50 protein-coding genes and 1 riboswitch (1 of these 51 running past the window's edge) are annotated in these 57,671 nt (G+C 64.2%); of the genes, 35 read left to right on the top strand and 15 right to left on the bottom strand.

What is annotated here, in order from left to right:
• A protein-coding gene (locus AC3WG5_RS06250; protein WP_492568162.1) for a ribosomal protein uL16 3-hydroxylase crosses the window boundary here: on the top strand, positions 1–978 show its 3' portion. It extends 156 nt beyond the left edge of the window; only the last 978 of its 1,134 coding nucleotides appear in the window; its start codon lies off the left edge, out of view; the stop codon is at positions 976–978.
• A gap of 72 nt (positions 979–1,050) precedes the next feature.
• A complete protein-coding gene (locus AC3WG5_RS06245) occupies positions 1,051–1,431 on the top strand; it encodes a hypothetical protein (protein ID WP_492568161.1) in 381 nt (126 codons plus the stop codon).
• Positions 1,432–1,540: 109 nt separating this feature from the next.
• On the opposite strand, the gene bamC is transcribed toward AC3WG5_RS06245, so the two are convergent.
• Both bamC and dapA read right to left on the bottom strand, forming a co-directional pair.
• A complete protein-coding gene (gene bamC / locus AC3WG5_RS06240) occupies positions 1,541–2,677 on the bottom strand; it encodes an NlpB/DapX family lipoprotein (RefSeq protein ID WP_492568160.1) in 1,137 nt (378 codons plus the stop codon).
• Positions 2,678–2,701: 24 nt separating this feature from the next.
• Positions 2,702–3,577, bottom strand: a complete 876-nt coding sequence (gene dapA / locus AC3WG5_RS06235) for a 4-hydroxy-tetrahydrodipicolinate synthase (protein WP_008953267.1) — start codon at positions 3,575–3,577, stop codon at positions 2,702–2,704.
• Between the two features lie 171 nt (positions 3,578–3,748).
• Here dapA and AC3WG5_RS06230 point away from each other — a divergent pair, with 171 nt between their 5' ends.
• Together AC3WG5_RS06230 and AC3WG5_RS06225 are read left to right on the top strand one after the other, a co-directional pair.
• Complete coding sequence (locus AC3WG5_RS06230) at positions 3,749–5,377, top strand: ABC-F family ATPase (protein WP_492568159.1); 1,629 nt, start codon at positions 3,749–3,751, stop codon at positions 5,375–5,377.
• A gap of 205 nt (positions 5,378–5,582) precedes the next feature.
• The gene (locus tag AC3WG5_RS06225) at positions 5,583–6,323 is read left to right on the top strand and encodes a beta-ketoacyl-ACP reductase (protein WP_008953265.1); all 741 of its coding nucleotides are present in this window, start codon (positions 5,583–5,585) and stop codon (positions 6,321–6,323) included.
• 77 nt (positions 6,324–6,400) lie between these two features.
• On the opposite strand, the gene cysB is transcribed toward AC3WG5_RS06225, so the two are convergent.
• Complete coding sequence (gene cysB / locus AC3WG5_RS06220) at positions 6,401–7,342, bottom strand: HTH-type transcriptional regulator CysB (RefSeq protein ID WP_482583166.1); 942 nt, start codon at positions 7,340–7,342, stop codon at positions 6,401–6,403.
• A gap of 120 nt (positions 7,343–7,462) precedes the next feature.
• Between cysB and AC3WG5_RS06215 the strand changes: the two genes are divergently transcribed.
• The 8 genes from AC3WG5_RS06215 (at position 7,463) to ispH (ending at position 16,682) form a co-directional block, all read left to right on the top strand.
• Entirely contained in the window at positions 7,463–8,170 is a 708-nt protein-coding gene (locus tag AC3WG5_RS06215) for a phosphoadenylyl-sulfate reductase (protein WP_294866333.1), read from the top strand.
• Between the two features lie 29 nt (positions 8,171–8,199).
• Positions 8,200–9,858: a nitrite/sulfite reductase gene (locus AC3WG5_RS06210; RefSeq protein WP_014086112.1), complete on the top strand. Its 1,659-nt coding sequence runs from the start codon at positions 8,200–8,202 to the stop codon at positions 9,856–9,858.
• The gene (locus AC3WG5_RS06205; RefSeq protein ID WP_492568158.1) at positions 9,842–10,366 is read left to right on the top strand and encodes a DUF934 domain-containing protein; all 525 of its coding nucleotides are present in this window, start codon (positions 9,842–9,844) and stop codon (positions 10,364–10,366) included. Before AC3WG5_RS06210 ends, AC3WG5_RS06205 begins: the two co-directional genes overlap by 17 nt.
• 229 nt (positions 10,367–10,595) lie before the next feature.
• Entirely contained in the window at positions 10,596–11,252 is a 657-nt protein-coding gene (locus AC3WG5_RS06200) for an OmpA family protein (RefSeq protein WP_482583162.1), read from the top strand.
• Between the two features lie 133 nt (positions 11,253–11,385).
• The gene (locus AC3WG5_RS06195; protein WP_492568157.1) at positions 11,386–12,321 is read left to right on the top strand and encodes a bifunctional riboflavin kinase/FAD synthetase; all 936 of its coding nucleotides are present in this window, start codon (positions 11,386–11,388) and stop codon (positions 12,319–12,321) included.
• Positions 12,318–15,101, top strand: a complete 2,784-nt coding sequence (gene ileS / locus AC3WG5_RS06190; protein ID WP_492568156.1) for an isoleucine--tRNA ligase — start codon at positions 12,318–12,320, stop codon at positions 15,099–15,101. Before AC3WG5_RS06195 ends, ileS begins: the two co-directional genes overlap by 4 nt.
• Before the next feature lie 10 nt (positions 15,102–15,111).
• Positions 15,112–15,597 (top strand): signal peptidase II, encoded by a 486-nt coding sequence (gene lspA, locus AC3WG5_RS06185; RefSeq protein WP_492568215.1) that lies wholly within the window; start codon positions 15,112–15,114, stop codon positions 15,595–15,597.
• 149 nt (positions 15,598–15,746) lie between these two features.
• Positions 15,747–16,682: a 4-hydroxy-3-methylbut-2-enyl diphosphate reductase gene (ispH, locus tag AC3WG5_RS06180; protein WP_008953256.1), complete on the top strand. Its 936-nt coding sequence runs from the start codon at positions 15,747–15,749 to the stop codon at positions 16,680–16,682.
• A 45-nt stretch (positions 16,683–16,727) separates the two neighbouring features.
• Here ispH and AC3WG5_RS06175 read toward each other — a convergent pair whose 3' ends face one another.
• Complete coding sequence (locus tag AC3WG5_RS06175; protein ID WP_492568155.1) at positions 16,728–17,519, bottom strand: substrate-binding periplasmic protein; 792 nt, start codon at positions 17,517–17,519, stop codon at positions 16,728–16,730.
• Between the two features lie 171 nt (positions 17,520–17,690).
• Between AC3WG5_RS06175 and htpG the strand changes: the two genes are divergently transcribed.
• From htpG to AC3WG5_RS06155, 4 genes are all read left to right on the top strand, one after another.
• On the top strand, positions 17,691–19,595 hold the full coding sequence (gene htpG / locus AC3WG5_RS06170; protein WP_492568154.1) for a molecular chaperone HtpG: 1,905 nt from the start codon (positions 17,691–17,693) through the stop codon (positions 19,593–19,595).
• Between the two features lie 254 nt (positions 19,596–19,849).
• Positions 19,850–20,260, top strand: coding sequence for a DUF2784 domain-containing protein (locus tag AC3WG5_RS06165; RefSeq protein WP_492568153.1), 411 nt, complete (start codon positions 19,850–19,852; stop codon positions 20,258–20,260).
• Positions 20,261–20,319: 59 nt separating this feature from the next.
• Entirely contained in the window at positions 20,320–20,757 is a 438-nt protein-coding gene (gene trxC / locus AC3WG5_RS06160; RefSeq protein ID WP_482583155.1) for a thioredoxin TrxC, read from the top strand.
• A 77-nt stretch (positions 20,758–20,834) separates the two neighbouring features.
• Positions 20,835–21,437 (top strand): 3'-5' exonuclease, encoded by a 603-nt coding sequence (locus tag AC3WG5_RS06155; RefSeq protein ID WP_492568152.1) that lies wholly within the window; start codon positions 20,835–20,837, stop codon positions 21,435–21,437.
• Between the two features lie 70 nt (positions 21,438–21,507).
• Here the strand turns inward: AC3WG5_RS06155 and AC3WG5_RS06150 are convergent, their stop codons facing one another.
• The 6 genes from AC3WG5_RS06150 to AC3WG5_RS06125 form a co-directional block, all read right to left on the bottom strand.
• The gene (locus tag AC3WG5_RS06150) at positions 21,508–22,119 is read right to left on the bottom strand and encodes a glutathione S-transferase (protein ID WP_014086123.1); all 612 of its coding nucleotides are present in this window, start codon (positions 22,117–22,119) and stop codon (positions 21,508–21,510) included.
• 245 nt (positions 22,120–22,364) lie between these two features.
• Positions 22,365–23,072, bottom strand: a complete 708-nt coding sequence (locus AC3WG5_RS06145; protein WP_492568151.1) for an SIMPL domain-containing protein — start codon at positions 23,070–23,072, stop codon at positions 22,365–22,367.
• A 194-nt stretch (positions 23,073–23,266) separates the two neighbouring features.
• On the bottom strand, positions 23,267–24,061 hold the full coding sequence (locus AC3WG5_RS06140; protein WP_294867900.1) for an ABC transporter ATP-binding protein: 795 nt from the start codon (positions 24,059–24,061) through the stop codon (positions 23,267–23,269).
• On the bottom strand, positions 24,048–24,974 hold the full coding sequence (locus AC3WG5_RS06135; protein WP_492568150.1) for an ABC transporter permease: 927 nt from the start codon (positions 24,972–24,974) through the stop codon (positions 24,048–24,050). Before AC3WG5_RS06135 ends, AC3WG5_RS06140 begins: the two co-directional genes overlap by 14 nt.
• A gap of 101 nt (positions 24,975–25,075) precedes the next feature.
• Complete coding sequence (locus AC3WG5_RS06130; protein ID WP_492568149.1) at positions 25,076–26,044, bottom strand: ABC transporter substrate-binding protein; 969 nt, start codon at positions 26,042–26,044, stop codon at positions 25,076–25,078.
• A gap of 342 nt (positions 26,045–26,386) precedes the next feature.
• Positions 26,387–28,552, bottom strand: a complete 2,166-nt coding sequence (locus tag AC3WG5_RS06125) for a malate synthase G (protein ID WP_492568148.1) — start codon at positions 28,550–28,552, stop codon at positions 26,387–26,389.
• 194 nt (positions 28,553–28,746) lie between these two features.
• Between AC3WG5_RS06125 and AC3WG5_RS06120 the strand changes: the two genes are divergently transcribed.
• Both AC3WG5_RS06120 and bcaP read left to right on the top strand, forming a co-directional pair.
• The gene (locus tag AC3WG5_RS06120; RefSeq protein WP_492568147.1) at positions 28,747–29,643 is read left to right on the top strand and encodes a LysR family transcriptional regulator; all 897 of its coding nucleotides are present in this window, start codon (positions 28,747–28,749) and stop codon (positions 29,641–29,643) included.
• A gap of 592 nt (positions 29,644–30,235) precedes the next feature.
• On the top strand, positions 30,236–31,633 hold the full coding sequence (bcaP, locus tag AC3WG5_RS06115; RefSeq protein WP_492568146.1) for a branched-chain amino acid transporter BcaP: 1,398 nt from the start codon (positions 30,236–30,238) through the stop codon (positions 31,631–31,633).
• A 366-nt stretch (positions 31,634–31,999) separates the two neighbouring features.
• On the opposite strand, the gene aceA is transcribed toward bcaP, so the two are convergent.
• Positions 32,000–33,298: an isocitrate lyase gene (aceA, locus tag AC3WG5_RS06110; RefSeq protein WP_482583137.1), complete on the bottom strand. Its 1,299-nt coding sequence runs from the start codon at positions 33,296–33,298 to the stop codon at positions 32,000–32,002.
• 435 nt (positions 33,299–33,733) lie between these two features.
• Between aceA and grpE the strand changes: the two genes are divergently transcribed.
• The 3 genes from grpE to dnaJ all read left to right on the top strand — a co-directional run bounded on the left by grpE (position 33,734) and on the right by dnaJ (position 37,597).
• Positions 33,734–34,279, top strand: coding sequence for a nucleotide exchange factor GrpE (gene grpE, locus AC3WG5_RS06105; RefSeq protein ID WP_008953241.1), 546 nt, complete (start codon positions 33,734–33,736; stop codon positions 34,277–34,279).
• A 115-nt stretch (positions 34,280–34,394) separates the two neighbouring features.
• Positions 34,395–36,311: a molecular chaperone DnaK gene (gene dnaK / locus AC3WG5_RS06100; protein WP_294864292.1), complete on the top strand. Its 1,917-nt coding sequence runs from the start codon at positions 34,395–34,397 to the stop codon at positions 36,309–36,311.
• Between the two features lie 164 nt (positions 36,312–36,475).
• Positions 36,476–37,597: a molecular chaperone DnaJ gene (gene dnaJ / locus AC3WG5_RS06095; RefSeq protein WP_014086133.1), complete on the top strand. Its 1,122-nt coding sequence runs from the start codon at positions 36,476–36,478 to the stop codon at positions 37,595–37,597.
• A gap of 67 nt (positions 37,598–37,664) precedes the next feature.
• Here dnaJ and AC3WG5_RS06090 read toward each other — a convergent pair whose 3' ends face one another.
• On the bottom strand, positions 37,665–39,062 hold the full coding sequence (locus tag AC3WG5_RS06090; RefSeq protein ID WP_492568145.1) for an amino acid permease: 1,398 nt from the start codon (positions 39,060–39,062) through the stop codon (positions 37,665–37,667).
• Between the two features lie 479 nt (positions 39,063–39,541).
• Positions 39,542–40,876 (bottom strand): voltage-gated chloride channel family protein, encoded by a 1,335-nt coding sequence (locus AC3WG5_RS06085; RefSeq protein WP_492568144.1) that lies wholly within the window; start codon positions 40,874–40,876, stop codon positions 39,542–39,544.
• An 88-nt stretch (positions 40,877–40,964) separates the two neighbouring features.
• Positions 40,965–41,028, bottom strand: a riboswitch (Fluoride riboswitch).
• A gap of 130 nt (positions 41,029–41,158) precedes the next feature.
• On the opposite strand from AC3WG5_RS06085, the gene AC3WG5_RS06080 reads away from it, so the two are divergent.
• The 14 genes from AC3WG5_RS06080 to mpl all read left to right on the top strand — a co-directional run bounded on the left by AC3WG5_RS06080 (position 41,159) and on the right by mpl (position 55,050).
• Positions 41,159–41,416 carry a hypothetical protein gene (locus tag AC3WG5_RS06080; protein ID WP_482583134.1) on the top strand — a complete coding sequence of 86 codons (258 nt, stop codon included), beginning with the start codon at positions 41,159–41,161 and terminating at the stop codon, positions 41,414–41,416.
• 116 nt (positions 41,417–41,532) lie between these two features.
• Positions 41,533–42,534 (top strand): porphobilinogen synthase, encoded by a 1,002-nt coding sequence (gene hemB / locus AC3WG5_RS06075; protein ID WP_482583133.1) that lies wholly within the window; start codon positions 41,533–41,535, stop codon positions 42,532–42,534.
• Positions 42,535–42,791: 257 nt separating this feature from the next.
• Complete coding sequence (locus AC3WG5_RS06070; RefSeq protein ID WP_482583132.1) at positions 42,792–43,991, top strand: glycine C-acetyltransferase; 1,200 nt, start codon at positions 42,792–42,794, stop codon at positions 43,989–43,991.
• 109 nt (positions 43,992–44,100) lie between these two features.
• On the top strand, positions 44,101–45,132 hold the full coding sequence (gene tdh, locus AC3WG5_RS06065) for an L-threonine 3-dehydrogenase (protein WP_482583131.1): 1,032 nt from the start codon (positions 44,101–44,103) through the stop codon (positions 45,130–45,132).
• Between the two features lie 442 nt (positions 45,133–45,574).
• Entirely contained in the window at positions 45,575–46,465 is an 891-nt protein-coding gene (gene glyQ / locus AC3WG5_RS06060; protein ID WP_482583130.1) for a glycine--tRNA ligase subunit alpha, read from the top strand.
• Between the two features lie 2 nt (positions 46,466–46,467).
• Complete coding sequence (locus AC3WG5_RS06055; RefSeq protein ID WP_492568143.1) at positions 46,468–46,908, top strand: surface-adhesin E family protein; 441 nt, start codon at positions 46,468–46,470, stop codon at positions 46,906–46,908.
• Positions 46,905–48,965, top strand: a complete 2,061-nt coding sequence (gene glyS / locus AC3WG5_RS06050; protein WP_492568142.1) for a glycine--tRNA ligase subunit beta — start codon at positions 46,905–46,907, stop codon at positions 48,963–48,965. The genes AC3WG5_RS06055 and glyS overlap by 4 nt, the downstream gene beginning before the upstream one ends.
• Positions 48,966–49,043: 78 nt before the next feature.
• Entirely contained in the window at positions 49,044–49,586 is a 543-nt protein-coding gene (gene gmhB, locus AC3WG5_RS06045) for a D-glycero-beta-D-manno-heptose 1,7-bisphosphate 7-phosphatase (protein ID WP_014086142.1), read from the top strand.
• 28 nt (positions 49,587–49,614) lie between these two features.
• Positions 49,615–50,385 carry a lysophospholipid acyltransferase family protein gene (locus AC3WG5_RS06040; protein WP_008953228.1) on the top strand — a complete coding sequence of 257 codons (771 nt, stop codon included), beginning with the start codon at positions 49,615–49,617 and terminating at the stop codon, positions 50,383–50,385.
• The gene (locus AC3WG5_RS06035; RefSeq protein WP_492568141.1) at positions 50,366–51,058 is read left to right on the top strand and encodes a M48 family metallopeptidase; all 693 of its coding nucleotides are present in this window, start codon (positions 50,366–50,368) and stop codon (positions 51,056–51,058) included. Before AC3WG5_RS06040 ends, AC3WG5_RS06035 begins: the two co-directional genes overlap by 20 nt.
• Before the next feature lie 26 nt (positions 51,059–51,084).
• The gene (gene gloA, locus AC3WG5_RS06030) at positions 51,085–51,471 is read left to right on the top strand and encodes a lactoylglutathione lyase (RefSeq protein ID WP_482583125.1); all 387 of its coding nucleotides are present in this window, start codon (positions 51,085–51,087) and stop codon (positions 51,469–51,471) included.
• A gap of 87 nt (positions 51,472–51,558) precedes the next feature.
• Positions 51,559–51,891: a diguanylate cyclase domain-containing protein gene (locus AC3WG5_RS06025; protein WP_492568214.1), complete on the top strand. Its 333-nt coding sequence runs from the start codon at positions 51,559–51,561 to the stop codon at positions 51,889–51,891.
• A gap of 252 nt (positions 51,892–52,143) precedes the next feature.
• Positions 52,144–53,541, top strand: a complete 1,398-nt coding sequence (locus AC3WG5_RS06020) for a sodium:proton antiporter (RefSeq protein ID WP_492568140.1) — start codon at positions 52,144–52,146, stop codon at positions 53,539–53,541.
• Positions 53,542–53,673: 132 nt separating this feature from the next.
• Complete coding sequence (mpl, locus tag AC3WG5_RS06015; RefSeq protein ID WP_492568139.1) at positions 53,674–55,050, top strand: UDP-N-acetylmuramate:L-alanyl-gamma-D-glutamyl-meso-diaminopimelate ligase; 1,377 nt, start codon at positions 53,674–53,676, stop codon at positions 55,048–55,050.
• A 75-nt stretch (positions 55,051–55,125) separates the two neighbouring features.
• Here mpl and AC3WG5_RS06010 read toward each other — a convergent pair whose 3' ends face one another.
• A complete protein-coding gene (locus AC3WG5_RS06010; RefSeq protein ID WP_014086150.1) occupies positions 55,126–56,061 on the bottom strand; it encodes a GGDEF domain-containing protein in 936 nt (311 codons plus the stop codon).
• A 123-nt stretch (positions 56,062–56,184) separates the two neighbouring features.
• Positions 56,185–57,671 (bottom strand): sensor domain-containing diguanylate cyclase (locus tag AC3WG5_RS06005; protein WP_492568138.1); only part of this gene is annotated, 1,487 nt, incomplete at its 5' end.

The following is a 57,671-nucleotide window of genomic DNA, read 5'->3' as shown; positions in this document are numbered from 1 at the left end:
GAGTCGCGCCTGATCGAATTCAACCAGGGGCGCTGGAAGCTGGAGAGCGGTCCGTTCCGCCCCTCGCGCTTCAAGCGCCTGCCGGCCAGCGACTGGACCATCCTGGTGCAGAACGTGAATCACCACGTGCCGCATATCGATGAACTGTTGTGGCGCTTCAACTTCATTCCGTACGCCCGTCTTGACGACCTGATGATCAGCTACGCCCCCCCCGGCGGCACGGTCGGTCCTCATTTCGACTCTTACGACGTGTTCCTGCTGCAGGTCGGCGGTCAGAAACGCTGGCAGATTTCCGCTCAGAAGGATGAGGCTTTCATCGAGGATGCCCCGATCAAGGTGCTGGAGCACTTCGAGGCGGAGCAGGAGTTCGTGCTGGAGCACGGCGACATGCTCTACCTGCCGCCGCGCTACGCCCATTACGGTGTCGCGCTGGAGCCGGGCATGACCTACTCCATCGGCTTCAGAGCGCCTTCGGTTCAGGAGCTGACCACCCAGTTCCTGGTATACCTGCAGGACCGGGCCTGCTTCGATGGCCGCTATGCCGATCCCGACCTCCAGTCGCAGACGACCGATCCAGCCGCCATCAGCGACGCCATGGTGACCCAGGTCGAGCGCATGCTGCAGCTCATCAAATGGGATGGCAGCACGGTGGGCGATTTCCTCGGCCACTACCTGACCGAGCCCAAGCCGCACGTGTTTTACGATGCGCCAGACGAGCCGCTCGAGTTCGACGAGTTTGCCGCACAGGCGGCCCTGGCCGGGGTGGTGCTCGACGCCAAGAGCCAGATACTGTTCCGTGGCGAAGCGCTGTACTGCAACGGCGAGCGCTTGGAGGTCGACGCAGCCGACGTGGCGGACTGGCAACGCTTCGCCAACGCCCGCAAGCTGGCAGGGCAGGCATTTTCGGATGCGATGACCGATGTTCTCTATGAGGGCTATTTGTCAGGGTTTTGGCATATCGCCGACAGTGTTGCATGATTGCAACATGATATTGGTTGTTTTGCCTCAATGCTGGTTCGGAAGCGAATTGCTAGGTGGGAAAACCCTTGTTTGGAGCCGTTTGCTGCACTGCAAGAAAAAATTCATGGTGCTGTTGGGGTTTTGCCGACCGTGCCCTCTGTACAGCCGTTTTTTTCATGCTACAATTTGCCCACTGAAAAATTTCAGTCGCTTCCGGTTAGCCAGGAGCGATTTTTGCTGAAAAATTGTTCTCATTACTTAAAGTCAAAGGTCTTAAAAATGAAACAGTCGCTCCTCGTTGCTGCCCTGCTCGCCGTTGCTCTGTCCGCTTGCGGCAAGAAAGAAGAAGCTCCGAAAGTAGAAGCCTCCGCTCCGGCCGTTGAAGCTTCCGCTCCGGCTGCTGCTCCGGAAGCTTCGGCTCCGGCTGCTGCTGAAGCCTCCGCTCCGGCTGCTGCTTCCGCTGCTCAGTAATCTGGTGCTGTTCAAAAAACCGACCCTAGGGTCGGTTTTTTTATGCCCGGTGCACTGCTGACCATAAAAAAACCCGCGCGAAGCGGGTTTTTTTATGGTCAGGCGGGGCTTACTGGAGCTCGGCCTGCAGCTTGCCAAGCGCCGTACGGGTCTGCGCCGGCGGCAGCGGTTTGCCTGCCTTATCGGTGAGAGCAATCTGGGTCTTGCCCGGACTGTCTTCCTTCAGCTGTACCAGGAACTCCTCGTCTTTCGGCGCCGCCTCGTTCTTGTCGCCACTGCTCCAGAACGCGAGGCTCGACCAGAAACCGCCGGATTTCTCGGTCTTGCCGCTCTCCGCCTCACCCTTAACCGGTTTGACGTAGTAGATGCCCTGGGCGCGGTTGCGATCCGACACCGCCAGGCCGATACGGTCCAGCGCCAAGCCGACACGACGCCAGGCGCGGTCGAAGCCGTCGCTGACCGTCAGTGTGCCGTTCACGATCTGGCTGTTCGGGGCTTCCGGGGTCTGGGTCTGCTTGATCGCTTCCTTCGCTCTTTCCTCGGTCTGGCCGAGGCGGATCATGAAGCGGCCAAGCAGTTCGGCTTCCAGTTGCGGATCGGCCGGACGCGGCTGCCACTTGGTTTCCGACTTGCCTTCGTCGACAAACACTTCGTACATGCCGCGATGCGAGAAGTACACCTCGGTCCCGGTGGCGGTCTTCTCGACGCGGATGCGGAACTTGTCGCGCTCGGCGGTGGAGTAGACGTTGCCCAGACCCACGGTTTCCATGAACTTGCGGATCACGTCGTTCGGCAGTTTGGCGCGGTTCTCGGCCCAGTCGGTTTCCATGATGCCCAGTTGCGGGTCTTCGGTCTTGATCACGAAACCATTGTCTTGCCAGAACGCCTTCAGCACCGGCCAGAGCTCCTCCGGCTGCTTGTGCTCGGCGACCAGCCAACGTTGCGAGCCAGCCCGTTCCATGCGCACGTTGTCGACCTTGGTGACGGCGGCCGACTCCGTGCTGGCCGGGGCTTTGCTGCTGCCCTGGGCCTGGTTGAGCTCGTTCAGCGAGGCCACCCCCGAGCGCGGCAGCTCGTAGCGGTTCTGGATCTGCGGGGCGGTCAAATCAGGCGGAACCTCCAGCTTGTTGGCCTGGGTCGGTGCTTCCGACTTGTAGTCGAGCTTGTTCTGGAGCGGTTCGGAGGTACTGCAACCGGCCATCAGGCCGGTCAGCAGCAGAATCGCGGCAGGCGCGCTTCGTTTCATGCGTTCTCCCATTGAATGGGGGTTTTAGAGGACTTCCGCCTGCTGCATCGCGGCGCGGACGGCCGTGGTTGCAGCGTCGGTCAGCGGGGTCAGCGGCAGGCGCAGCCCGGCAGGGATTCGTCCCATCTGCTGCAGTGCCCACTTGGCCGGAATCGGGTTCGGTTCAACGAACAGCTGCTTGTGCAGGCCTTGCAGCTTGTCGTTGATGGCGCGCGCTCGGGCCGTATCGCCAGCGAGCGAGGCTTTGCACAGCTCGCTCATCAGTTTCGGCGCGACGTTGGCGGTAACGGAAATGACGCCGTGGCCGCCGCACAGCATGAAGGCCATGCCGGTGGGGTCGTCGCCCGAGTAGAGGGCGAAGCCTTGCGGCGCACGCAGCGCCAGGTCGCAAGCGCGGCCGATATCACCGGTGGCGTCCTTGATGCCGACGATGTTGGGAATCTGGGCCAGGCGCAGCGCGGTGTCGTTGTTCATGTCGGCGACGGTGCGGCCCGGCACGTTGTACAAGATGACCGGGATGTCGACCGATTCGGCAATGGCGCGGAAGTGCTGGTACATGCCTTCCTGGGTCGGCTTGTTGTAGTACGGCACCACCGACAGGGTCATGTCGACGCCGACCTTGCGGGCGTGCTCTGCCAGTTCGATCGCCTCGGCGGTCGAATTGGCACCCGTACCGGCAACGACCGCGACACGTTTGGCTGCATGCTTGACCACCGCCTCGACGACGGCAATGTGCTCCTCGACGCCGAGGGTTGCCGATTCGCCGGTCGTGCCGACCGCGACGATGCCGTCCGTGCCGTTGTCAATGTGGAAGTCGACGAGACGCTTGAGGGATTCGAAGTCGACCTGACCATCCTCGTGCATCGGGGTGACCAGCGCGACCAAGCTACCGGTAAGCATAGTTCAGCCTATTTATTAGGGTTTCGAGAGGCCTTCGATTGTAGCGGAATTCCCCTGCATGGCAAAAGGGCGTGCGCCCGATCGGTGCTGTGATCGCGGAAGGGCGGGTGGATGTGCTAGAATCCTTCGTTTTTCCGATACTTACGGCGATCTGGCTGAAGGATCTACAGCGTGATTAGTACACAGAACATTACCATGCAGTTTGGCGCGAAACCTCTGTTCGAGAAGGTTTCGGTCAAATTCGGTGAAGGCAACCGTTATGGCCTGATCGGCGCCAACGGTTCCGGCAAGTCCACCTTTATGAAAATCCTGGGCGGCGATCTCGAGCAAAGCTCCGGCGAAGTGGCCATCGAGAATGGCGTGCGCCTGGGCAAGCTGCGCCAGGATCAGTTTGGCTACGAAGACCAGCGTGTGCTCGACGTGGTGCTGATGGGGCACACCGAGATGTGGGCGGCGATGAGCGAGCGCGATGCCATCTACGCCAACCTCGAGGCAACCGAAGACGACTACATGCACGCGGCCGAGCTGGAGGCGAAGTTCGCCGAGTACGGTGGCTATACTGCCGAGGCCCGTGCCGGCGAGCTCCTGCTCGGTGTTGGCATCCCGCTGGAATTGCACAACGGCCCGATGAGTGAAGTCGCTCCGGGCTTCAAGCTGCGCGTGCTGCTCGCCCAGGCCCTGTTCTCGGACCCGGATGTGCTGCTGCTGGACGAACCGACCAACAACCTGGACATCAACACCATCCGCTGGCTGGAGCACGTGCTGAACGAGCGCAACTCCACCATGATCATCATTTCGCACGACCGCCACTTCCTGAACGAAGTGTGCACCCACATGGCCGATCTGGACTACAACACTATCCAGATCTACCCGGGCAACTACGACGACTACATGATCGCTTCGACGCAGGCGCGTGAACGTCAGCTGTCGAGCAACGCCAAGGCCAAGGAACGCATCCAGGAACTGCACGAATTCGCCGCGCGCTTCTCGGCCAACAAGTCCAAGGCACGCCAGGCGACCAGCCGCCTCAAGCAAGCCGACAAGCTGAAGGCGGAGATGGTGACGGTCAAGCCGTCGAGCCGTCAGAACCCGTTCATCCGCTTTGAAGTGGAAGACAAGAACAAACTGCACCGCCAGGCAGTATCGATCGAGGGCTTGTCCAAGTCCTTCGACAAGCCGCTGTTCAAGAATCTCGACCTGATCCTCGACGCCGGTGAGCGCCTGGCCATCATCGGCCCGAACGGTGCCGGTAAATCGACACTGATGAAACTGCTGGCGGGCGCGTACGACACCAAGTTGGCCGAAGGTGTCGTGGCCGATGCCGGCCAGATCAAGTGGGCGGAGAAGGCGCAGGTAGGTTACTACGCGCAGGACCACGAGGCCGAGTTTGACAGCGACAAGACCCTGACGGAATGGATGCGCGAATGGGGTCAGGACGGTGACGACGAGCAGGTGATTCGCGGCACCCTGGGCCGATTGTTGTTCGGCGGCGACGACGTGACCAAGGCGGTGCGCGTACTGTCGGGCGGCGAAAAGGGCCGCATGCTGTATGGCAAGCTGATCCTGACCAAGCCGAACGTGATGCTGATGGACGAGCCGACCAACCATATGGACATGGAGTCGATCGAGTCGCTGAACATGGCGCTGGAGTCGTTCAAGGGCACCCTGATTTTCGTGTCGCACGACCGTCAGTTCGTCAGCTCGCTGGCGACCCAGATTCTGGAGTTGGACGGCAAGGGTGGCTACGAGCATTACACCGGCGATTACGAGTCCTACCTGAGCAGCAAGGGCCTGGAATAAAGGTAACCGTTTGTAAACAAAGCTTTGTCCCGTGAACGGGATGGGCTATATTTTTCGTGATGCGGTGCACCATGTGCACTGCATCACGAGTTTTGCACCAGAACAACAATAAAAGCCTATGGCGACCCTGGGTTAAGGGTGATGGTGGAGCCGACGTCCTGCCCAAGTTCGGGTTGCTAGTCTCACGTGTTATGAAGGGAATGCTATGCGTTTGCGAGGGAAAGTATCGATCATCACCGGTGCGGCCAGCGGCATCGGCAAGGCTACCGCCGAGAAGTTCGTCAAGGAGGGCGCCATCGTGGCGGTATGCGACTTGAACATCGACGCGGTCAACGCGGTGGTGGATGAGTTGAAGGCCGCCGGTGGCGAGGCGGTGGGTTATCAGGTGAACGTCACCAATCGGGGCCAGATCGCCGATATGGTGGGGGACCTGAAGGCGCGCTACGGCCGTATCGATGTGTTGGTGAACAATGCCGGCATCGTGATGGATGCGCAGCTGACGAAGATGACCGACGAGCAGTTCGACAAGGTCATCGACATCAATCTGAAGGGTGTCTACAACTGTGCCAAGGCCGTGGTCGACACCATGATCGAGCAGGGTGGCGGCGTGATTCTGAACGCGTCGTCGGTGGTGGGGGTGTACGGCAACTTCGGCCAGACCAACTACGCCGCGTCCAAGTTCGGCGTGATCGGCTTCGTCAAGACCTGGGCCAAGGAGCTCGGCAAGAAGGGCATTCGCGCCAACGCCGTGTGCCCGGGCTTCGTTGCCACGCCCATCCTGAAGTCCATGCCGGAAAAGGTGATCCAGGCGATGGAAGAGAAGGTGCCGATGCGGCGCATGGCCGAGCCGTCGGAAATCGCCAACGTCTACGCCTTCCTGGCCTCCGACGACGCCAGCTACATCAATGGCGCGGCGATCGAGGTGACGGGTGGCCTGACGCTCTGATCCGGTCTCTTACGGGGATCGTCCAAACGCCCCGCCAGCGCGATGCCGGCGGGGCGTTTTGTTTTTTGCAGTTCGGCCTAGTCGCTGTCGTGTTCGCTGGCGAGCAGCGCCGTGTCGATCTCGCGGCGGTGCAGGTGGGGGGCGAACAGTTCGATGAAGGTGTAGGCGAAGCCGCGCAGATAGGCGTCGCGGCGGATGCCGATCTTGGTCACGGACGGTTCGAACAGATGGCTGGCATCGATGGCGGTCAGCGCCAAATCCCGCTCCGGTTCGTAGGCCATGCTGGCGATGATGCCGACCCCGAGACCCAGCGAGACGTAGGTCTTGATCACGTCGGTGTCGATCGCGGTGAGCACCACGGTGGGGGTCAGGCCGGCGTCGGTGAACGCCTGGTTGATCTTGGAGCGACCGGCAAAGGCGAAGTCGTAGGTAATGATAGGATGGCGGGCGATGTCGGCCAGGGTGAGGGGGCGGTCCAGCTGGCTCAGTTCGTGGCCCTTGGGCACCACCACGCAGCGGTTCCACTCGTAGCAGGGCAGCATCGCCAGCTCTTTGTAGAGCGAGATGCCTTCGGTGGCGATGGCGAGATCGGCTTCGCCGGAGAGCACCATGTCGCAGATCTGCGTCGGACTGCCTTGCTTGATCGACAGGCGCACCTTGGGGCAGCGTTTGAGGAATTCGGCGATGGTGTGGGGCAGAGCGTAGCGCGCCTGGGTATGGGTGGTGGCGATGGTCAGTGCGCCTTCCGATTCGCGCGAGAATTCGTCGCCGACACGCTTGAGGTTCTGGGCTTCGCGCAGGATGCGCTCGGCGATGCGCAGCACTTCCTTGCCGGGTTCGGACACCGATACCACGCGCTTGCCGTTGCGGATGAAGACCTGGATGCCAAGCTCGTCTTCCAGCAGGCGAATCTGCTTGGAGATACCGGGTTGCGAGGTGTGCAGTTTCTCGGCCGCTTCGGACACGTTCAGCCCCTGCTTGGCGACTTCGACCAGATAACGTAGCTGTTGCAGCTTCATGATGGACATCCGCGTTAAAACCAGAAGTAATTAAATACTAACACATTAGTCTTTTAGGAATATAAGGATGTTCGTTAGCATGGCAAAAGTTTACGTTCAGGTTTCTATGGAGTGCGTTTGATGACCCTTGAGGCAAAGCTGGCCCAGACCGAGGCCCTGCTGCAGGAAATCGCCCGCGATCATGCGCCGGCGGTGCTGGCCAACAGTTTCGGCGCCGAGGACATGGTGCTGACCGATTTGATCGCCAAGCTCCAGTTGCCGATCGGCATTTTCAGTCTGGATACCGGCCGTCTGCCGGCCGAGACCTATACCCTGATGCAGCAGGTGCATGAGCGCTACCCGGCCAACCCGGTGCAGGTCTATTTCCCCAACACCGCGGCGGTCGAGTCCTTCGTCAACGAATTCGGCATCAACGCTTTCTACGACAGCGTGGAGAACCGCAAGTCCTGTTGCCATATCCGCAAGATCGAACCGCTCAAGCGTGCCCTGGCAGGGCAGAAGGCGTGGATCACCGGCCTGCGCCGTGAGCAGTCGCCGACGCGTCAGGACCTGGGCGACCGCGAGTTCGACGCTGACAACGGCCTGATGAAATTCAATCCGCTGATCGAGTGGAGCGAAAAGGACGTGTGGGCGTATATCCGCGAAAACCAGGTGCCGTACAATGAGCTGCACGACCGCCATTACCCGTCGATCGGCTGTGCCCCGTGTACCCGGGCCATCTCCGTCGGCGAAGACATCCGTGCCGGACGCTGGTGGTGGGAGAATCCCGAGAACAAGGAATGCGGCTTGCACGTGAAGCAGTCCGCTGTTTCCATCATCAAGCGCTGAACGGCCTAGAGACAGAGTAAAGCCACACCATGTACCGTTACGACGAAGTCGATTACCGCATTGTTCGCGAGCGCGTTGCGCAGTTTCGCGATCAGACCCGCCGTTTTTTGGCGGGCGAGCTGTCCGAGGACGAGTTCCGCCCCCTGCGGCTGATGAACGGCCTCTACATCCAGCGCCACGCGCCGATGTTCCGCATCGCCATTCCCTATGGCCACCTGGCGAGCCGCCAGCTGCGCAAGCTGGCGCACATCGCCCGCACTTACGACAAGGGCTACGGCCACTTCACCACGCGCCAGAACATGCAGTTCAACTGGCCGGCGCTGGAGCGCGTGCCCGACATCCTGTCGGAACTGGCTGACGTCGAGATGCACTCCATCCAGACCTCCGGCAACTGCGTACGCAACACCACCACCGATGCCTTCGCCGGCGTGGCCGCCGACGAGCTGATCGATCCGCGCCCCTATTGCGAAATCATCCGTCAGTGGAGCACGCTGCATCCGGAATTCGCCTTCCTGCCGCGCAAGTTCAAGATCGCGGTGTCGGGGTCGGTCGACGATCGCGCCGCGACCCTGGTGCACGATGTCGGCCTGCACGTGGTACGAGCGGCTGACGGCGAAATCGGCTTCAAGGTGATCGTCGGCGGCGGCCTCGGTCGCACCCCGATTGTGGGCGAGGTGATTCGCGAGTTTCTGCCGACCCGTCATATCCTGACCTATCTCGATGCCATCCTGCGGGTCTACAACCGCTATGGTCGTCGCGACAACAAGTTCAAGGCGCGTATCAAGATCCTGGTCAAGGCGCTCACCCCGCAGGGCTTTGCCGCCAAGGTCGAGGACGAGTGGCTGCACCTGAAGGATGGCGCGGCCACGCTGCGTGACGAGGATGTGGCCCATTACGCCAGCTTCTTCGGTGCGCCGGCCTACGAAACGCTGTCCCCCAACCCGGAAGCGTTTACCGCCAAGTTGGCCGAAGACCGCGCCTTTGCCCGCTGGGTGGAGCAGAATACCCGCACCCATCGCCAGCCGGGCTATCGCTCGGTGGTGCTGTCTCTGAAGAAGACCGGCGTGCCGCCAGGCGACATCACCGCGGAACAGATGGAAGCGGTGGCTGATTGGTCGGAGCGCTTCGGCTTCGGCGAGGTGCGCGTGGCGCACGAGCAGAACGTGATCCTGCCGGATATCAAGGAGAGCGATCTTTACGAAGTATGGCAGCTGGCGCGCAGCCAGGGTTTTGCCACGCCGAATATCGGCCTCTTGACCGACATCATCTGCTGCCCGGGGGGCGACTTCTGTTCGCTCGCCAACGCCCGCTCCATTCCGGTGGCGGAGGCGATCCAGCGCAAGTTTGACGACCTCGATTACCTGCACGATCTGGGCGAGATCGACTGCAACTTCTCCGGTTGCATGAACGCCTGTGGCCATCATCACATCGGTAACATCGGTATTCTCGGCGTCGACAAGAACGGCGAGGAGTGGTACCAGATTACGCTGGGCGGCAGTCAGGGCAACCATACCGCCATCGGCAAGGTGATCGGGCCGTCCTTTGCCCAGGCCGACGTGCCGCTGGCCTTCGAAAAGATCATGAACCTGTATGTGGAGCAGCGCCAGGATGGCGAGCGCTTCATCGAAACCGTGCGCCGCATCGGCCTCGAACCGTTCAAGGAGCGCGTTTATGCGAAGCATCATTAAAGATGGTCTGGTGGTGACCGACAGCTGGGCGGTGCTGCGTCCGGACGAGAACGGGAAACTGCCCGAGGTGGCCCCCGAGCGCGATGTGATCGTGCCGTTCTCCGCCTGGAAGGCCGAGCCCTCGGCGTGGCAAAACCGCGCTGGGCAAGTGGCGGTATGGCTGGCGCCGGACGATGAGCCGGGAGAACTCGCCGGGCGCCTGACTTCCTTCCCGCTGTTGGCGGTTGACTTCCCGGCGTTCACCGATGGCCGTGGTTACAGCATCGGCCGATTGCTGCGCGAGCGTTACCACTATCGGGGCGAGCTGCGCGCACTGGGGGACGTATGGCAGGACCTGGTGCATTACCTGTGGCAGGTCGGCTTCAACAGCTTCGAGATCAAGGAAGGCAAGGCGCTGGAAGATGCGTTGAAGGGCTTTGGAACCTTTAGCGAGCGTTATCACTCTACTTGGCGCGAGCCAGAACCACTGTTTCGCCGACGCAACACCAATCACAAAAGTGTTGCGTAGTTGAAACAAAAAACCGGTGCAAGGTGTACGAATAACAACATTTTTGCGCCGGCTTGGTATTTTGGCGTCACCCGCATTATTGACAGGTCATGACCGGATTTCTATAGTGCGGTTTGAATGCATAAACACAGCTTTGGCAATCTTCCTGTTGTTTTGTAGTTTGCAGTAAGCTGATAGGCGCCATTGCGCTTCGTCGCACCAAGATGCGTATTGTTAAAGAGGGAATAACATGAACAAGCAGTTGAAACTGAGCGCGTTGGTTGCCGCTCTGCTGGTGTCCGCCAGTGCTTTCGCCGCCAAACCGGGCTACACCGCCGATCAAGCTACCGACGCGGTAACCCGCAACAACTACGGCGAGTGCTGGAAGAACACCTACTTCGACAAGGCCACCGAAGGTCTGGTCGAGTGCGGTGACAAGGAAGCCGCCAAGCCGGCCCCGACTCCGGTAGCCGAAGCACCGAAACCGGCCATGGTTGCTGTGAAAGAAAAAGTGACCCTGTCCGCCAAGGTTCTGTTCGACTTCAACAAGACCAATCTGCGCGCCGACGCCAAGAACGAACTGGATCCGCTGGTTAGCCGTCTGAAGGGCGACGCCAACCTGAAGTCGGTCGAAGTCGACGGCCACACCGACTACCTGGGTTCGGAAAAGTACAACCAGGCTCTGTCGCAGAAGCGTGCCGACGCCGTGAAGAACTACTTCGTGGCAGCTGGCGTACCGGCCGAGAAGGTGACCGCTGTCGGCAAGGGCGAGAGCGAAGCCAAGCTGACCGACGAGTGCAAGGCCAAGAAGTTCAAGAAGAAAGCCGCTCTGCAGGCTTGCCTGGAAGGCGACCGCCGCGTCGAGCTGACCATCGACACCTTCAAGGAATCCGTGATCCAGAAGTAATTCTGACCGGATCTCCCGCACAAAAAGCCCTGCCGAGCAGGGCTTTTTGTTTTTGCGGCAGCGCGGCGGAATGGCTGGACGCTCGGCATTGTCGACCGCTACAATCGGAAGTTTTCGGAATGCAGAACGGGTGATGCAGGTATTCCTTGGAGATCCTCGCCGTTTTGGCCTGCCGGCCTGCGCACTGACCATCGGTAATTTCGATGGCGTGCATATGGGGCACCAGAACATGCTGGCCCGCTTGCGCGCGGAAGCGGATGCCCGTGATTTGCCGGCAGCCTTGCTGACGTTCGAGCCTCATCCGCGCGAGTTCTTCGCCCGGAGCCAGCCGCCTGCCCGCTTGTCCACGCTGCGCGACAAGGTGCTGTTCCTGCGCCAGCTCGGCTTGATCGATTACCTGTTCGTCTACCGCTTCAACCATGGCTTTTCGCGCATGGCAGCGCAGGATTTCGTCGGGCAGGTGCTGGTCGAGCAACTGCAGGCCCGTTATCTGCTGATCGGCGACGATTTCCAGTTCGGTGCCGACCGCAAGGGGGACTTCCGGCTCCTGTCCGCCTGTCCCGGCTTTGTCACCGAGGCGATGCCGTCGGTGCTGGTGCAGGGCGAGCGTGCCTCGAGCACCCGGGTGCGGGAGTGCCTGGCGGGCGGTGATCTGGCCGCCGCCGAGCGCCTGCTCGGCCGGCCCTACCAGCTGTCCGGGCGTGTCATGCACGGCAAGAAACTGGGCCGTACCATCGGCTTTCCCACCGCCAACGTCCATCTGCCGCACCGCAAACCGGCGCTGCAAGGGGTGTTCGTGGTCGAGGTGGATACGCCGGACGGGCGCAAGGGCGGGGTGGCGAGCCTGGGGCTCAACCCCACCGTCAGCACCACGCCGGACTACAAGCTGGAAGTGCACCTGTTCGATTACGCCGGCGACCTCTACGGCCGGCGCCTGAGTGTGCGTTTTCTGAAGAAATTGCGCGATGAAGAGCGCTACGACAATTTGACTGAACTGGTAGCCCAGATCGAACGCGATGCTGCCAGTGCCAAAACCTATTTGACCAGTTTGCAGCGAGAGCAGGCATGAGTATCGATTACCGCAAGACCGTCAACCTTTTGGATACGCCGTTCCCGATGCGCGGGGATCTGGCAAAGCGCGAGCCGGGTTGGCTCAAGCGCTGGAGCGAGCAGAAACGCTACGACAAGCTGAGAAAGCTCGCCGCTGGGCGGCCCAAGTTCATCCTGCACGACGGCCCGCCGTACGCCAACGGCGACATCCATATCGGCCATGCGGTCAACAAGGTGCTCAAGGACATCATCGTCCGCTCCAAGACGCTGGCCGGCTTCGACGCCCCCTACGTGCCGGGCTGGGACTGCCACGGCTTGCCGATCGAACTGATGGTGGAGAAGCTGCACGGCAAGAATATCCCCGCCGCCAAGTTCCGCGAGCTGTGCCGCGAGTACGCGCACGAGCAGATCGCGCGCCAGAAGAAGGATTTCATCCGCCTGGGCGTGCTGGGCGACTGGGACAACCCGTACCTGACGATGGATTTCAAGACTGAGGCGGACATCGTGCGCACCCTCGGCAAGATCTATGAGAACGGCTACCTGTTCAAGGGCGAGAAGCCGGTGCACTGGTGCATCGAGTGCGGCTCGGCGCTGGCCGAGGCCGAGGTGGAGTACGAGGACAGGACCTCGCCGGCGATCGACGTCGGCTTCAAGGTGCTGGACGGTGCGCGCCTGGCGGAAGCCTTCGGCCTTTCGGCCAACGTGGACAACGCGCTGGCCGTGATCTGGACCACCACGCCGTGGACGCTGCCCGCCAACCAGGCGGTGGCGGTCAACGCCGCGCTCACCTATCAGCTGTTCGATACGCCGCAGGGCAAGCTGGTGCTGGTGAAGGAACTGGCACCGGCCGCGCTCAAGCGCTATGGATGCGAAGAGGCGCCGCTCTTGGCCGAAACCGTCGGCGAGCAGCTGGAAGGGCTGCTGCTGCAGCACCCGTTCTACGAGCGCGTGGTGCCGATCGTCTGCGGCGATCACGTCACCACCGACGCCGGTACCGGCCTGGTGCACACTGCGCCGGCGCACGGCCTGGAAGACTTCCAGGTGGGCCTGGCCTACGAGCTGCCGGTGGAAAATCCGGTGATGGACGATGGCCGCTATGCCTCGACGACGCCGCTGTTCGCCGGGTTGTCGGTGTGGGAAGCCAATCCCAAGGTAATCGAGACGCTGGCCGAGCAGGGCGCGCTGCTGCATCACACCAAGTTGGCACACAGCTATCCGCACTGCTGGCGTCACAAGACGCCGATCATCTTCCGCGCCACGGCGCAGTGGTTCATCGGCATGGACAAGCAGGGCAACGGCGGCGAGGTGCTGCGTCAGCGCGCGCGCAGCGCGGTCGACGCCACCGAGTTCTTCCCGGGCTGGGGCCGTGCCCGTCTCGAGGCGATGATCGGCAACCGCCCCGACTGGTGCGTGTCGCGCCAGCGCAACTGGGGTGTGCCGATGACCTTCTTCGTGCACAAGGAAAGCGGCGAGTTGCACCCGCGTTCGGCGCAGCTGCTGGAGGAAGTGGCGCTGCGTATCGAGCAGCAGGGCATCGAGGCGTGGTTCAGCCTGGAGGCCAAGGATTTGCTGGGCGACGAGGCCGAACAGTACAAGAAACTGTCCGACACCCTGGACGTGTGGTTCGATTCCGGCTCCACCCATTTCGCGGTACTGAAGCAGCGCCCGGAACTGGCGTGGCCGGCCGACCTCTACCTGGAAGGCTCGGACCAGCACCGCGGCTGGTTCCAGTCGTCGCTCTTGACCGGCTGCGCCACCATCGGCCGCGCCCCGTACCAGCAATTGCTGACCCACGGTTTCGTGGTGGACGGCAAGGGCCTGAAGATGTCCAAGTCCAAGGGCAACGTGGTGGCACCGCAGAAGGTCAACGACAGCCTCGGCGCCGACATCCTGCGCCTGTGGGTGGCGTCGACCGACTACTCCGGCGAGCTGGCGATCTCCGACGAGATCCTCAAACGCGTCACCGAGAGCTACCGCCGCCTGCGCAACACGCTGCGCTTCCTGCTGGCCAACCTGTCCGACTTCGACCCGCTGGACAACGCGGTGCCGTTCGCCGACCTGCTGGAAATCGACCAGTACGCCATCCTGATGGCCAAGGAGCTGCAGGAGAAGGTGACCGGCGAGCTGTACACCCGTTACGCCTTCCACCACGCGGTGCAGGAGATCGTCGGTTACTGCTCGGAAGATCTCGGCGCTTTCTACCTGGACGTGCTGAAGGACCGCCTGTACACCACCCAGGTCGACAGCCGCGCCCGCCGTTCGGCGCAGACCGCGCTCTACCACATCACGCGCAGCCTGCTGCTGTTGATCGCGCCGATCCTGTGCTTCACCGCCGACGAGGCGTGGGAAGTGCTGACCAAGAGCGAGGAGGAGAGCACGCTGTTCCACCTCTGGCACGAGTTCCCGCTGCCGGAGGTCGAGCAGGAAGCGGCGCTGGTGGCGAAATGGAACGTGCTGCGCGCCTTCCGCGCCACGGTGAACAAGGACATCGAGGCGCTGCGTGCCGAGGACAAACTGGGCTCCTCGCTGCAGGCCGAGCTGGACATCGAGGCCGACGCCGAGCTCTATCCGCTGCTGGCGTCGCTGGGCGACAGCCTGAAGTTCGTGCTGATCGTGTCGCGCGCCACGGTGCGCGAGGCCGAGCAGACGCGTGTGGTGGTGACGCCGTCGGAGCACGCCAAGTGCGAGCGCTGCTGGCACTACCGCGACGACGTCGGAGCCCACGCCGGCCACGACAATGTGTGCGGCCGCTGCGTGGACAATATCGACGGCAAGGGTGAGGCGCGTGTTCATGCCTGATAGCGCAGCTCTGGCCGCCGGCCGCAAGGGCTATCTGAAGTGGTTCGTGCTGGCGCTGTTGGTGATCGTGCTCGACCAGCTGAGCAAAGTGTACTTCAACAGCCAGTACCAGTTCGGCGAGGTGCGCGAGGTCGTCCCCGGCTTCTTCGGCTTCACCCTGCTGTACAACCCGGGTGCGGCGTTCAGCTTCCTGGCCGGCGCCGGCGGCTGGCAGAAGCATCTGTTCACGCTGCTGGCCTTCGCCGTGTCCGGCTGGCTGGGCTGGAGCATCGTCAAGGGCCATTTCAGTTGCCGCATGAACCTGGCCGCCGCCTTCATCATGGGCGGGGCGCTGGGCAATGTGATCGACCGGATGTTGCACGGCCACGTGATCGACTTCATCCTGGTGCACTACTACAACGCCTGGTACTACCCGGCGTTCAACCTTGCCGATTCGTTCATTTGTGTCGGTGCCGGACTGATGGTGCTGGACGGCCTGAAAAAGCCGTCACGCTGATGGCCGGATTGGCCGAAGGCGCTTGTGCCTGCGCCCGGGCCGGCCTGTACTCGGGATGCTGGAAGGGCGATGCCTGGGCTTCGCGGCCCGAGCTGACGAGGTCAGCCGCGCCCTCCCGACCAAATTATGCTGCTGATAAGGATTAACCGATGACGAAGACCATCATGCTCGCCAACCCGCGCGGTTTCTGCGCCGGGGTGGATCGCGCCATCGCCATCGTCGAGCGCGCGCTGGAACTCTACGGCGCGCCGATCTACGTGCGTCACGAGGTGGTGCACAACCGTTTCGTGGTGGACAACCTGCGCGACAAGGGCGCGATCTTCATCGAAGACCTGGCGGACGTGCCGCGCGGCGCCACGCTGGTGTATTCGGCGCACGGCGTGCCGCTGTCGGTACGCCAGGAAGCCGAGGAGCGCGGACTGACGGTGTACGATGCCACCTGTCCGCTGGTGACCAAGGTGCACGTCGAGGTCAAGCGCATGCACCAGGCTGGCATGGAAATCATCATGATCGGCCACGCCGGCCACCCCGAGGTGGAGGGTACCATGGGCCAGGTGGACGGTGACATGTACCTGGTGGAAAGCGTCGCCGACGTGGCGACGCTGGCGGTGAAGAACCCCGACAAGTTGGCCTACGTCAGCCAGACCACGCTGTCGGTGGACGAGACGCGCGACATCATCGCCGCGTTGCGCGTGCGCTTCCCGGCCATCGCCAACCCGAAGAAGGACGATATCTGCTACGCCACGCAGAACCGCCAGGATGCGGTGAAGGTGTTGGCCGAACAGTGCGATCTGGTGATCGTGGTAGGCTCGCCCAACAGCTCCAACTCCAATCGCTTGCGCGAGGTGGCGGCGCTGAAGGGGGTAGAGGCGTACATGGTCGACAACGCCACGCTGCTGGAGCCGCAGTGGTTCGAGGGCAAGAGCCGTGTCGGCGTCACCGCCGGCGCCTCTGCGCCCGAGGTGCTGGTGCAGGCCGTGATCACCCGCATCCGCGAACTGGGGGCCGACAGCGTGACCGAACTCGACGGCGTCGAGGAGACCACGACCTTTGCCCTGCCGCCGGGGCTGCGCGCCGCTTCCTGAACGCGTTGCCCGCGCGCTCCCTCGCGAACAAAAACGCCCTGCTGGTCAGGGCGTTTTGCTTGTCTCGGCGCTGTCGACCGCGCCGGCGTAGTGCAGCCACTCTGTCAGGGTGCGGCCGGTATGACGGCGGTAGAGGCGGTCGATCTCGCCCTGTTGCTTCATGCGGGCGAGTACCGCATCCAGCGTCTTCGGCAGCTCCGGGTGGCGCGCCGCCAGCACGGCGTACACCGGCTGGCGCGCGACCACCGGATACAGCGGGCGCAGCGGTAGCCGCAGCGTGGCGTTGCTCTGTTCGAACGCCAGCAGGTCGAGGAACACCGCGTCGACGCGCTTGCCGGCGATCAGGCGGTAGGCCTGGGTCGGGTCGGTGGCGGGCCAGGCGCGGGCCTGGATGAAGGCCTGCAGCGGTTCGGGGTAAAGGTAGCCGGTGATCAGCGCGAGGCGGGACTGTTCGAAGTCGGCGAGGCCCTGGTAGTGCGTGAGCGGCGAGTCCTGGCGCACGATGGCGGCGATCTGCCAGTATTCGGTGGCCTCGTGCGCCTGCGGCAGGCCGGGCAGCTCGTTGTCGAGCACGAACAGCTTCATGTCGACCAGCCCTTGCTTGAGCTGTTCCGAGCAGCGGTTGTACTGCATTTCCTTGAACGCCACCGTGGGGATGCCCGCCTGACGCAGCGCCTGGCGATAGATGTCGATGCTGGGGCCGTAGGCCTGGCCGGTCCTGCTCAGCTGGGCGTAGGGTGGCCACTCTTCGAAACAGACGGTGAAGGTGCCGGCAGCATGGCTGCTGGCCGTGGCCAACGCCAGCCAACACCAGAGGAAGGAGAGGAGTCTGCGCATGGGTTCCGCTCAGTGGTTTTGTGTGTGCCGGGGCGTGCCCGTATCCCCGCGGCGAGGCGGAGCCGGCCGTCCGGACAGCGTCAACAGCATACACGATGCCTGCCGGCACTTGAAATAGCGCCTTATGCCTCTACTTCCACCACATTCCGTCAACAACTGTGAAACGACACCATGAGCGCACAGAAAGAAACCCTGGGCTTTCAGACCGAAGTCAAACAGCTTCTGCACCTGATGATCCACTCCTTGTATTCGAACAAGGAAATCTTCCTGCGTGAACTCATCTCCAACGCCTCGGACGCGTCCGACAAGCTGCGCTTCGAGGCGATTGCCAAGCCTGAGCTGCTGGAAGATGACGCCGAGCTGAAGATTCGCGTGAGCCTGGACAAGGAAGCCCGCACCGTCACCATCACCGACAACGGTATCGGCATGAGCCGCGCCGAGGTGATCGAGCATATCGGCACGATCGCCAAGTCCGGCACCAAGGCCTTCTTCGAGTCGCTCACCGGCGACGACAAAAAGGATGCCAACCTGATCGGCCAGTTCGGCGTCGGTTTCTACTCGGCCTTCATCGTCGCCGACAGGGTGACGCTGACCACGCGCCGTGCCGGCGCGCCGGCCGGTGAGGCGGTGCGCTGGGAGTCCGAGGGGCACGGCGAGTACACCCTGGAGCCGGTGGAGAAGGCCGCGCGTGGCACCGAGATCGTGCTGCACCTGAAGGAAGGCGAGGACGAGTTCCTCAACGACTGGTCGATCAAGCGCATCGTGCGCACCTACTCCGACCACATCTCGATTCCGATCCAGATGAAGCAAGGGGCGAGCTTCGACGAGGACGGCAAGGAGGTGGTGTCGGACGAGTGGGAAAGCGTCAACGCCGCCTCGGCGCTGTGGACCCGCGCCAAGAACGACATCAGCGACGAGCAGTACCGCGAGTTCTACAAGCACACCGCGCACGATTTCACCGACCCGCTGGCGTGGAGCCACGCTCGCGTCGAGGGCCGCCAGGAGTACACCGAGCTGTTGTACATCCCGTCACGCGCGCCGTTCGACCTGTACGAGCGCGAGCGCAAGCAGGGCGTCAAGCTGTACGTGCGCCGCGTGTTCATCATGGAAGACACCGAGAAGCTGATGCCGCACTACCTGCGCTTCGTGCGCGGGGTGATCGACAGCAACGATCTGCCGCTCAACGTCAGCCGTGAAATCCTGCAGCAGAGCAAGGACATCGACGCCATCCGCGCCGGTTGCGTGAAGAAGGTGCTGGCGCTGCTGGAAGACCTCGCCGCCAACGACGCCGAGAAGTACGCCACGTTCTGGCAGGAGTTCGGCCAGGTGCTGAAGGAGGGCGTCGGCGAGGACTTCGCCAACAAGGAGCGCATCGCCAAGCTGCTGCGCTTTACCTCGACCCTGAGCGAAGGCGACACGCCGACGGTATCGCTGGCCGACTACGTGGCGCGCATGAAGGAAGGCCAGGAGAAGATCTACTTCATCACCGCCGAGACGCTGGCGGCTGCCCGCAACAGCCCGCACCTCGAGGTGTTCAAGAAGAAGGGCGTCGAAGTGCTGCTGTTGACCGACCGCGTCGACGAGTGGGTGAGCGCCTCGCTGCACGAGTTCGACGGCAAGCCGCTGCAGTCGGTGGCCAAGGGCGCGCTCGATCTGGGCAAGCTGGAGGACGAACAGGACAAGGCGGCGCAGCAGCAGGCCGAAGAGGCCGCCAAGCCGGTGCTCGAGCGCATCAAGAGCGCGCTGGCCGAGCGCGTGCAGGACGTGCGCGCCACCGCGCGCCTGACCGACAGCCCGGCCTGCCTGGTGGTGGGCGAGCACGACATGAGCGCGCACCTCGAGCGCCTGCTCAAGGCCGCCGGCCAGAGCGTGCCGCAGGCGGCCAAGCCGACGTTGGAGATCAACCCGGAGCACGTGCTGGTGAAACGTCTGGCCGAAGAGCAGGACGAGGGCCGTGCCAGCGATCTCGCCCAGGTGCTGTACGACCAGGCGCTGCTGGCCGAAGGCGGCAAGCTGGACGACCCGGCCAGCTTCGTCAAGCGCATCAACAAGCTGCTGCTGGAACTGTCTGCCTGATCCCGGGCTTCGGCCAACGTTGGCCGAAGGCGCCACCGCGACCGCTCTCCCGTCACCGGGAGGGCGGTTTTTGCATGGGAGCCTGGCAGGCGTCGCCATCCTGGGCTAGTTAGAGAGGGCGAGCCTGGGGCGTTGCCGGGCAGGGAGAAGGGAATGCGGCTGGCTGTGGCACGGAATGGGACGATGGCCTGCGCGACGCGTGGGCGGCTCAGGAGTCCCCGGTCCTGCGCTGGTGGGCCTGGCTGGGGTAGACCTTGCCGGCACGATGGCGGCGGGGCACCGACGTGATCTACCGCCTGTTGGCCGACGCCGTGCTGTTGCTGCACCTGGGGTTCATCGTGTTTGCGCTGCTGGGCGGCTTGCTGGCGTGCCGGCGGCGCGGATGGCTGTGGTGGCACCTGCCGGCCGCCGCATGGGCGATGGCGATCGAACTGAGCGGGGGGATCTGCCCGCTAACACCGCTGGAAAACCGCTTGCGTGCGCTGGGCGGGGCCGCCGGCTACCCGGGCGGCTTCGTCGAGCACTACCTGCTGGCGCTGATCTATCCCGAGGCGCTGACCCGTGCGCTCCAGCTGGTGCTGGCCGGGCTGGTGCTGGCGGTCAATCTGGCGGTGTACGGTTACGTCATCCGGCGCTGGCGCCAGGGCACCCCGCCCGGCGGCTAGGCCGGGTCGCCGCGGCGTGGTGTTGGTATTGTGTGGTTTTGATGAAGGAGTGATGTGAAATGCAATTGGTCTGCCCGTCCTGCGGTGCTCGCAACCGTGTTCCCGACGAACGTCTGCTGGAGTCGCCCAAGTGCGGCAAGTGCGCCGGCGCGCTGCTCGCCGCTGCGCCGCTGGCCTTGTCCGACGCCGCCCTGCCGGGGTTTCTCGCCGGCACCGAGCTGCCGGTGCTGGTAGACTTCTGGGCCGGCTGGTGCGGGCCGTGCCAGATGATGGCGCCGCAGTTCGCCGCCGCCGCCAAGGCGCGGCCGACGCTGCGTTGCGTCAAGGTCGACACCGAGCAGGCGCCACAGGCGTCGCGGCACTACCAGATCCGCAGCATCCCGACCCTGATCCTGTTCTGGCAGGGACGCGAGCTGGCGCGCCACAGCGGCGTAATGCAGGCCGCCGAGCTGCTGCAGTGGGCCGAACGCCAGCTGCTGGCGGCGGGCGTGCGCTGAGCGCGGCGCTGGTGTTCCGCGCCGGTGCCGCGTACACTCGCCCGGCCTTCATTACCCGCGCGGGTACCTGTCTTCCCATGACCGCAGAACAACACTTGTCCAAGGACGATATCCGTACTCTCCCGAGCTATCCGGGGCTGGCGCCGATGGCGGTGAGCGTGGTGGCGAACGAGATCGAGATGGAAGCGGCGTATCACCAGCTCAGCGTGTGCCGCGTGCTCGGCTTCGATACCGAGTCGCGCCCGACCTTCCACAAGGGAGAGACTTCGAGCGGGCCGCACCTGGTGCAGCTGGCCACCGCCACGCACGCCTACTTGTTCCCGGTGGAGCGCCTCGCCGACCTGACGCGGCTGCGGATGATTCTGGAGTCGCCGGCGATCCGCAAGGTCGGCTTCGAGCTGGGCTCCGACGTGCAGCGGCTCCGCGCCAAGCTGGACATCGAGTGCGCGGCGCTGGTGGACATCGGGCGGCTGTTCCGCCAGCCGGGCGAGCACCGTACCGTGGGCGCGGTGCAGGCGGTGGCGCGCCTGTTCGGCCAGTGTTTCCGCAAGTCGAAGCGCCAGTCGACCTCGAACTGGGCGAGCCCGGTGCTGAGCGAGGCGCAGCGGGTGTACGCCGGCAACGACGCCTATGTGGCGCTGCAGGTATACCACGAGCTGGAGCGACAGGGACGGGTCTAGGACCGCAAAGAGGGGCAGCAAAAAGCCGGGGAAAACCCCGGCTTTTGTTTGTCTGGTGTGCCGCGTCGGTTCAGGCCGTCGGCGGTATGGTGTCGACGAAGGACTGGCGTGCCGACAAACGCTGGTAGTAGTCGGCGAGGGTGGGATGGCTGGCGCGCCAGTCGAGCGTGGCGAAGCGGAAGTCCAGGTAGCCCAGGCAGCAGCCGACCGCGATGTCGGCCAGGCTATAGCCTTCGCCGTTGCACCACGGGCGTTCGCCCAGATCGTGCGCCAGCGCTGCCAGGCCGCGCTCGACTTTCTGCTGCTGGTGCGCCATCGCTTCCTCGCTCTGCTTCTCCGGCGGGCGGCGCCGTTCCATGACGATGGCGACGGCCGCGTCGCAGATGCCGTCGGCCAGGGCTTCCCAGCGCCGGGTGGCGATGAACGAGCGGTTGTCCTGCGGCAAGAGGCGCGACACCGGCGAGATGTTGTCGAGGTACTCCACGATCACGCGCGAGTCGTACAGCGTGTTGCCGTCGTCCAGCTCCAGCACCGGCACCTTGCCGAGCGGATTGTAGCGGGCAACTTGCGAATCGGCCTCCCAAGGCTGGTCGATCAGGATCGGGCAGTCGATTTTCTTTTCAGCGAGCACGATCCGCACTTTGCGGGCGTAGGGACTGGTGAGTGACGCGATCAGTTTCATGGCATGAACAGGGTGCTTGGTCGTGGGGAGCCGGTCGGCGTCGACCGGCGGGTAAGCAGGCTTACTTTAACGTATCATCGTGCCGCCTCAAAGCGCTTTAGAGTCTATCCCAATTAGTCGGCTGCGCCTTCGCAGCTTGAGCGTCGGCGGTGCTCGGAATCCTCATGGACTACGGGTCCATTCCGGTTCCTGTGCTCCGGCGACACCCAACCTGCCTCGGCTCGCTCGCCTACTGGGACAGACTCTTAGCGCAGTTCCAGCTGGCCGTTGACCTGCAGTTGCAACTGGCTGCGGCCGGGCTGCCATTCGGCCGGGGCGACTTCGGCGTCGGCGGCCATGGCCAGCGTTTTGCTGCGCATCAACAGCGGTACCGGCGGCGGCATCTGGTTGCCGATGGTGAGCTGGTGCATGTTGAGGGTGTTCTTGCCCAGCGCCTTGGCCGCGATCTGCGCCTGCTCCATCAGCGCGGCGATGGCTTCCGGAATCATGGCCTTTTCCGCGGCGTGGCGGGCGTCGTCGGACACCACGAACTGCACGCCTTCCAGCAGCATGTAGCCCTGCAGCTTGGCGATCAGCTCGCTGCCTTGCGCCATGTCGCGGGTTTTCAGCTTCAGTTCGGCACGGCCCTGCCAGCCGTCGATCTTGCCGCTCTTGTTGTAGGCGGGCCAGCTGTTGTAGCTGCCGCTGCTGACCTCGACGTTCTTGTAGCCGCGCGCGTCGCTCTGGGCGCGGTTGATGAGCTGGTTGAGGCGGTTGGCCAGCACGCCCGGCTGCGGCTGGCGGTCCTGCACGTACAGCGTGGCGATCATCTGGTCGTTGGCGATCTCGCGCTGGGTACTGGCCGACAGGTTCAGCACGGTGGCGGCCGGGTCGGCCCGTTCGGCGGCCGGCGCCAGCGGGGCCAGCAGGAACAAGGGGGCGGCCAGGCTCAACAGGGTGGTGAGGCGGGTCATGGGGGCTCCTGTCTCGGGAAGGCGGGTAATGACAGTATCGCTCAGCGGCGCGGCACTGTCGTGACAAGAGACTATGACGATGGCGGGCGCGATGAGTTCAGTACGGCGTCAACTGTGTCGGCCAACCCGATGCGTTCAGCCGCGCGCCAAAAGCTTCGGCCAACCTGCAAAGGTTGGCCGAAGGAGGCGGGGGATCAGCCCAACAGCAGCGCGTCGTCGGCGATCGCTTCGCCGCGGGTGCGTTCGAACATCGCCAGCAGGTCGGGCACGTCCATGCGGGCGCGCTCCTCGCCGGCCACGTCCAGCACCACCCGGCCCTGGTGCAGCATCACGGTGCGGTCGCCATGATCCAGCGCCTGGCGCATCGAGTGCGTCACCATCATCGCGGTCAGCTGGTTCTCGCGCACGATCTGGTCGGTCAGCTCCAGCACGAAGGCGGCGGTCTTGGGATCGAGCGCCGCGGTGTGCTCGTCGAGCAGCAGGATCTGCGACGGCCGCAGCGACGCCATCAGCAGGCTCACCGCCTGGCGCTGACCGCCGGAGAGCAGGCCCATGCGGTCGGACAGGCGGTTTTCCAGACCGAGCTTGAGCGTGGCGAGCTTGTCGCGGAACAGGCTGCGCAGCGAGGCATTCAGGGCGCCTTTCAGGCCGCGACTTTCCCCGCGTTGCCAGGCGATCGCCAGGTTCTCCTCGATGCTCAGCGCCTCGCAGGTGCCGGCCATCGGGTCCTGGAACACGCGGGCCACCAGCCCGGCGCGCTGCCAGGCGTTGAGACGGGTGACGTCGCGCCCGGCGATCTCGATGCTGCCCTGGTCGACGATCAGGTCGCCGCTGATGGCATTGAGGAAGGTCGACTTGCCGGCGCCGTTGGAGCCGATCACGGTGACGAACTGGCCCTGGGGGATGTCCAGCGAGGCCCCGCGCAGCGCCGGGTTCTCGATCGGGGTGCCGGGGTTGAAGGTCTTGTAGAGGCCGTTAGCGCGCATCATGAGCAGTGCTCCCCTTGGTGGCAGCCGAGCGTTTGGCGGCGAATTTGCGTTTGAGCGACGGCAGCACCAGCGCGAAACCGACCAGCAGGGCGGTGATCAGGTTGAGGTCCTGCGCCTGCAGACCGATGAAGTCGGCGTTGAGCGCCAGCGCGATGAACAGGCGGTACACCAGGGCGCCGAGCACGGCGGCCAGTGTCGCCACCATGATGGTGCGACCCGGGATCAGCGTCTCGCCGATGATCACCGCGGCCAGCCCCACCACGATGGTGCCGATGCCCATCGAAATGTCGGCGCCGCCCTGGGTCTGCACATAGAGTGCGCCGGCCAGCGCGATCAGGGCATTGGAGATGGCCATGCCCAGCAGCACCATGCGGTCGGTGGCGACGCCCTGCGCACGCGCCATGCGGGCGTTGGCGCCGGTGGCGCGCATCGCCAGGCCGGCTTGCGAAGCAAAGAAGGCGTCCAGTGCCAGCTTGGCGATCACCACGATCACGGCCAGCACCAGGGGCTGGATCAGGTATTGCGAGTCGGGCGCCCGGGCGATGAACGGGCTGAACACGGTGTCGGCGCCGATCAGCGGCATGTTGGGTGCGCCCATGATGCGCAGGTTGACCGAGTAGAGCGCGATCATCACCAGGATGCTGGCCAACAGCTGCAGGATGTTCAGCCGCACGTTGAGCCAGGCGGTGATCAGGCCGGCCACGGCACCCGCCGCGGTGCCGGCCAGCGTGGCCAGCCAGGGGTCATGGCCGCCGGCGATCAGGGTGGCGGCGACGGCGCCGCCCAGCGGGAAGCTGCCGTCGGCGGTCAGGTCGGGGAAATTCAGAATGCGGAAAGAAATCAGCACACCCAGCGCTACCAGCGCGAAGATCAGACCGATTTCCGTGGCGCCCAGCAAGGCGATCAGGGACATGAAACAACACCTCGTGAAACGTTCGCTCCCCAGGCCGGGCTTGTGGCCCGACCCGGGGAGAGGGAGCAGACTTCGGGATTGGCCGAAGTCTCAAGACAGGCTTACTTGATGACTTCTTTGGCGGTTTTGATCAGCTCGGGCGACAGCTTGAGGCCCTGCTTCTCGGCCGCGGCCGGGTTGACCACCAGATTGAGCTTGGTGCCGACTTCCGGTGCGATCGCGCCCGGCTTCTCGCCCTTCAGGATGCGCACCACCAGCTTGCCGGTCTGGCGGCCCATGTCGTAGTAGTTCTGGCCGAGGGCGGCGACGGCGCCACGCTTCACCGTGTCGGTATCGGCAGCCACCAGCGGCAGCTTGCTGTCGACGGCGACCTTATACAGCGACTCGTAGGCCGACACCACGTTGTTGTCGGTGGTGGTGTAGATCACGTCGACCTTGCCGACCAGGCTCTTGGCCGCAGACGGCACGTCCACGGTGCGGGCGGCGGACGCTTCCACCAGCGACATGCCCTGCTTGGCGAGTTCGGCCTTCAGTTCCTTGGCGACGATGGTCGAGTTCACCTCGCCCGGGCTGTACACCATGCCGACGTGTTTCACGCCCGGTTTCACTTTCTTGATCAGCTCGATCTGCGGGGCCAGCGGCAGGGCATCGGAGACGCCGGTAATGTTGGTGCCGGACGGCTTCCAGTCCTTCACCAGCTTGGCGGCAACCGGATCGGTCACGGCGGAGAACACCACCGGGATCGACTTGGTCGAGGCGGCCAATGCCTGGGCGCTCGGGGTGGCAATGCCGACGATCACGTCCGGGGTGTCGCCGACGAACTTGCGGGCGATCTGCGCGGCGGTGGCGGTGTTGCCCTGGGCGCTCTGGAACTGGTACTTCAGGTTCTTGCCCTGAACAAAGCCGGCGGCCTTGAGCTCGTCCTCGATGCCTTTGCGGGCGGCGTCGAGCGCCGGGTGTTCGACGATGGCGGTGACCGCCACCGATTTCATCTCGGCGGCCAGCAGCGGGGCGGACAGGGCCGTAGCGACGGCGGCCAGCAGCAGGGTGCGGGGGAACAGCGACTTCATGGAGACTCCTTGTGCGGTATCGGGCCGAAACCGGGACTCATGTTGCGGCATCGTGGCAATTTTATGGCAAAGCACAAAAAAAATTTGCCGTACGTGCGCAATGAAATGTCTGAGTTGTTGTTGTTATTGTCAGAATATTGTCGGTTTTGCCGTGGAGGGGGAGCGAGGCTGCGCCCGGGGGGCGTGCCGTGGTGAATCATGGCAAAGTATTTTGTCTACAGTATTGTCTTTTCTTAGACAAAACCGCTGCCAGAGAAGTATTGGCCAGGTGAAAGAATACGAAAAAGCGGCCCTGACGGGCCGCTTTGCATTGAGGAAAAAGATGCTCTTTCGCCTTGGCTCTTACAGCGCGTGCGCCTTCTCCACCTGGCGCCAGTGGTGCAGCAGCGGCTCGGTGTAGCCGGACGGCTGGGCGCAGCCCTGGAACACCAGGTCGCAGGCGGCCTTGAAGGCGATCGAGGTGTCGAACGCCGGGGCCATCGGCTGGTAGGCCGGATCGCCTGCGTTCTGGCCGTCCACCACGGTGGCCATGCGCTGCAGCGTTTCCTTCACCTGCGACTCGGTGACAATGCCGTGGCGCAGCCAGTTGGCGATGTGCTGGCTGGAAATGCGCAGCGTGGCGCGGTCTTCCATCAGGCCGACGTTGTGGATATCCGGTACCTTGGAGCAGCCCACGCCCTGGTCGATCCAGCGCACCACGTAGCCCAGGATGCCTTGCGCGTTGTTGTCGAGCTCCTGCTGGATGTCTTCGGCCGACCAGTTCGGATTGGCCGCCACCGGGATGGTCAGGAGGTCGTCCTGCACGTCGAGGTACTGGCCTTCCAGCGCCTTCTGCACCTCCTGCACGTCGACCTGATGGTAGTGCAGCGCGTGCAGCACGGCGGCGGTGGGCGACGGCACCCAGGCGGTGTTGGCGCCGGCTTTCGGGTGGCCGATCTTCTGCTTCAGCATCTCGGCCATCAGGTCCGGCATCGCCCACATGCCCTTGCCGATCTGGGCGTGGCCGCGCAGGCCGCAGTCGAGGCCGACCTGGACGTTGTTGCGCTCGTAGGCGGCGATCCACTTCGAGGTCTTCATGTCACCCTTGCGGATCATCGGGCCGGCTTCCATCGAGGTGTGCATCTCGTCGCCGGTGCGGTCGAGGAAGCCGGTGTTGATGAAGGCCACGCGGTGGCGGGCGGCGGCGATGCAGGCCTTGAGGTTGACGCTGGTGCGGCGCTCCTCGTCCATGATGCCGAGCTTGACGGTGTACTGCGGCAGGCCGAGCAGCTGTTCCACCTTGCCGAACAGCTCGTCGGCGAAGGCGACTTCGTCCGGGCCGTGCATCTTCGGCTTGACGATGTAGATCGAGCCGGCGCGCGAGTTGCCGCGGCGCTGCTGGTCGTGCAGCGCGATCAGCGTGGTCACCACGGCGTCCATGATGCCTTCCGGCACTTCGTGGCCGTCGCCGTCGAGGATGGCCGGGTTGGTCATCAGGTGGCCGACGTTGCGCACGAACATGAGGCTGCGGCCGTGCAGCGTCAGCGCGCTGCCGTCGGCGGCGGTGTAGCGGCGGTCCGGGTTGAGGGTGCGGGTGAAGGTCTTGCCGCCCTTGCTGACTTCTTCGGTCAGCGTGCCCTGCATCAGGCCGAGCCAGTTGCGGTACACCACGACCTTGTCGTCGGCGTCGACCGCGGCGACCGAGTCCTCGCAGTCCATGATGGTGGTGATGGCGGCTTCCATCACGATGTCCTTGACCCCGGCGCCGTCCTGGGCGCCGATCGGGTTGCTCTTGTCGATCTGGATTTCGAAGTGCAGGCCGTTCTGCTTGAGCAGCACCGAGGTCGGCGCGGCGGCGTCGCCGTTGTAGCCGAGGAACAGCTCCGGCTGCTTGAGCGAGCTGGTGCGGCCGTCCTGCAGCTCGACCTGCAGCTGGCCACCGGTCACGCGGTAGGCCGCGGCCTGGTGGTGCGAACCGGTTTCCAGCGGCGCGCTGGCGTCGAGGAAGTCACGGCCGAAGGCGATCACCTTGGCGCCGCGCACCGGGTTGTAGCCGCCGCTGCGGCTGGCGCCATCGTCCTCGGCGATGGCATCGGTGCCGTACAGCGCGTCGTACAGGCTGCCCCAGCGCGCGTTGGCGGCGTTCAGGGCGTAGCGCGCGTTCATCACCGGCACCACCAGCTGCGGGCCGGCCTGCTCGGCGATTTCGCTGTCGATGTTGCTGGTGCTGATGCGGCCGTCGGCCGGCACCGGCTTCAGGTAGCCGATGGAGGTGAGGAACGCCTTGTAGGCGGCCATGTCCGCGATCGGGCCCGGATGCTGGCGGTGCCAGGTATCGATTTCGCTCTGCAGGCGGTCGCGCTCGGCGAGCAGGGAGCGGTTCTTCGGCGCCAGTTCGTGCACCAGGACATCGAAACCGGACCAGAACGCGGCGGAGCCGATGCCGCTGCCCGGCAGGACTTCCTGTTCGATGAAGGCGTGGAGGACGGTGGCAACCTGCAGTCGATGGCAAGGGGTTCGTTGGGTCATGACGTTACTCTCTCTCGTTTCCGTTGGGGCTGGTCCCCGATCAACCGGCCTGGGTTTTTCGTGGCGACACCAGGGGACTATTCCCTCTTAATTTGGCATAAATGGTATCGCGATGCGCTGGGATCAGTTTAGTGATGTTTATGTGACAAAAAAAGACCTAAGATGCCATAGCATCTTTTACTTTTTGTGAGCTAATGGACACGTTCAAGCAACTCGAAACCCTGGTCGCGGTGGTAGCTCACGGCAGTCTGTCGGCGGCGGCGCGCATCGAGGGGGTGGTGCCGGCCGTGATCGGCCGCCGTCTGGATGCCCTGGAGGAGCGCCTCGGCGCCAAGCTGCTGGTGCGCACCACGCGCAGCGTCACGCTGACGCAGGAGGGCAGCGCCTTTTACGAGGAAAGCCTGCGCATCCTGGCCGAGTTGGCCGAAGCCGAGGCGGCGGTGGCGTCCGGCAGCGCGCGGGCGCGTGGTCACCTGCGGGTAAGTGCCCCGGCCGGTTTCGGCCGCCGTCACGTCGCCCCGCACGCCGCCAGTTTTCAGCAGCTGCACCCGGACGTGAAGGTGACGCTCGACCTGTCGGACCGCCTGGTCGACCTGGTGCGCGACCGCGTCGACTGCGCCATCCGGATTTCGGACCTGTCCGACTCCAGCCTGGTGGCGATCCGCCTGGCCGAAAACTATCGCGTGGTGGTGGCCGCGCCGTGCTACCTGAAGCGCCACGGCACGCCGCGCACGCTGGACGACCTGGCGCAGCACAACTGCCTGTCGCTGGGCGAGAGTCAGAGCCGCGGCTGGACCTTCACCCGCGACGGCGAGCCGGTCAATCTCAAGGTCTCCGGCACGCTGGAATGCAATGACGGCGCGGTGCTGCACGACTGGGCGCTGCAGGGGTACGGGCTTACCTGGCGCTCGTTGTGGGAGGTCAAGGACGATCTCTCCGAAGGGCGGCTGGTGACGGTGCTGGACAGCTTTTCCTCGCCGGATTACCCGGTGTACGCCATGGTGCCTCAACGCAAGTTCCTGCCGCTGCGGGTGCGCCACTTCATCGACCATCTCAAGGCCTGTTACGCCGAGCCGGGCTACTGGGGCTGAGCGTGGCGGCGGAATCTCCCGTTCCATGTCGAAAGCACGGCCCTCCTGCCATCTTGCTCACAGGCGAAGCCAAGTTGTTTCCATCGGACAACGGCCTGTTCCTCCAAGGGCTTACGCTTGCCGCGCGGGGCGCTGGCTGTATTATCCGCTCCCTTCCCGGCGCCCCGCCGCGCCACATGACGGGCGGAAGGCCTCGCCGCCACTCCGCTGCATGTGGCGGCCTAGCCGACACCTTCGCCGCGTGGTGGAATAAGGTGTGAAATTGCGCTGGATCAATGGATCGGGGCGCAGTGTTTCCGATAGAGGGCGAAGGCTGCTATTTTGCGCGCCTGTTTGCCGGATTGCCGCAGCCTGGGCCGTGGCAGCTATGACAGCGGCGAGGACGGGGTATGAGTTTTACCTTGTCTGACCTTGGCATTGAGGTAATATCACGCCGTTTCGTCTTCGTGGCGGTGGCTTTATTGGCTATCTTCGCGCGTAGACGAGTTATTTTCGGAGAACCGTGTGCCCTGATCCATTCCTGCCATGCGCCCGCCACACTGCGGGCGCATGGCATTTGGCACACCGCGAACACTCGGGGACTGTTTGAAACATGAGCTTGATGCGCAAGAAGAGCGTGAGGGGCATGCTGTCTGCCGCCCACACCTCACAGGGGCTCCGCAAGGAGCTGTCCGCCTTTGACCTGACCATGCTGGGGATCGGCGCCATCATCGGCACCGGCATCTTCGTCCTGACCGGCACCGGCGCCACCGTGGCCGGCCCCGGCCTGGTATTGTCCTTCGTCATCGGCGCCATCGCCTGCGGTTTCGCCGCGCTGTGCTACGCCGAATTCGCCTCCATGCTGCCGGTGTCGGGTTCCACCTATACCTACGCCTACGCCACGCTGGGCGAGCTGATCGCCTGGATCATCGGCTGGGACCTGATGCTGGAATACCTGCTGGCGTCCTCCGCCGTGTCGGTGGGCTGGTCCGGCTACTTCCAGAGCCTGATCGCCGGTTTCGGCCTGCATCTGCCGGATGCGCTGACCGCCGCGGCAGGTGCCCGCCCCGGCGTGGAGACGGTGTTCAACCTGCCGGCCTTCGTGATTGCCATGCTGATTACCGCGCTGCTGGCGTTCGGCATCAAGGAATCGAAGAAGGTCAATAACGTGGTGGTGATGATCAAGGTGGCGGTGGTGGTGCTGTTCATCGCCATCGCGGTGTGGCACATCAAGCCGGCCAACTGGAATCCGGCCCTGCCGTACGGCATGACCGGCGTGTTCCACGGTGCCGCCATCGTGTTCTTCAGCTTCCTCGGCTTCGACGCCGTGACTTGCGCTGCGGAAGAGGTGAAGAACCCTGAGAAGGATATCCCGAAGGGGGTGATCTGGTCGCTGGCGATCTGCTCGCTGCTGTACGTGATCGTGTCCGCCATCATGACCGGCATCGTGCCGTTCATGCAGTTCAAGGGCATCGATCACCCGGTATCGCTGGCGTTGCAGGTGGCCAAGCTCGACTGGTTCGCCGGCTTCGTTGACCTGGGCGCCATTCTCGGCATGCTGACGGTGATCCTGGTGATGACCTACGGGCAGACCCGCATCCTGTTCGCGATGTCGCGCGATGGCCTGCTGCCCAAGGTGTTTTCCGAGGTGCATCCGAAGTACGGCACGCCGTACAAGGCCACCTGGCTGATCGGCACCCTCATTGCGCTGATCGCCGGCTTCGTGCCGCTGGGTACGTTGGCCGAGCTGGTGAACATCGGCACCCTGGCCGCGTTCTCGCTGATCGCCGCCGCCATCATCCTGCTGCGCAAGCGCGAACCGGACCTGCCGCGCAAGTTCCACTGCCCGGGCGTGCCCTACGTACCGGCGCTGGCCATCGTGTTCTGCGTGTTCCTGATGACGCAGCTCGCGGCGCTGACCTGGCTGTGCTTCGTGATCTGGCTGGTGCTGGGCCTGATGGTGTACTTCGGCTATTCGCGCCGCCGCTCGCTGCTGCACGTGCGTGCCTGACCGAGGCGACTCTCCGTAGGCATCCAGGGCCGGCTTTTGCCGGCCTTTTTGTTGGGCCGCCGATGGCTTGCAGTCCAGCTGTCGGCCGGGTCCGCCGCTGGCCGTCCCTTGGCATGAAGGCCGCGATGACCTACTTGTGTCCGGTGGGGCGCGGCGAATAGCGGGAGTGTGCTGGGAGATGCGCTGCTGATTTGTTCGAGATCAGGGCGGCGCGCAGTGGCGGCCTGCCAGGATGTGGGGGCCCCCGTTGCCCTCGTTGCGCCGGGAAGCAATGGATGAGGGCCGCAACGAAAAACCCCCGCCGTGGCGGGGGTTGCTTGACACAGACGGCAGGGTCGAATTGCCGTTCAGTCGAACGCTTGGATCTTAGTGGAACTGTTCTTCTTCGGTCGAGCCGGTCAGCGCGGTCACCGAGGACTTGCCGCCCTGGATTACCGTGGTGATGTCGTCGAAGTAGCCGGTGCCGACTTCCTGCTGGTGCGAGACGAAGGAGTAGCCACGATCGCGGGCGGCGAATTCCGGCTCTTGCACCTTCTCGACGTAGGCCGACATGCCGCGCTTGGCGTAGTCCTGCGCCAGGTCGAACATGTTGTACCACATGGAGTGGATGCCAGCCAGGGTGATGAACTGGTACTTGTAGCCCATGGCGCCCAGCTCGCGCTGAAACTTGGCGATGGTGGCATCGTCCAGGTTCTTTTTCCAGTTGAAGGACGGTGAGCAGTTGTAGGCCAAGAGCTTGCCCGGGTGCTTGGCGTGTACGGCTTCAGCAAATTTGCGGGCAAATTCCAGATCCGGGGTACCGGTTTCGCACCATACCAGGTCGGCGTATTCGGCGTAGGCGATAGCGCGGCTGATGGCTTGCTCCAGACCTTTCTTGGTCTTGTAGAAGCCTTCTGCAGTGCGTTCGCCGGTCAGGAACGGCTTGTCGTTCTCGTCGTAGTCGCTGGTCAAGAGGTCGGCGGCTTCGGCGTCGGTACGGGCGATCACCAGAGTCGGTACGCCGTAGACGTCAGCGGCCATACGGGCGGCGATCAGTTTCTGTACGGCTTCCTGGGTCGGTACCAGTACCTTGCCACCCATGTGGCCGCACTTCTTCACCGAAGCCAGTTGGTCTTCGAAGTGCACGCCACCGGCGCCGGCACGGATCATCGCCTTCATCAGTTCGTAGGCGTTCAGCACGCCGCCGAAACCGGCTTCGGCATCGGCCACGATCGGAGCGTAGTAATCGACGAAGCCGGCATCGCCTTTTTCCAGACCCTTGGAGTGCTGGATTTCGTCGGCACGGGTGAAGGCGTTGTTGATGCGCTCGACCACCTTCGGCACCGAGTCAACCGGGTACAGCGACTGGTCCGGGTACATCGCGGAGTATTCGTTGTTGTCGGCGGCGACTTGCCAGCCGGACAGGTAGATGGCCTTGATGCCGGCTTTCACCTGCTGCATGGCCTGGCCACCGGTCAGCGCGCCCAGACAGTTGATGTAGGGCTCGTTGTTGACCAGGTTCCACAGTTTTTCAGCACCGTTACGAGCCAAGGTATGTTCCACCTGGACGGAGCCGCGCAGGCGCTCTACGTCGGCGGCGGTGTAGCCGCGCTTGATACCTTTCCAGCGCGGATTTTCGTCCCAGTCTTTTTGGATGGCGGCAATGCGTTGTTCGCGAGTGGTCATGCTTGAATCCTTCTCGATTACGTTTCTTAGTAAACCGGTAAATTCAGCCGGCATTCCTCTGGCTATGATGAATCGGTTTTACCGTCACCTTTTATTGACAACGTGTTTTGCCCGTTGTCGTTTCCGACCGCCGAAGCCTATTCCGTAAGGGAGACAGACCTGCTGGTCGTCGTGTGCTGTGAGTCCATTTAAACATAAAAAAAACGTAATGTGTGCAGTGCAGCACAAAAAAATCCTTTGTTTTCAAAAGGTAACAAAACTGACAAAAAACGAATGAAATGCCACGCTGTTTTTTTCCGTTTCCGAAAGCAAAAGTTCCCAAACGAGCGGTTGCTTGGTTCGCTTGCGCGTCGACCGCGCTCTCTTGAAATTTTCGCCAAAGCCCCTACCTAGCGTCAGGTCATCCTCAATCGCCTAGCTAACAAGGGAATCGTCATGCAGGAAAACCAACAGAATCCGGTTAACGAGGCCGTGGACAGCGCCGCCGCCCAGGCTCCCGCCGACAGCGCGGTCGAGCCGACCACGGAGGCGCGCGTTGCCGCACTGGAAATCGAGTTGGCCGAAGCCCGCGAGCAGTTTCTGCGCTCCCGCGCCGAAATGGAGAACCTGCGCCGTCGTACGGCCGAAGAGGTGGTGAACGCACAGAAGTACGCCATCAACAAGTTTGCCAACGAGTTGTTGGCGGTGAAGGACAGCCTGGAGATGGCGCTGGCCGACCAGAGCGGTCAGTTCGACAACCTGAAGTTCGGCGTCGACCTGACGCTGAAACAGCTGGTGTCGGCCTTCGACAAGGCGCAGATCAAGGAAATCAACCCGGTGGGCGAGGCGCTCGACCCGCACCGCCATCAGGCCATCAGCACCGAGGAAGCGGACGCCGAGCCCAACACCGTGCTGCGCGTGATGCAGAAGGGCTACCAGGTGGCCGATCGCGTGCTGCGCCCGGCCATGGTGGTGGTCGCCAAGGCCAAGAGCCAACAGTAAAAAGGTTGGCCGAAGCCCTCTTGAAAACGTGGGCATAGCCATTACCTATCCAGTCAACAGGCGCTGACTATCGCGATTGCGGTACGCCGTAAAGAGTCAAGGAAAGGAATTAAACATGGGCAAAATCATTGGTATCGACCTGGGCACCACCAACTCCTGCGTGTCGGTGATCGAGAACGGCCATCCGAAAGTGATCGAGAACGCCGAAGGCACTCGCACCACTCCGTCCATCATCGCCTACATGGAAGACGGCGAGATCCTGGTCGGCGCCCCGGCCAAGCGCCAGGCGGTGACCAACCCCAAGAACACCCTGTACGCCATCAAGCGCCTGATCGGCCGCCGCTTCGAAGAAAAAGAAGTGCAGAAGGACATCGACCTGATGCCGTTCGAGATCACCAAGGCCAAGAACGGCGACTCCTGGGTCAAGGTGCGTGACCAGGAACTGGCGCCGCCGCAGATCTCCGCCGAAGTGCTGCGCAAGATGAAGAAGACCGCCGAAGACTACCTCGGCGAAGAAGTGACCGAAGCCGTGATCACCGTGCCGGCCTACTTCAACGACAGCCAGCGCCAGGCCACCAAGGACGCCGGCCGCATCGCCGGTCTGGACGTCAAGCGCATCATCAACGAACCGACCGCGGCCGCGCTGGCCTTCGGCCTCGCCAAGCAGGAAGGCGACCGCAAGATCGCCGTGTATGACCTGGGTGGCGGCACCTTCGACATCTCGATCATCGAGATCGCCGACGTGGAAGGCGAGCACCAGTTCGAAGTGCTGTCGACCAACGGCGACACCTTCCTCGGCGGCGAAGACTTCGACCAGCGCCTGATCGACTACATCGTGACCGAGTTCAAGCGCGAGCAGGGCGTGGACCTGAAGAACGACGTGATGGCGCTGCAGCGTCTGAAGGACGCCGCGGAAAAGGCCAAGATCGAGCTGTCCTCGGCCTCGCAGACCGAAGTCAACCTGCCGTACATCACCATGGACGCCACTGGTCCGAAGCACCTGGCGATGAAGATCACCCGCGCCAAGTTCGAAAGCCTGGTGGAAGACCTGATCGCCCGCTCGATCGAGCCGTGCCGTGTCGCCCTGAAGGACGCCGGCGTGTCGATCAACGACATCGCCGACGTGATCTTGGTCGGCGGCCAGACCCGCATGCCGAAGGTGCAGGAAGCGGTGAAGGAGTTCTTCGGCAAGGAGCCGCGCAAGGACGTGAACCCGGACGAGGCCGTGGCCGTCGGTGCCGCCATCCAGGGTTCGGTGCTGTCCGGTGACCGCAAGGACGTGCTGCTGCTCGACGTGACCCCGCTGTCGCTGGGTATCGAGACGCTGGGCGGCATCATGACCAAGCTGATCCAGAAGAACACCACCATCCCGACCAAGGCGCAGCAGACCTTCTCCACCGCCGACGACAACCAGACCGCGGTAACCATCCACGTGCTGCAAGGTGAGCGCGAGAAGGCCTCGGCCAACAAGTCGCTGGGTCAGTTCAACCTGTCCGACATCCCGGCCGCGCCGCGTGGCATGCCGCAGATCGAAGTCACCTTCGACATCGACGCCAACGGCATCCTGCACGTGTCGGCCAAGGACAAGGGCACCGGCAAGGAAGCCAAGATCACCATCCAGGCGTCCTCCGGCCTGTCCGAGGAAGAAATCCAGCGCATGGTGAAGGATGCCGAGGTTAACGCCGAGGAAGACAAGAAGCTGCACGAGCTGGTACAGGCCCGCAACCAGGGCGAAGGCATGATCCACTCGGTGAAGAAGTCGCTGGCCGAGCACGGTGACAAGATCTCGGCCGAAGAAAAAGCCGCCATCGAAGCCGCGCTGAAGGAAGCCGAAGAAGTGGTGAAGGGCGACGACAAGGACGCCATCGACGCCAAGGTTCAGGCGCTGATGACCGCCTCGCACAAGCTGGCCGAGCAGATGTACAGCCAGGCCCAGGGCGAAGCCGGTGCCGAACAGCCGGCTGGCGCCGGCAACAAGGACGAAGGTGACGTGGTCGATGCCGAGTTCGAAGAAGTGAAGGACAAGAAGTAAGCGTTCTTGCGCCTGGAGCCCGCCGCGACGCCGCCATGCGCCCAGCGTCGGGCGGCTCTAGAGAGGCACAGGGTTCCGGGGGCTTTCCTCTGGCCTCTGTGCCTTTCCTGTTTCGGAACCCCCTTTTCGGCCAACCCTGGCGGATGGCCCCAAGGTAGAACAGCATGTCCAAACGTGATTATTACGACACTCTCGGCGTGAACCGCGATGCCTCCGACGACGACATCAAGAAGGCCTATCGCAAGCTGGCGATGAAGTACCATCCGGACCGCAATCCGGACAGCAAGGACGCCGAGGACAAGTTCAAGGAAGTCAAGGAAGCCTACGAAATCCTGTCCGACGGGCAGAAGCGGGCGGCCTACGACCAGTTCGGCCACGCCGGGGTCGACCCCAACGCCGCCGGCGCGCGCGGCGGTCAGGGCTTCGGCGATTTCGCCGATGCCTTCTCCGACATCTTCGGCGATATCTTCGGTGGCCGTGGCGGTGGCGGCCGCTCCAACGTGTACCGTGGCGCCGACCTGCGCTACAACATGGAAATCTCGCTGGAAGAGGCGGCGCGCGGCTGCGAGAAGCAGATTCGCATTCCGTCGCACGACAACTGCGACGTCTGCCACGGCAGCGGCGCCAAGCCGGGCACCCAGCCCAAGACCTGCCCGACCTGCGGCGGTCACGGCCAGGTGCGCGTCAGCCAGGGCTTCTTCTCGATCCAGCAGACCTGCCCGACCTGCCACGGCAGCGGCAAGCAGATCACCGACCCGTGCCACAAGTGCCACGGCGCCGGCCAGGTCAAGACCCACAAGACGCTCAACGTGAAGATTCCGGCCGGCGTCGACGAGGGCGACCGCATCCGCCTCTCCGGCGAGGGCGAGGCCGGGCAGAACGGCGGCCCGTCGGGCGACCTCTACGTGGTCACCCACATCAAGGCGCACCCGGTGTTCCAGCGCGACGGTATGGACCTGCACTGCGAGATGCCGATTTCCTTCGCCACCGCGGCGCTGGGCGGCGAGGTGGAGATTCCCACGCTGGACGGCATGGCCAAGGTCAAGATCTCGTCAGAGACGCAGTCCGGCCGCCAGTACCGCCTGCGCGGCAAGGGCATCAAGTCGGTGCGTGGTTCCGACTACGGCGACCTGCTGTGCCACGTGGTGGTGGAAACCCCGATCAATCTCACCGAGCGCCAGAAGGAACTGCTGCGCGAGTTCGAGGCGATCAGCCAGGGCGATACCGCCATGCACAACCCGCGCGCCAAGTCCTTCATGGACAAGCTGAAGGATTTCTTCGGCTGAACCCGAAGGCATGGCGATAAAAAAACGGCGACTCGATGAGTCGCCGTTTTTCTTGCCGGGGAGCGCTTTATGCCGACTGGCGCGCGGCCTTCAGTGCCGGCTCGCCGCCTTGGCGGTGGTAGCCCAGGGCATAGTAGAGCACCACCAGCAGCACCAGCCAGCCCGGGCCGATCACCAGCGCGATGCGGGTGTCCGGGAAGTAGGCCATCAGACCCACCACCAGCACCAGGAAGGCCAGCGCGATGTACGAGCCGTATGGGAACAGCGGCATGCGATGCTCGAGGGCCGACAGCTGTGCCGGGTTCAGGGTGCGGCGGAACTTCAGCTGCGACAGCAGGATGATCGCCCAGGTCCAGATCGCGCCGAAGGTCGAGATCGCGGTGAGCCAGGTGAACACTTCCTTCGGCGCCAGGTAGTTGAGCAGCACGCCGCCCAGCAGCATCACCACCGAGATCAGCACGGCGGCGTTCGGCACGCCGTTCTTGCCCACCTTGGCGAACATCGGCAGCGCTTGCCCTTGCTGCGCCAGGTTGTACACCATGCGGCCGGTACTGAAGATGCCGCTGTTGCACGAGGACAGCGCGGCGGTCAGCACCACGAAGTTGATGATGCCGGCGGCGGCCGGGATGCCCATCTTCTCGAAGGTCATCACGAACGGGCTGCCGCTGGTGCCGATCTGATCCCACGGGTAGATCGACATCACCACGAACAGCGCGCCGACGTAGAAGATCAGGATGCGCCAGAACACCGAGTCCACGGCACGCGCCAGGGTCTTCTTCGGGTTCTTGGCTTCGCCGGCGGTCAGGCCGATCATCTCCACGCCCAGATACGCGAACATCACCATCTGCATCGACATCAGGATGCCCTTGACGCCGTTGGGCATGAAGCCGCCGTGCGTCCACAGGTTGGCGATGCCGGTGGCGAGGCCGCCGTTGCCGAAGCCGAACACGATCATGCCGAGGCTGGAGATGATCATCAGCACGATGGTGACGATCTTGATCAGCGCGAACCAGAACTCGAATTCACCGTAGGCCTTGACCGCGATGAAGTTGACCGAGCCCATGAGCACCAGTGCCGACAGTGCCCAGATCCAGTGCGGCACGTCCGGGAACCACACGCCCATGTAGACACCGACCGCGGTGATTTCGGCCATGCAGGTGACGATCCACAGGAACCAGTAGTTCCAGCCGGTGAGGTAGCCGGCCAAGGGGCCGAGGTAGTTCTGCGCGTAGCGGCTGAAGGAGCCGGCGACCGGGTTGTGGATCGCCATTTCGCCCAGCGCGCGCATGATCAGGAAAATGGCGAAGCCGCCCAGCGCGTACGAGATCATGATCGCCGGGCCGGCCATCTTGATCGCGCTGGCCGATCCCAGGAACAGGCCGACGCCGATCGCGGCGCCGAGCGCCATCAGGTTGATATGCCTCTCTTCGAGGCCTCGGTGCAAGTGGTCTTGCTGGTTCTGCATCAGGTTTCTCCATCTTTGAGCGGGGAAGGGCGTCCGGGCCGATCTGGCCGCGGCGCCGCCTTATTTCGTGCAGCACTGAGCGGCTGCTTGTTATGGACCGGGCAAGCGCAGGTGGGCGCTCGATGCGGTCTTGTTCGCTGGAATGGGTGTCCAGCGAGAAGGCATAGTATAAAAACTAATATCGTAAATTTTTCACTATATATTTCTATTTTATTAGTATAAAAAACTTAAATTTTTGAACTTTGCAGGTTATGTTGCAATTTGCATTTTGCTGCTGGCGGCTCTGCAAGGGCTCCGTGTCGTAGCCACCGGCGGGCGTGGCGAAGCGCGCCCGCCACACCATAAGGAGAGGGTGAAATGGGGTAGGGCAGGCCGGGGAGAAGCGCCCCGGCGTCGTGCTATCAGGGCTGGGCAGTCGAGCGCCGTCCTGCCCCGTAGGGCAAGACGTGCGGTAAAGGGGGGCGGCGCGGCGAGGGGTTTCAGTGGCGCGCGTTGTCCTCACCCGGCTGGGCGGAGGGCGGGGCCGTGCGCTGCAGCGCCTGCTGGCGATAGGCGGGCAGCTCGCCCAGCTTGATGCCCTCCGGCGTGTCGCGGTGCTTGGCGTGGCCGACGCGCTGCGAGCGGTAGATGCCGGTGTGTCCGGAAAACAGGTAGCTCACCACGCAGGCGATGCCGGCGTAGACACCGACCTCACTGCCGAAGAGTTCCATCGCCATCAGCGTCGAGGCGATCGGGGTGTTGGCGGCGCCGGCGAACACCGCGACGAAACCGATGCCGGCCAGCAGGGGCAGGGGCATGCCGAGCAGCGGCGCCAGGGCGTTGCCCAGCGTCGCCCCGATGTAGAACAGGGGGGTGACCTCGCCGCCCTTGAAGCCGCTGCCCAGCGAGGCGACGGTGAAGGCCATCTTGGCGGCGAAGTCGTATGGCGCCAGCGGTTGCTGGAAGGCTTCCACGATGGTCGGAACGCCAAGCCCGATATAGCGGTCGGCGCCCAGCAGGTAAACGGCGGCGGCGATCACCATCCCTCCCAGCAGCGGTCGCAGCGGGGCGTAGCCGATGCGCTGCTTGATCCAGCCGCCCAGGCCGTGGGTGAGGTCGGCGAAAACCTTGCCGGTGAGACCGAACAGCATCCCGGCGATCACCGTCGCCGCCAGCCCCCAGGCCGATAGCGGCGGGATGAAGGGGATGACGTAGCGGGTGTGATGCACGCCCCACAGCAGGCCGACCTGGTCGGCCACGATCGCCGCCACCATGCAGGGCAGGATGGCGTCGTAGCGCAGCCGGCCGATGGCGAGCACTTCCAGCCCGAAGATGGCGCCGGCCAGCGGCGTGCCGAACACCGAGGCGAAGCCCGCGCTGATGCCCGCCATCAGGATGATGCGGCGATCCTCGTGGCGCAGCTTGAACAGGTGGGTGAACTGGTCTGCCAGCGCCCCCCCCATCTGCACCGCCGTTCCCTCGCGCCCCACCGAGGCGCCGAACAGGTGGGAGAGCACGGTGCCGCCCAGTACCAGGGGCGCCATGCGCAGCGGGATGACCCTCTTCGGGTCGTGGATCTCGTCGATCAGCAGGTTGTTGCCGGCCTCGACGCGCTGCCCGAAGCGCAGGTAGAGCCAGCCGACGCCGAAGCCGGCCAGCGGCAGCAGCGCGATCAGCCAGCGCTGCGCGATGCGGGTGGCCGTGGCCCAGTCGAGGGCGAACAGGAACAAGGCGGAAGCGGAACCTGCGAGCGCGGCGACGGCGCTGGCCAGCAGCAGCCATTTGCCGAGGTAGGGCAGCAGGTCGATCTGCTCGGGACGTTGGGCGTGTTTCATGCGTGTTCAGTGAGTGTGGGCTGGAGGCACAAACCTGGACAGGCGGCGGGCTGTCGGATACGTACCTACACCTCCTGCCGGTCGAGGAATCCGTGTAGGCATCATCAGCCCCGAGGGCGGTTACAAGGAGGCATGCCATCTCCTGTCGCGGAATTCTACCGGCAAGACGCATTGCAAACCATCCCTACGCGAGACGGAAGCGAGCGGTCAACTCGGCGTAAAATGAAAGTATCGAAATCACTGGCCGGCGCATGCCGGCACGGACAAGAGGTTGGCCGAAGCATGGATATCTTTCACAGCACGTGGTTCTGGGTGGTGGTGATCGGGGCGCCGCTGGTGTCGGTGATCGGCACCCTGGCGCGCCTCGCGCACAAGGAACCGCCGATCAAGCTGCCGCCGGGCGTGGTGCCGCAGCCGTACAAATTCGACGACGAGGAAGAGGGCGAGGACGACGATTGGGGCAAGAAGCCGGCACCGGCTGCCGGAGAAAAAAAGAACGAGGCCGAGGGCCCGAAGAAGGGCACGGATCGTCCGCGCTGAACAGCCTGTTCTCCCCGCCGGCTGGTCGGGTGGCGGCGGGCTTGTTAAGCTAGCGCCTTTGCGTGCCCGCCGCCACCCCGGGCGCCTTGCCACGTTCCGACAGGACTCGAATCACGATGATTTTCGCCAACCGTTTCTTTCCCGCTACGCGCCTGCGCCGCATGCGCAAGGACGATTTTTCGCGCCGCCTGATGCGCGAGAACGTGCTCACCGCCAACGACCTGATCTACCCGGTGTTCGTGCTGGAAGGCGCCAACCGGGAAGAGGCGGTAGCCTCGATGCCGGGCGTGGTGCGTCAGAGTCTGGACAAGCTGCTCTACACTGCCGAGCAGGCGCTGGAGCTCGGTATCCCGATGCTGTCGATTTTCCCGGTGATCGAGACCGGCAAGGACAACGCCGGAGCCGAGGCGTACAACCCGGACGGCCTGGTGCCGACCGTGCTGCGCGAACTCAAGGCGCGCTTCCCCGAGCTGGGGCTGATGACCGACGGCGCGCTCGATCCGTACACCATCCACGGCCAGGACGGCATCATCGACGAAGCGGGCTACGTGCTCAACGAGGAAACCATCGAGGTGCTGATCAAGCAGGCGCTGTGCCACGCCGAGGCCGGTTCCGACGTGTTCGGCCCCTCCGACATGATGGACGGCCGTATCGGCGCCATCCGCGAGGCGCTGGAAGAAGCCGGCCACATCCACACCAAGATCCTGGCCTACTCGGCCAAGTACGCCTCGGCGTTCTACGGCCCGTTCCGCGACGCGGTGGGCTCTTCGGCCAACCTCGGCAAGGCCGACAAGTCGACCTACCAGATGGACCCGGCCAACCTCGAGGAGGCGATCCAGGAAGTGGCGATGGACCTGGAGGAGGGCGCCGACATGGTGATGATCAAGCCGGGCATGCCCTACCTCGACGTGATCCGCCGCATCAAGGACACCTTCCGCGTGCCGACCTACGCCTACCAGGTGTCGGGCGAGTACGCCATGCTCAAGGCCGCGTTCCAGAACGGCTGGCTGAACGAAGAGAAGTGCATGATGGAAAGCCTGCTGGCGTTCAAGCGCGCCGGCGCCGACGGCATCCTGACCTACTTCGCGCTCGACGCGGCACGCCTGCTCAAGCGCTGAGCCTTCGGCCAACGTTTCCTTCCCGACCCGCCCGCGTGGCGGGTTTTGTTTTGGCGGGACCGGCGCCGCTAGGCCGTGCCTGCCATCGGACCGGGCGGTCGGCGCCGTCTCGGACAGTGACAGCCACCCCGGCCAAATCGCCGGCAACTGTGTCTGATCATGGCCGCGACGCTGGTCTAGAATGGGGTCAGAACGATGACGGCCGGATGGCGGCGATCCCGCCCGGCCCCACGCCGACCACACAGGGAACGTGCACGATGAACCATACCTACCTCGCCCATCTGCAGGCGACGCTGGCGCAAATCCGCGCCGACGGCTTCGAGAAACCCGAGCGCATCATCGCCAGCCCGCAGGGCGCCGACATCGCGCTGGCCAACGGCCACCACGTGCTCAACTTCTGCGCCAACAACTATCTGGGCCTCGCCGACGACGCGCGCCTGATCGCCGCGGCCAAGCAGGGGCTCGACGACTACGGCTACGGCTGCGCCTCGGTGCGCTTCATCTGCGGCACGCAGCAGGTGCACAAGGACCTGGAAAAAGCCATCGCCGACTTCCTCGGCACCGACGACACCATCCTCTACTCCAGCTGCTTCGACGCCAACGGCGGCGTGTTCGAGACCCTGCTGTCGGAAGAAGACGCGGTGATCTCGGACGAACTCAACCACGCCTCGATCATCGACGGCATCCGCCTGTGCAAGGCCAAGCGCTTCCGCTACAAGAACAACGACATGGCCGATCTGGAAGCCCAGCTCCAGGCCGCCGACGCCGCCGGCGCGCGCTTCAAGCTGGTCGTCACCGACGGCGTGTTCTCGATGGACGGCATCATCGCCGACCTCAAGGGCATCTGCGAACTGGCCGACCGCTACGGTGCCATCGTCATGGTGGACGACTCGCACGCGGTCGGTTTCATCGGCGAGCACGGCGCCGGCACCCCGGACCTGTGCGGCGTCGCCGACCGCATCGACATCTACACCGGCACCCTGGGCAAGGCGCTCGGCGGCGCGTCCGGCGGCTACGTCTCCGGGCGCCAGCCCATCGTCGACCTGCTGCGCCAGCGCTCGCGTCCCTACCTGTTCTCCAACACCCTGGCCCCGGCCATCGCCGCCGCCAGCCTGAAGGTGTTCGAGATACTGAAGAGCGAAGGCGCCGAATTGCGCGCCCGCCTCAAGCGCAACGCCGAGCTGTTCCGCCACGGCATGAGCGCCGCCGGTTTCACGTTGATCCCCGGCCAGCACCCGATCATCCCGGTGATGCTGGGCGACGCCAAGCTGGCCGGCGAAATGGCCGCCGCGCTGTTGGCCGAAGGCGTGTACGTGATCGGCTTCTCCTACCCGGTGGTGCCCAAGGGCAAGGCGCGCATCCGCACCCAGATGTCGGCCGGCCACACCCCGGAACAGGTGGAACAGACCGTGGCGGCCTTCATCAAGGTCGGCCGCGAACTGGGCGTGATCCGCTGATTTTCGAATGACTCCCATGCCGATCCCGAGCGCTACAGCCGCCAGACGGGATCGGCCTTAAAGGCCGGTCGAAGCGATCCTTCGGCCGCCCTCGCCACAGGATGACACCATGAAGGCGCTTGCCAAACTGAAGGCCGAACGCGGCCTGTCGATGACCGACGTTCCCGTGCCGGAAATCGGCCACAACGATCTCTTGATCAAGATCACCAAGACCGCCATCTGCGGCACCGACATCCATATCTGGAACTGGGACGAGTGGGCGCAGAAGACCATCCCGGTGCCGATGCACGTCGGTCACGAGTACGTCGGCGTGGTCGCCGGCATCGGCTCGGAAGTGCAGGGCTTCACGCTCGGCCAGCGCGTTTCCGGCGAAGGCCACATCACCTGCGGCTATTGCCGCAACTGCCGAGCCGGGCGCCGCCACCTGTGCCGCAACACCATCGGCGTCGGCGTGAACCGTCCCGGTGCGTTCGCCGAGTACCTGGTGATCCCGGCGTTCAACGCCTTCCCGATCCCGGACGACATCTCCGACGACCTGGCGTCGATCTTCGACCCATTCGGCAACGCGGTGCATACGGCATTGAGCTTCAACCTGGTCGGCGAGGACGTGCTGATCACCGGCGCCGGCCCGATCGGCATCATGGCGGTGGCCATCGCCCGCCACGTCGGCGCGCGCCACGTGGTGATCACCGACGTCAACGACTACCGTCTGGAACTGGCTCGCAAGATGGGCGCCAGCCGCACCGTCAACGTCGCCACCGAGGACTTGAAAACGGTGATGGGTGAACTGCACATGACCGAGGGCTTCGACGTCGGCCTGGAAATGTCCGGCAACCCGCAGGCCTTCCGTCAGATGCTGGAAACCATGAACCACGGCGGCAAGATCGCGCTGCTGGGCATTCCGCCCGAGAACACCGCCATCGACTGGAACCAGGTGATCTTCAAGGGCCTCGAGATCAAGGGCATCTACGGTCGCGAAATGTTCGAAACCTGGTACAAGATGGTGGCGTTGCTGCAGTCCGGGCTGAATCTGGACCCGATCATCACCCACCATTTCAAGGTGGACGATTTCGAACAGGGCTTCGCCGCGATGCTGTCCGGGCAGAGCGGGAAGGTGATTCTCGACTGGCAGGGGGTGTAGGGCGAGCCAGAGTAGACTATTGCGATGGACCAGTAAGCTCAGTGAGTAGCCCGATCCGCCCTTCCACCGCACCGTCTGGATGGTAGCTGGCGGGGTTTTAAGCCGCCGGCTGTTTGAGCGATTCGACGGTAGCGAATCGCGAGTTCCGACGGCGCCACGCCAGTTGCCAGCCAGACGGAAACAAGCGGTGGTGGGCTCGCCTTGGGAGCGTCGAGGGGCTTGGCGACGCAAGCCCCTCGACCCGCCTGCCGGGCGGGACCGGCAAGCCCGGTGTGGCTGGCGGCTCTACCAACGGGCAGCCACAGTGGGCTTAACTGGACAGCATTTTTTCACGCCAACCCTATTTCCTGCGCACGGCAGGCCGTTTTGGCCTGCCGTTTGCTTTTCCCGCTCCACGGTAATCGGTAGAATCGGCCTTTACCCTTCACTCGTGATACGCGACATGCTCACTTTCCAGGAAATCATCCTCACGCTGCAGAACTACTGGAACCGTCAGGGCTGCGCACTGTTGCAGCCGTACGATACCGAAGTCGGTGCCGGCACCTCGCACACCGCCACCTTCCTGCGCGCCCTGGGTCCCGAGCCGTGGGCGGCCGCCTACGTGCAACCATCGCGCCGCCCCAAGGACGGCCGCTACGGCGAGAACCCCAACCGCCTGTTCCAGCACCACCAGTACCAGGTGGTGATCAAGCCGTCGCCGCCCAACCTGCAGGATCTCTACCTTGGCTCCTTGAGGGAACTGGGTATCGATCCGACCGTGCACGACATCCGCTTCGTCGAGGACGACTGGGAAAACCCGACGCTGGGCGCCTGGGGCCTGGGCTGGGAGGTATGGCTCAACGGTATGGAAGTGACGCAGTTCACCTACTTCCAGCAAGTCGGTGGCCTGGAGTGCAAGCCGGTGCTGGGCGAGCTGACCTACGGCCTGGAGCGTCTGGCGATGTACCTGCAGGGCGTCGAGAACGTTTACGACCTGGTGTGGGCGCGCATGCCGGACGGCCGCGAGCTGAGCTACGGCAACGTGTTCCTGCAGAATGAAGTCGAGCAGTCCAAATTTGCCTTCGAGCACAGCAACGTCGCGCTGCTGTTCCAGCAGTTCACCGACTACGAGGCGGAAGCCAAGCGCCTGCTCGACGCCGGGCTGCCGCTGCCGGGTTACGAGACCATCCTCAAGGCCGGCCACACCTTCAACCTGCTCGACGCGCGTGGCGCCATCTCGGTGACCGAACGCGCCGCCTACATCGGACGTATCCGCAACCTTGCCCGTCAGGTCGCTCAGGCCTACTACGACTCGCGCGAGGCGCTGGGTTTCCCGATGTGCCAGAAGGCCTGACCATGAAGACGTGGGGCGGACTCTGTCTTGCCGCGCTCGCGCTGTCCGCGCAGGCGGCGCCGCTCGCCGACTGGTCGGTGTACCGCCAGGGCGAGGCGCTCGAACTGGCGGTGGACCTGGCGTCCATCTGGCGCGAAGACGGGCTGATCCATTTCGTCAACCAGGAGCGGTTTGCCGAGCGCCAGTACGAAAAAGGCTACGACGTGAACTTCCACATCCGCCGTACCACCGGTTATGCCGATTGTGCCAAGTACCAGTACGCCTTCGTCTCCTCGGCCTACTACACGGCGTCCAACCGCCACGTCTGGTCGACGCTGTACCCGCTGCCGCGCTACAGCTGGACCTGGCAACCCGTTTATGAAAACTCGGTGGCCGATGCCATGATGCGCGTCGTCTGCGCCGCCGGCAAAACCGCTTCCAGCAAGAAATCCAACAGACCATGAACCCGACCCTGCTGATCGAACTCCTCACCGAGGAACTGCCGCCCAAGGCCCTGCCCAAGCTGGCGGCAAGCTTTGCCCAGACCATCACCGACGAACTGAAAAAACTGCAGTTCGTCGCCGCCGACGCCAGCGCCCACGTCTTCGCCTCGCCGCGCCGCCTGGCCCTGACCCTGCCCGCGGTGCTGGCGGTGCAGCCGGATCAGACCATCGTCAAGAAAGGCCCGGCGGTCGCCGCCGGCATGAAGGATGGCCAGCCGACCCCGGCGCTGGCCGGTTTCGCCCGCTCCTGCGGCGTCGAGGTGAGCGAACTCTCCACCATGAGCGACGGCAAACAGGACGTCTACGCCTACCGCAGCGTCAAGGCCGGCCAGCCGCTCTCCGCCGTACTGTCCGACATCGTCGCGCTGGCGCTGAAGAAGCTGCCGGCACCCAAGCTGATGCGCTGGGGCGATTCCGAACACCAGTTCGTGCGCCCGGTGCACGGCCTGGTGTTGCTGCACGGCAGCGAGCTGATCGCGGGCGAGGTGCTGGGGCTCGAGAGCCGTCGCGCCACGCTGGGCCATCGCTTCCTGTCCGCCGGTGAAGTGACGCTGCCCGATGCCGATAGCTATGCCCGCGTGCTGTACGAGCAGGGCAAGGTGGTGGCGAGTTTCGAGGCGCGCCGTGAACTGATCCGCCATCGCCTGGCCGAAGCCTCGGCCAAGCTCGGCGCCGTGATCGCCGCCGAGCAGGCACTGGTCGACGAAGTCACCGCGCTGGTGGAGTGGCCGGTGGTGCTGGAAGCCGGCTTCGAAGCCGAATTCCTCAAGGTGCCGCAGGAGTGCCTGATCCTGACCATGCAGCAGAACCAGAAGTACTTCCCGCTGCTGGACGCCCACGGCAAGCTGATGAACCGCTTCCTCTTGGTATCCAACCTCGAGGCGACCGACCCGTCGCACATCATCCACGGCAACGAGCGCGTGCTGCGCGCGCGTCTCTCCGACGCCAAGTTCTTCTTCGAGCAGGACCAGAAAGTCCGCCTCGAATCGCGCCTGCCGCGCCTGGCCGACGTGGTCTACCACAACAAGATCGGCAGCCAGCTCGAACGCGTCGAGCGCCTGCAGAACCTGGCCGGTACCATCGCCGGCAAGCTCGGCGCCAACGTCGACGACGCCCGCCGTGCCGCCTACCTGGCAAAGGCCGACCTGGTGTCCGACATGGTCGGCGAGTTCCCCGAACTGCAGGGCATCATGGGCATGTACTACGCCCGTCATGACGGCGAGCACGAAGCGGTGGCCGCCGCCATCGAAGGCCACTACCACCCGCGCTTCGCCGGCGACAGCCTGCCGCACGGTCCGGTGGCGCTCTCCGTGGCGCTGGCCGACAAGCTGGAGACCATCGTCGGTATCTGGGGCATTGGCCTGGTGCCGACCGGCGACAAGGATCCGTTCGCGCTGCGCCGTGCCGCGCTGGGCGTGCTGCGCATGGTGCTGGATACGCCGCTCGACCTGAAGCAGCTGATCGTCGACACCCACGATTCGTTCCCGGCTAACAAGCTGTCGGCCAGCGTGGCCGACGAGGTGTTCGCGTTCTGCCTCGAGCGCCTGAAGAACTTCCTCGCCGCCGACTACAAGGTGGACGAAATCGACGCCGTGCTGGCGCTGGAACCGACCCGTCTCGACGAGGTACGCGCGGTGCTGGCCGCCGTGGCCCAGTTCAAGCAGTTGCCGGAAGCCGCCACGCTGGCAGCGGCCAACAAGCGGGTGAAGAACATCCTGAAGAAGGCCGAGGGTGAAGTCGGTGTGGTCAACCCCGCGCTGTTGGCCGAAGACGCCGAAAAGGCGCTGTATGGCGCCGTGCAGCAGCTGGCGCCGCAAGTGGATGCGCAGTTCGCCGCGCACGACTTCGCCGGCGCGCTGGCGCAGCTCGCCAGCCTGAAGGCCCCGGTCGACGCCTTCTTCGACGGCGTGATGGTGATGGCCGACGACAGTGCGGTGCGCACCAACCGCATCGCGCTCCTGGCGCGCCTGGCCGAGCTGTTCAACCGCGTGGCGGACATCTCGCTGCTGGCCGACTGAGTCTGCCACCGCGTGGCGCGGACCGGCCGGCTGGCGGGTCCACGCCTTTGGCCGTTTTACCGACAGAAAAAACCTGCCATGAAACTAGTCATCCTGGATCGTGACGGCGTGATCAACAAGGATCGCGACGATTTCGTCAAAAACTCGCTGGAGTGGGAGCCGCTCGACCATAGCCTGGAGGCCATCGCCAACCTGACCCAGGCGGGCTGGCGCATCGTGGTGGCGACCAACCAGTCGGGCATCGGTCGCGGCTTGTTCGACCTGCACGCGCTGCACGCCATGCACACCAAGATGCACCGCCTGGTCAACCAGGCCGGCGGCCGCATCGACGCCGTGGTGGTCTGTCCGCATACCCCGGACGACAACTGCGAGTGCCGCAAGCCGCTGCCGGGCATGGTCAAGGAAGTCTCCGAGCGCTTCAACGTCAAGCCCGATGGCCTGCCGATGGTTGGCGACAGCCTGCGCGACCTGGAGGCGATCGCCGCGATGGGCGGCCAGCCCATCCTGGTCAAGACCGGCAAGGGTGAAAAGACCTTCGAGAAGGGCGGTCTGCCCGAGGGCACGCTGGTGTTCGACGACCTCTACGACGCTGCCGAATACCTGATCCAAACGCATCACTGACTGTTTTTCACGAGGGCATAGCGCCGTAATGTTTATCTGGATTCGTACCCTGGTCTACTGGGTGGGCCTTGCCTTCCTGACGACCTTCTGCTTCCTGCTGATCCTGCTGGGCTGCGTCGCGCCGCACCGCGTGCGCCACAGCTTCGCCCAGGCTTGGGTGAAAGGGTTGCTGTGGCTGCTCAAGCACGTCTGCGGGCTGAGCTACAAGGTGGTCGGCGCCGAGAACATTCCCGACACACCGTCCATCATCTGCTCCAAGCACCAGTCGGGCTGGGAGACGCTGGCCCTGCAGGCGATCTTCCCGCCGCAGGTGTTCGTGGCCAAGAAGGAGCTGCTGTGGATTCCGTTCTTCGGCTGGGGCCTCGCCTTGCTTGATACCATCGCCATCGACCGCTCGGCCAAGACCAAGGCCAGCCAGCAGATCGTCGAGCAGGGCCGGCAGCGTATCGCCAAGGGCTACTGGATTGCCGTGTTCCCGGAAGGCACGCGCACGCCCCCGGGCGTGCCGGGCCGCTACCAGCAGGGCGCGGCGCGCATGGCCAAGGCGTTCGACGTGCCGATGGTGCCGGTGGCGCTCAACGCCGGCGAGTTCTGGCCCAAGAACTCGTTCCGCAAGTTTCCCGGCGAGATCACTGTGGTGATCGGCAAGCCTATCCTGCCGCAGGACAAGAGTTCGGCGGCGATGACGCGCGAGGCGGAAGAGTGGATTGAGGCTCGCCAGTTGGAAATCGGCGGCGTCGGTCCGTTCGCCCACCCCGACCAGCGCAAGCGGCGGCTCGGTGATTCTCAGCCTGCCTGAAGGCAACATCCCGGTTGCGCTGATCCGCCGCGCGCGCCAGAGCATCGGCATCCGCGTGCGCGGAGGGCGGGTCGAACTGATCGCCCACCCGGCGGTGTCGATGAGCATGCTGCAGGCGGTCCTGGACAAGCGCCGCGACTGGATCCGCCTGCACTGGCTGGAACAACAAAGGCGTTGTGCCGAACTGGCGGCGCAGCCGCGGCAGCTGCGTCTGGCCGGGGAGCCGCTCGACATCGTTCATGTTGCCGGGCAGCGTCCGGCGGCGCGCATCGACGGCCGGGTCCTGCAGGTGGCCGGGGTCGCAGCGCATGACCGTGAGCGGCTCGATGCCACCGTCGCTGCCTGGCTCAAGCGCGAGGCGACGCGCCGGTTTCCCTCCCGGCTCGCCGAGGTGGCGCGATATAGCCGCCGCCAGCCGGCCTCGCTCTCCTTGTCCTCGGCCCGCACGCGCTGGGGCAGTTGTTCCGCCAGCGGCGCCATCCGCCTCAACTGGCGGCTGGTGCAGGCGCCGCCGCACATTCTCGACTACGTGCTGGCGCACGAACTGGCGCATCTGGTGCACATGAACCACTCCGCCGCGTTCTGGTCGGAAACCGAACGGCTGTTTCCGCACTGGCGCACGGCGCGGCAATGGCTGAAGCAACACGGCGATACCCTGTTCGCGTTCGGCTGATCTGATTTCTACGGAAGGAAAACATCATGCGTCTGCTGCATACCATGCTGCGAGTCGGCAATCTCGAGCGTTCCCTGGCGTTTTATCAAGAGGTGCTGGGCATGCGCCTGCTGCGCCGCAACGATTACCCCGAAGGCCGTTTCACCCTGGCCTTCGTCGGTTACGGCGACGAGTCGGCGCACACCGTGCTGGAGCTGACCCACAACTGGGATACCGACAGCTACGAGCTCGGCAACGCCTATGGCCACATCGCCATCGAGGTGGACGATGCCGCCGTCGCCTGCGACATGGTGCGCGCCAAGGGGGGCAAGGTGGTGCGCGAGGCGGGCCCGATGAAGCACGGTCATACCGTGATCGCCTTTGTCGAGGACCCCGACGGCTACAAGATCGAGTTCATCCAGAAGCATCACTAAGCCGGGTGTGGCATGGCTGCGCGGCCATGCCAACCCGTTTTTCGGCACTGATAGCACCGAGGCTGAAGCGGATCTTCCTCCCGACCGCTGACCGGTCTCGCCAACCGCCGTTTGCTGCACGACCGCCTGGCGCAGGCGTTTGTCAAGAGTGTGCGGCAGCACAGCCATGACGCTCTGCTGTTCATCGATCTGGATCATTTCAAGACGCTTATCGCAGAGAAGATCCGCACCGCGCTCAACCAGCCCTATGTGCTCAAGGGTCAGCCGTATCGCAGTTCGCCCAGCATCGGCATCAGCCTGTTCCAGGGGGAGCAGAAAACCCGGGATGAACTGCTCAAGCACGCCGACATCGCCCTGTACCGGGCCAAGAAGGCGGGACGCAATGCCGTTCGCTGTTACGACGGCACCGCCGTGGCGTAACGGGGAAGCGGAGCGGGACAGCCGATTGCCTGAAGGGCCGGCGACCGTCGCGCCTGTGCGGTGCGGAACTTTCTTCCGCCTGGGCGGCCGGACTCAAGGCGCCGCGCCGTGCGGCCGGTGCGCCGGTTTCATTGGCCGACGGCGGCCTTCTGCCCGGACAGCGGCATCGTTGTCTCCGGGGCATTCACTTTCACCTTCCTCGCCCACGACTGATTCAGGGCCGGGGAGTCTTTATTTTTTCCAGGAGATACGATGACCCGGAAACTGCTGGCGTCTGCCTTGCTGTCGCTGTTGCCTGCGCTGGCGCAGGCCGCCGAGCTCGACGGCGCTTCGTTGAGCCTGCTGTGGGCGCTGCCGTTCTGCGGCATCCTGCTGTCGATTGCCTTGTTCCCGATCTTTGCTCCAGGGCTCTGGCATCACCACTTCGGCAAGATCACGGCGCTGTGGAGCGTGCTGTTCCTGTTGCCGTTCACCCTGGCCTTCGGCCCAGGCAGCATGGCGTCCCTGGTCGTGCATGCGCTGCTGACCGAATACCTGCCCTTCATCGTGCTGCTGCTGGCGCTCTACACGGTGTCGGGCGGCATCCTGCTGTGGGGCAACCTGCACGGCTCGCCCCGGCTCAATACCGCCTTGCTGGCAGCCGGTACGCTGCTGGCGTCGCTGATGGGCACCACCGGCGCGGCCATGCTGCTGATCCGCCCCTTGCTCAAGGCCAACGATAATCGCCGTCACAACGTGCACGTGGTGGTGTTCTTCATCTTCCTGGTGGCCAACGTCGGCGGCGGGCTGACGCCGCTGGGCGACCCGCCGCTGTTTCTCGGCTTTCTGAAGGGAGTGGATTTCTTCTGGACCGTCCGGCACATGGGGCTGCCGGTGCTGGCGGCGGCTCTGGCGCTGCTGGCCGTGTTCTACCTGGTGGACAGCTACTATTACCGCAAGGAGGGCGTGCTGCCGCGCGACCCGTCGCCGGACACGCCGCTCAAGCTGTACGGCCAGTTCAATTTCCTGCTGATCGCCGGGGTGGTCGGGGCGGTGCTGCTGTCCGGTCTCTGGAAGCCGGGGCTGAGCATCGACGTTCTCGGCACGCCGCTTGAGCTGCAGAACGCGGTGCGCGACCTGATCCTGCTGCTGATCGCGCTGCTCTCGCTGGCGCTGACCCCGCGCCAAGTGCGCGCCGGCAACGATTTCAACTGGGCGCCGATGCTCGAGGTGGGCAAGTTGTTCGCCGGCATCTTCATCACCATCGTGCCCGCCATCGCCATTCTGCGTGCCGGCAGCGACGGGCATCTGGCGGCGCTGGTGGCGCTGGTCTCGGGCGAGGACGGCATGCCGGTGAATGCCATGTACTTCTGGCTTACCGGGCTGTTGTCGAGCTTCCTCGACAATGCGCCGACCTACCTGGTGTTCTTCAACCTCGCCGCTGGCGATGCCCAGCTGCTGATGAAGGAGTTGCCGCAGACGCTGCTGGCGATTTCGATGGGGGCGGTGTTCATGGGCGCGATGACGTATATCGGTAACGCGCCCAATTTCATGGTCAAGGCGATCGCCGAGCAGCGCGGGGTGGCGATGCCCGGGTTCTTCGGCTTCCTGCTGTGGTCGGGCGTCATCCTGCTGCCGCTGTTTGCGGGGCTGACCTGGCTGTTTTTCTGAGCTGTCGGTCACCGCTCGCCTCATGGCGTGGGGTGTTGCCGGCTTGGGGCTGGCTTGAGGGGGGCGACAATCCCGCGTAAGCTAGCCGCTTTTGGCGCGTCAGCGCCGCGCTAGTCCTGGACTTTCTTCTTCATGCATATCCACATCCTCGGAATCTGCGGCACCTTCATGGGAGGTCTTGCCGCCATCGCCCAGCAGGCCGGCCACAAGGTGACCGGTTGCGACGCCAACGTCTATCCGCCGATGAGCACCCAGCTCGAGGCCATGGGCATCGAGCTGACCCAGGGCTTCGGGACGGAACAACTGGCCATCGGCGCCGACGTGTACGTGATCGGGAACGTCGTCAAGCGCGGCACGCCGCTGATGGAAGAGATCATGAACCGCGGCCTGCCGTACATTTCCGGCCCGCAGTGGCTGGCGGAGAATGTGTTGGCCGACAAGTGGGTGCTGGCGGTGGCCGGGACGCACGGCAAGACCACCACCAGCTCGATGCTGGCGTGGATTCTGGAGGACGCCGGTCTCGCGCCGGGCTTCCTGATCGGCGGCATCCCGCAGAATTTCGGCATCTCGGCACGCCTGCCGGGTGCGCCGGCGCTCGATCCGGCGAGCCGCAGCCCGTTCTTCGTGATCGAGGCCGACGAGTACGATACCGCCTTCTTCGACAAGCGCTCCAAGTTCGTCCACTACCATCCGCGCACGGCGGTGCTCAACAATCTGGAATTCGACCACGCTGACATCTTTGCCGACCTGGCGGCGATCCAGACCCAGTTCCACCACTTGGTGCGCACCGTGCCGGGTAACGGCCGCTTGATCAGCAATGGCCGCGAGGCGAGCCTGGACGAGGTACTGGAGCGTGGCTGCTGGACGCCGGTGGAGCGCTTCGGCGTCGAAGCCGGCTGGCAGCTGGCCAACGTGGACGAACAGGGGCATTTCGATGTGCTGCTGGGCGGCGAGTTGCAGGGGCGGGTGCGCTGGGACCTGCTGGGCGAGCACAACCGCCTCAACGCGCTGGCCGCCATCGCCGCCGCACGCCATGCCGGTGTCGCGGTGAAGGATGCCATCGATGCCCTGGCGCGTTTCCAGAACGTGAAGCGGCGCATGGAAGTGCGCGGCGTGGCGGCCGGTGTCACGGTCTACGACGACTTCGCGCACCATCCCACCGCCATTGCCACCACGCTGGAAGGCTTGCGCCGCAAGGTTGGCCGAAGCCCGATCCTGGCCGTGCTGGAGCCGCGCTCCAACACCATGAAGCTGGGCACCATGAAAGCGGCACTGCCGGGGGCATTGACGGAGGCTGACCAGGTGTTCTGCTACGGTGCCAACCTGGGCTGGGATCCGGCCGAGGCGCTGGCGCCGCTGGGCGACAAGGCGGCAAGCTTTGACGATCTGGAGCGGCTGATCGCGGCCATCGTGGCCCAGGCCGAGCCGGGAAGCCACGTGCTGGTGATGAGCAACGGTGGTTTCGGCGGCATTCACCAGAAACTGCTGGATGCGCTCGCCGTACGTTAAAGGCTGAGGGGCACGCCCGGCAGCGCGCGGGCCATGCCGTATCAGAACAGGGGGCCGCATGGCCCCCTTGTCATTTCAGCTTTGCATGATCAGCTGGTTGCCGCCGCGTGCCTGGGCGACCTGCAGCGCCAGATCCATTCTTTCCAGCATCGCCTTGGGCGAGCGTTCCTCCTGCCGCAGGCTGCTGCCGCCGATGCTGGCGGTGTGATGCTCTTCCTTGCCATTGCGCACCAGCGTCAATTGCGACAGCGAGCGCAGCAGGCGCAGGGCGAAGAGCTTGCTGCCATCCAGCGTGGTGTTGGGCAGAATCATCACAAGGGCGCCGTCTTCCCGTTTGGCGATCAGGTCGCTCTCACGCGAAGCCTGGATGCACAGGCTGCTGGTGAGCTGGTGCAGATGGGTGAGGTTGTTGTCGTTTTCCTGATCGGTCTTCGGGTCGGGTTCGTCGAGCCGCAGCAGCAGGCCGGCGAGGGGGCTGCCATAGCGGTGGGCGCGCCCCACCTCGGTCTGGGTATTGCTCATCAGCGAGCGGATACCCATCACGCCACTGATCGAATCTTCCAGCTCGTGCTGCTGGATTTCTTCGCGCAGCGTCTTGACCAACTTGAGAGTGCGGTTGAGCAGCTGACGTTCGTAATCGAGCAACTGGCCGAGAATCTTGTTTTCCGACTGGTCGCTGAAGCTGACCACCAGCAGCGGGCGATCGATCTGCGGCAGGCGGCGCATCAGCAGCGAGACCTGGAAGGGGCGGCCGCTGGACGAGCGCAGCAGACAGGGATGGTTGTAGAGCATGCCACGCTGTTCCAGCGCCTGCATCAGCGTCCGTCCGTCCGGATCGTCGGCGAGGAAGGGGAAGAACGGCTGGCCGGCCAGTTCGTTGTAGGGTATCCCGAGCAGGATGGACGACAGCTGGTTGGCGTGAATGATGCGGCTATCGTCGGCATCGATCAGCAGCACCCCGCCGGGCAGGGTGTCGATGAGAGGTTGCAGGACTTCTTCGGGTAACTGCATGGCATCGTCCATAAAAGGGCTGTTGTCGTCCCGCCAGCCTCGGTCGAACCGTATCGCGCCGCGATGGCGTACCCGGTCCGGGCCCCTTGCTACGGCTTGCTCACGACGCTTTCCGCGCTGGCTTCAGGGCTCGAGGCAATTCAGTGCCCGTGCCGGGACGACGCGGTTACGTCCGGTCTCCTTGGCCTGGTACAGCGCCAGGTCCGCGAGCTTGAACAGCCGGCCGATCAGCAGCGGCCTGTCCTGCGGGCTCCAGCAGGACACACCGATGCTCAAGGTGACCCTGATCCTGTCATCATGATAGCTGATGATCAGTTCGGCGATCTTGCGTTTGACCTGTTCGGCTAGTTCGATGGCTTGGGCATAGTCGCAATGCGGCATCAGGATGGCAAATTCCTCCCCCCCCAGGCGTCCCAGCTGCTGGCCCTCGCCCAGGCAGCTCTCGCAGGCCATGGCGACCTGCTGTAGCACCAGATCGCCGGCATCGTGGCCGTAGGTGTCGTTCACCAGCTTGAACATGTCCAGATCGATGATGGCCAGGCCGAGCGGCGTTCCTTGGCGCAGCGCCTGGCGATAGGCTTGCTGCGCCTGTTGCAGGAAGTGCGGGCGGTTGGCGACGCCGGTGAGGTCGTCGTGGGTGGCCCGTTCGTACAGTTCGTGCTGCATTTCCTGCAGCTGCTTCACCAGGCGTTCCGTTTCCTGCTTTTCCCGCTGCAGCTGCTGGTTGTGGCTCATGCGCTCGCTGATGTCGACCACGCTCATGACGATGCTGTGGTGGTCGTTGAAGCGCACCCGGCGCATCGAAACCTGGGACCAGAAGATCTTGCCGCCGCCGTCTCGCAGCTGGATTTCACGGTCGCTGATCCCCAGCCCCTGGTCGAGCAGGCTCTCGCAGCCTTCGACGTCGGCCGGGTCGGCTAGCAGACTGAGGATGCTGCGCCCGATCAACTCCGAGATGTGCAGGCCGAACAGGCGGCCGGCCGCCATGTTGGCGGTGGTGACCTCGTGTCTGTCGGGATGCAGGATCAGCACCCCGACCTGGATGGTATCGAGCAGCGCCTGGAGGTCCTGGTGCGTCGAGGCGAGCTTGTGCAGTTTCTTCTTCAGGTTGGCATTGGACAACGCCAGCAGTGCGGTGTGCTCGTCGAGCTGCCGCCGCTCCCGGCGTGCCTGGTGGTGCAGACGGTTGCCGACGATGCCGAAGAAGACCAGCAGAGTGCTGAGCAGCGTGCTGCCCAGCAGCAGTAACGGCAGGCTGCGATCGGTGCTCCATGTGCCTCGGGTCGAGACGGCCACCGTAATGCGCAGCGGGATGGAGGGGACGACGGCGCTCGCCTCCATGTGGGGCGAAGGCAGCAGCGTCAGCCACTGGGCCAGACGTCGCCAGGTCGAGAGGGTCTGGGTCGGGGCCGGGGTGGACTGGATGAGCAACTGGCCGGCGCGGTTGAACAGGCGGATCTGGCTGCCGGGCGTGTCACGCAGCAGCGCCGGCAGCCAGTCGGAGGCGTTGAAGCTGCCGTAGTAGCTTGCGCGGCAGATGCCGCTGCGGTTGCAGGCCGGCAGCAGGAAGGGGATGCGTTTGCTGACGGAAAACTGCAGGGGGGGCGGGA

The sequence above is a fragment of the Pseudogulbenkiania sp. FW507-F1 genome (genome assembly GCF_058781125.1).
The sequence above is the reverse complement of the archived record's forward strand: the minus strand, read 5'-3'. Positions and strand labels throughout refer to the sequence as shown.

Coding starts and splice junctions, on each gene's coding strand:
- bamC (WP_492568160.1), bottom strand. CDS start 2,677: ATGAAACGAAGCGCGCCTGCCGCGATTCTGCTGCTGACCGGCCTGATG.
- dapA (WP_008953267.1), bottom strand. CDS start 3,577: ATGCTTACCGGTAGCTTGGTCGCGCTGGTCACCCCGATGCACGAGGAT.
- AC3WG5_RS06225 (WP_008953265.1), top strand. CDS start 5,583: ATGCGTTTGCGAGGGAAAGTATCGATCATCACCGGTGCGGCCAGCGGC.
- cysB (WP_482583166.1), bottom strand. CDS start 7,342: ATGAAGCTGCAACAGCTACGTTATCTGGTCGAAGTCGCCAAGCAGGGG.
- AC3WG5_RS06215 (WP_294866333.1), top strand. CDS start 7,463: ATGACCCTTGAGGCAAAGCTGGCCCAGACCGAGGCCCTGCTGCAGGAA.
- AC3WG5_RS06210 (WP_014086112.1), top strand. CDS start 8,200: ATGTACCGTTACGACGAAGTCGATTACCGCATTGTTCGCGAGCGCGTT.
- AC3WG5_RS06205 (WP_492568158.1), top strand. CDS start 9,842: ATGCGAAGCATCATTAAAGATGGTCTGGTGGTGACCGACAGCTGGGCG.
- AC3WG5_RS06200 (WP_482583162.1), top strand. CDS start 10,596: ATGAACAAGCAGTTGAAACTGAGCGCGTTGGTTGCCGCTCTGCTGGTG.
- AC3WG5_RS06195 (WP_492568157.1), top strand. CDS start 11,386: ATGCAGGTATTCCTTGGAGATCCTCGCCGTTTTGGCCTGCCGGCCTGC.
- ileS (WP_492568156.1), top strand. CDS start 12,318: ATGAGTATCGATTACCGCAAGACCGTCAACCTTTTGGATACGCCGTTC.
- ispH (WP_008953256.1), top strand. CDS start 15,747: ATGACGAAGACCATCATGCTCGCCAACCCGCGCGGTTTCTGCGCCGGG.
- AC3WG5_RS06175 (WP_492568155.1), bottom strand. CDS start 17,519: ATGCGCAGACTCCTCTCCTTCCTCTGGTGTTGGCTGGCGTTGGCCACG.
- htpG (WP_492568154.1), top strand. CDS start 17,691: ATGAGCGCACAGAAAGAAACCCTGGGCTTTCAGACCGAAGTCAAACAG.
- trxC (WP_482583155.1), top strand. CDS start 20,320: ATGCAATTGGTCTGCCCGTCCTGCGGTGCTCGCAACCGTGTTCCCGAC.
- AC3WG5_RS06155 (WP_492568152.1), top strand. CDS start 20,835: ATGACCGCAGAACAACACTTGTCCAAGGACGATATCCGTACTCTCCCG.
- AC3WG5_RS06150 (WP_014086123.1), bottom strand. CDS start 22,119: ATGAAACTGATCGCGTCACTCACCAGTCCCTACGCCCGCAAAGTGCGG.
- AC3WG5_RS06145 (WP_492568151.1), bottom strand. CDS start 23,072: ATGACCCGCCTCACCACCCTGTTGAGCCTGGCCGCCCCCTTGTTCCTG.
- AC3WG5_RS06140 (WP_294867900.1), bottom strand. CDS start 24,061: ATGATGCGCGCTAACGGCCTCTACAAGACCTTCAACCCCGGCACCCCG.
- AC3WG5_RS06135 (WP_492568150.1), bottom strand. CDS start 24,974: ATGTCCCTGATCGCCTTGCTGGGCGCCACGGAAATCGGTCTGATCTTC.
- AC3WG5_RS06130 (WP_492568149.1), bottom strand. CDS start 26,044: ATGAAGTCGCTGTTCCCCCGCACCCTGCTGCTGGCCGCCGTCGCTACG.
- AC3WG5_RS06125 (WP_492568148.1), bottom strand. CDS start 28,552: ATGACCCAACGAACCCCTTGCCATCGACTGCAGGTTGCCACCGTCCTC.
- AC3WG5_RS06120 (WP_492568147.1), top strand. CDS start 28,747: ATGGACACGTTCAAGCAACTCGAAACCCTGGTCGCGGTGGTAGCTCAC.
- bcaP (WP_492568146.1), top strand. CDS start 30,236: ATGAGCTTGATGCGCAAGAAGAGCGTGAGGGGCATGCTGTCTGCCGCC.
- aceA (WP_482583137.1), bottom strand. CDS start 33,298: ATGACCACTCGCGAACAACGCATTGCCGCCATCCAAAAAGACTGGGAC.
- grpE (WP_008953241.1), top strand. CDS start 33,734: ATGCAGGAAAACCAACAGAATCCGGTTAACGAGGCCGTGGACAGCGCC.
- dnaK (WP_294864292.1), top strand. CDS start 34,395: ATGGGCAAAATCATTGGTATCGACCTGGGCACCACCAACTCCTGCGTG.
- dnaJ (WP_014086133.1), top strand. CDS start 36,476: ATGTCCAAACGTGATTATTACGACACTCTCGGCGTGAACCGCGATGCC.
- AC3WG5_RS06090 (WP_492568145.1), bottom strand. CDS start 39,062: ATGCAGAACCAGCAAGACCACTTGCACCGAGGCCTCGAAGAGAGGCAT.
- AC3WG5_RS06085 (WP_492568144.1), bottom strand. CDS start 40,876: ATGAAACACGCCCAACGTCCCGAGCAGATCGACCTGCTGCCCTACCTC.
- AC3WG5_RS06080 (WP_482583134.1), top strand. CDS start 41,159: ATGGATATCTTTCACAGCACGTGGTTCTGGGTGGTGGTGATCGGGGCG.
- hemB (WP_482583133.1), top strand. CDS start 41,533: ATGATTTTCGCCAACCGTTTCTTTCCCGCTACGCGCCTGCGCCGCATG.
- AC3WG5_RS06070 (WP_482583132.1), top strand. CDS start 42,792: ATGAACCATACCTACCTCGCCCATCTGCAGGCGACGCTGGCGCAAATC.
- tdh (WP_482583131.1), top strand. CDS start 44,101: ATGAAGGCGCTTGCCAAACTGAAGGCCGAACGCGGCCTGTCGATGACC.
- glyQ (WP_482583130.1), top strand. CDS start 45,575: ATGCTCACTTTCCAGGAAATCATCCTCACGCTGCAGAACTACTGGAAC.
- AC3WG5_RS06055 (WP_492568143.1), top strand. CDS start 46,468: ATGAAGACGTGGGGCGGACTCTGTCTTGCCGCGCTCGCGCTGTCCGCG.
- glyS (WP_492568142.1), top strand. CDS start 46,905: ATGAACCCGACCCTGCTGATCGAACTCCTCACCGAGGAACTGCCGCCC.
- gmhB (WP_014086142.1), top strand. CDS start 49,044: ATGAAACTAGTCATCCTGGATCGTGACGGCGTGATCAACAAGGATCGC.
- AC3WG5_RS06040 (WP_008953228.1), top strand. CDS start 49,615: ATGTTTATCTGGATTCGTACCCTGGTCTACTGGGTGGGCCTTGCCTTC.
- gloA (WP_482583125.1), top strand. CDS start 51,085: ATGCGTCTGCTGCATACCATGCTGCGAGTCGGCAATCTCGAGCGTTCC.
- AC3WG5_RS06020 (WP_492568140.1), top strand. CDS start 52,144: ATGACCCGGAAACTGCTGGCGTCTGCCTTGCTGTCGCTGTTGCCTGCG.
- mpl (WP_492568139.1), top strand. CDS start 53,674: ATGCATATCCACATCCTCGGAATCTGCGGCACCTTCATGGGAGGTCTT.
- AC3WG5_RS06010 (WP_014086150.1), bottom strand. CDS start 56,061: ATGCAGTTACCCGAAGAAGTCCTGCAACCTCTCATCGACACCCTGCCC.